This is a genomic window from Salinimicrobium sp. CAU 1759 (assembly GCF_054482715.1).
The window spans coordinates 1,287,274-1,344,944 of record NZ_JBTLRK010000001.1 but is presented as its reverse complement, the minus strand read 5'-3'; the positions used below and the strand labels follow the sequence as shown (position 1 = coordinate 1,344,944).

The following is a 57,671-nucleotide window of genomic DNA, read 5'->3' as shown; positions in this document are numbered from 1 at the left end:
CCAACATCAAGGATCGAAGCATCTGGTAAAAACCGCTGGACTTTTGCTATTCCCAGAGAATGCAGTACGTGGCGAAGAAAAAGCTCATCTATATCCTTCCGGGAAACTACATTGATCTTAAGGTTCCAATCTTCGTAAAGATCCTGCAGGTTAGAGAATTTATTTTTTTGATCTTGAGTAAGATCGGGAAAATATTTTTCGATGAGTTCCAAACTTCTTATTTTTCCGCAAAAGTAATTAATTTAAAATATTAATTGTGAGCAGGTATACTCGCAGAGAATATTTATCTTATACCTTTGTCATTTACTTACAAAATTTTTAATGAATACACCAACAGTACGTTTTTCCCGGACAGATTCAGCTAAATTCTTCCGAACCCTAAACAGCAGGGTAAACACTTATTTTAAAGAAAACAATCTTTCAAAGACAGGAAACTGGAAGCTTCACCTTAAGGCTATAGTGATGTTTTCTCTTTTCCTTACCCCATATTTTCTTATTCTTACACTTGATATTTCACAATGGTGGATGCTCCTTCTCACAATCGTGATGGGGACAGGAATGGCGGGAGTAGGTATGAATATAATGCATGATGGCAATCACGGCTCTTACTCCTCGAAAAAGTGGGTCAATAAATTAATGGGTAGCACCATTTATGTCCTTGCAGGTAATGTCTATAACTGGCAGGTGCAGCACAATGTATTACACCATACCTACACGAATATTCACGGTCACGATGAAGATCTTGATGCCGGAAGAATAATAAGATTCAGCAGACATGCAAAATGGCATCGTTTTCACAGATTCCAACATTACTACTCAATTTTTCTTTATGGCCTGCTTACCTTCAACTGGGCATTGACCACAGATTTCAAGCAAACAAAAAGGTATCTCTCCAGACAACTTTCTTACGGAAAAATGCCTAATCCCGTGAAGCAGTGGAGTATTCTAGCGGTAACAAAATTAATATACATTTCGATCTGGATCGTGATCCCTATGCTGATCCTTTCCATTGCGTGGTGGAAAATACTTATTGGTTTTTTCATCATGCACTATACTGCAGGTTTAATTTTGAGTGTGGTATTTCAGTTGGCTCATGTTGTAGAGAAAACAGATATGCCCTTACCCGATGATACAGGTTCAATTAAAAACACCTGGGCGATCCACCAGCTCTTCACCACAGTGAATTTTTCGACCAGGAATAAAATTGTTAACTGGTTCACAGGGGGACTAAATCATCAGGTAGAACATCATATTTTTCCTAATATAAGCCACATACATTATAACAATCTGTCCAAAATTGTAAGGGAAACAGCCAAAGAGTGCCAGCTACCCTATAATGAATATAAAACCACAAGGGCAGCAATCGCTGCACATTTTCGTCACCTTCGGGAAATGGGAATGAAGCCTGCCGTTTCAGCATAAAAAATCAATCTTTTTTACATGTATCAACTATCTGACCGTATAAATAACATGTCTACCTCCCAAACATTGGCTATGGCTGCCAAAACAAGGGAATTAAAGGCAGAAGGAAAAGACATTATTGGATTAAGCCTGGGAGAACCCGACTTCAATACTCCCGACTTTATTAAAGAAGCCGCAGTACAGGCTATTAATGACAATTATAACTCTTACACTCCCGTAGATGGGTATGTAGAGCTAAAGGATGCGATCATTGAGAAGTTCAAAAGAGACAATGACCTGATCTATGATCGTTCTCAAATTGTAGTATCGACAGGGGCGAAGCAATCTCTCGCTAATGTGGCGATGGTGATGTTGAATCCCGGGGATGAGGTGATCCTCCCCTGCCCTTATTGGGTAAGTTATGCTGAAATTGTCAAATTGGCCGAAGGTGTACCAGTTGAAGTACCTACTTCGGTGGAATCAGATTTTAAGATGACACCTCAGCAGCTGGAAGCAGCTATTACCCCAGAAACAAAAATGCTTTGGTACAGCTCTCCTTCCAATCCCAGTGGAATGGTTTATAGCAAAGAAGAATTGCGTGCCCTGGCAGATGTCCTGGTAAAGCATCCACAGGTAATTGTGGTGAGCGATGAGATCTATGAACATATAAACTTCGTGGGAGAACATGCATCCATGGCACAGTTCGAAGACATGTATAATCGGGTGGTAACTGTCAACGGAGTCTCAAAAGCCTTTGCAATGACCGGATGGCGAATTGGCTATATAGGTGCACCTGCAGAAATTGCGAGAGCATGTAATAAAATGCAGGGCCAGATCACCAGTGGTGCTAACTGTATTGCCCAGCGTGCTGTCATTACAGCTCTTGAAGCACCGGTTAGTAAAATACAGTATATGATCGACCGGTTTAAAAGCCGCAGAAAACTTATCATTGACCTGCTCACAGATATCGAAGGATTTGCAATTTCAGAACCCGAAGGTGCCTTCTATGTATTCCCGGATGTTTCACATTTCTTCGGAAAAACCATCAATGGCTATGAGATAAAAGACGCTACAGACTTTTCAATGTTTCTCCTGGAAAGAGCTCTGGTAGCTACAGTTACAGGAGATGCGTTTGGAAGTCCGAACTGTATCCGCCTCTCTTATGCAGCAAGCGAAGCTGAAATAGAAGAAGCTATGAAGCGCATCAAAAATGCACTTTCCGAATAAGCTTCAAAAATGACATTTTTCGATCCCCATTCCTTCGGAATGGGGATTTTTTTTTCTTTAAATAGAACAAATTTTAAATCTGCACTGTCTACTGCAAAAAACTACGAACTATCGACTATCGACAATGACTAAACCTAACGGTTTCTCCAGAAGAAAGGAGTCAGGAGAATTAGAACGGTAAAAAGTTCAAGTCTTCCAATCAACATTAAAAAAGAACACCACCATTTACCCTGTGGAGGCAGGGAGTCGAAGTTATTCACCGGCCCAAGATCACCAAAGGCCGGACCAATATTTCCAAGCGAAGAAGCAGCCCCTCCAATGGCAGTCTCAAAATCCAGTCCCATTGCAGCAAGCCCCACCGCCCCAATAATAAAGGACAACATGTAAAGAATAAAGAATCCGAGAATATTAAAAACGATCTTTTTACTAATGCTCTTTCCATTGTAATGCACAGGAAGAACGGCATTAGGGTGAAGGGTTCTTTTAAACTCGATCAACCCATTCCTTATCATGATGACATGCCGCATTACTTTCACACCACCTGCAGTAGATCCCGCAGAACCTCCCAGGAAGAAAATTCCGAAGAAGAAAACAGTCAAAAATGTGGTCCACATTGTGTAATCTGCAGTGACAAATCCCGTAGTGGTAACAATTGCGAGGATCTGGAATAAGGCATGTCTAAAAGCGCTTTCAAATTCTCCCAACACCATCGGGTGTTCTATTGAAGAAAGAGAGGGATCTGCTTTAAAAAAGATTATAAGGGTTGCAATTATCGTAAAACCAACGACAAAATAGGTGTACCACTTGAATTCCTCATCTCTCAGAACCTTGCTGAAATTACCTTTAAAGCCGAAATAACTAATTACGAAGTTTGTTCCCGCAAGGAACATGAAAAGGCAGACAATATACTGCACCAGCGGATTATCATTCCAGAATGCAAGGCTGGCATTTTTAGTCGAAAATCCTCCTGTTGACAATGTACTAAGGGAATGGTTCACAGCATCAAATAATCCCATTCCTGCAACGTATAGCAAAATCGTTTCAGCAAAAGTTAGTCCCACGTAAATGAACCAGAGTCTTTTAGCGGTATCGGTAATTCTTGGCTTCAGTTTATCTGCACTTGGCCCTGGCGCTTCCGCAGCAAAAAGCTGCATTCCTCCAATTCCCAACAGCGGAAGTATTGCAATTGCCAGAACAATAATTCCCATACCACCTATCCAATGAGTAAGGCTTCTCCATAACAGCAAACCTTTGGGTACAGATTCAATATCGTTGAGAATCGACGCGCCAGTAGTTGTGTAGCCAGACATCGTTTCAAAAAAGGCATTCGTAAAGGACGGTATACTTCCACTTATTACATAGGGCAAGGTCCCACTCAAGGCCATAAAGATCCAGCCAAAGGTCACAATTAGATAACCGTCTCTTTTTTTGACTTCCTTTTTATGCCCCCTGGTGAGTAGCATGGCCAGAGACCCCACTCCCATTGTGATAAGCGCCGCCGTCAATATCTCCAGCACTACGCCATCTTCATAGTAAAAACTAACTGCAGCTGCCGAAAGCATAAAGCCTCCATTGCAAACCAGCAACACTCCCATGATATGACTTATAATGGGCTTATTAACTCTGGGCATTACAAGAACAATTTTTCAACTTTTTGAATGGCATGGGGAAGGCAACAAATTACTATTCTATCACCGGGAAGTATCTTAAAGTTCCCTAAAGCGATCACTCCTATTCCATCTCGTATTGCTCCTCCAATAATTGCTGAACGAGGGAAATCCAGGTCGACTATCTTTTTATTGCTTACTTTGGATGTAGGCTTAACTATGAACTCAAGAAGTTCGGCATCCATATTACTTAGCCGGGTCATGGCTACCACCTCTCCCTTTCGAATATATCTAAAGATATTACTGGCCGCCAAGAGTTTTTTGTTAATTAGAGTATCTATTCCAATAGAATGGCTCAACTGAAAATAATCCATGTTCTCCACCAGTGCTATTGTTCTCTTTACATTTTTTGATTTTGCTACGAGACAGGTCATGATGTTGGTTTCCGAATTACCTGTAACTGCTATGAAAGCATCCATATCCTGAAGGCTTTCCTCTTCCAGTAACTCAACATTTCTTCCGTCACCATGAATAACAAGAGCCTTGGGTAATTCATCTGCAAGATCAAAAGCGGTATCCTTATCGCTTTCGATCAATTTGACATTCATTTTCTTTTTACACAGGTCGGTGGATGCTTTACGCCCTATTTTACTTCCTCCCAGGATCATGACATTTTTCATGTTCTGGCGTTTTTTTCCCGTAAGCTTATAAAGATCGTTCACTCCTCCCCTGGTAGTAACAAAATAAACCTGATCGCCATCCTTGAAGGTAGTATTACCTCTGGGAATGATGGTTTCTATAGTATCTTTCCTTCTTAAGGCAATGGGCATGAAATGGATTCCCGGAAATATCTTGGCAGTATCCTTCACCGATTTCCCTACAAAAGCTGCCGAGTCAGACAATGTCATCCCTACCATAGTAAGAGCTCCGTCCTCAAACTCATAGCTGTCGTTGAACGCAGACTGATTCAGTAACAATTCGATCTCCCGGGCAGCAAGGGCTTCAGGAGAGATCAATTCATCGATCCCAAACTGGGTAAAACCAATTTCGTTCTTATTATCGAGGAATTCGGTATTTGCAATTCTGGCGATTGTGCGTTTTGCGCCTAATTGCTTAGCAAGTACACATACGGTAATATTTGTAGTTTCACTGCTCGTTACCCCAATCACAAGATCCACATTTTTGACCTGTGCATCTTTAAGTACCGCAATAGAAGTAGCATCTCCTCTTAACGTGCGAATATCAAGGTGGGCATCAGCATAAATGAGATTTTCTCTGTTATTGTCAATCAGGGTGATGTCCTGAGATTCATATGATAATAATTTAGCTAAATGAAATCCTACTTCACCGGCACCGGCAATGATTATTTTCATAAGGAACGAGTAAGTTCAAGGGGAACAAAGTTAAGGTATTTAGCTCATCCAAAACAAAATACTGTGGAAGTATTTAGTTTGAAGCCTCAGCATTTGGTGGATAATCTTGTATCTTTGGCGAAAATTTTTTGAATGGGAAAAAAGATCACTCCATATAAAGATTCAGATCTGGGAAAGAAAAAACAGGTTGAGCAAATGTTTGATACCATCTCAACCAACTATGATGGCCTAAACAGGGTGATCTCCTTCGGCATTGACGTAAAGTGGCGTAAGAAGGTAGTAAAAATGGTTTCTGAAACAAATCCTCAGGCTGTTCTTGATATCGCAACCGGCACAGGGGATCTTGCCATAAGCCTTGCAAGGACCGGAGCCAAAAGAATCGTGGGACTTGACCTTTCCGAAGGCATGTTGGCTGTAGGCAGAAAAAAGATCAAGGAAGAAGAACTTACCGGAAAAATAGAGATGATCCAGGGAGACTCTGAAGCCCTGCCCTTTGAAGATAACAGTTTTGATGCCATCACGGTAGCTTTCGGGGTACGAAACTTTGAAAATCTTGAAAAAGGATTGGCTGAAATATTGAGAGTTTTAAAACCGGGAGGAATATTTGTCATTTTAGAGACCTCTGTTCCTACTAACTTCCCATTAAAACAAGGATATTATTTCTACACCAAAAACCTACTTCCCCTTATTGGCAAACTCTTTTCAAAGGATAAAGTGGCATATAGCTACCTGAGTGAAAGTGCAGCTGCTTTCCCATATGGGGAAAAGCTCAACAATATTTTAAAAGAAATTGGGTTTATAGATGTGAGCCACAAGCCTCAAACTATGGGAGTGGCTACAATTTATTCGGCATCAAAATAGATCTATGAAGAAGTTCCTGATACTGGTAATTGCCATACTTTTCGCATTGCCTGCGCATGCTCAATTGTTTGGCAGAGATAAAGTGATCAACAACCCTAATTTTGATATGCAGCGCTTTTCCTGGGGGTATTTTCTAGGTTTCAATACCTACGACTTTGATTTTGATTATAAGAATTATGTCGCTAGTCCCGCCACCGGAAAAGATTTTTCTGTAGATCGAACTATAGGTTTTAATGTTGGACTTATAGGTAATATGAGACTCAGCGATCACCTCGACCTAAGGTTGGAACCTGGGGTTTCTTTTAACAGGATCAATTTTCAGGTAACCAAAGCCGATAGCAAGACATTCAGGGAGATCAACTCAACTTTTGTGCATGTACCTTTACTTCTAAAGTTTTCCACTACCCGTATTGGCAACTACAAACCTTTTGTAGTGGGTGGCGCTTCTACATCCATTAATCTTTCAAGCAACGAAAATAATCCAGACGATAACGCAGATGGGCAGTTCCGAATGACCACAAATAACTACTATTACGAAATAGGTTTTGGAATTGACCTGTACCTCTACTACTTCAAGTTTACGCCTTCTATAAGAGGTGTATTTGCCATTAATGATGAACTGGTGAGAGATGACAACCCGAATAGTTTTTATACAGGTAACGTAGAATCAATGTCCTCTCGCGGACTGTTCATTAATTTTACCTTTCAGTAAAACTTCTTCGCCTGAACTCACTTAAAAAAATTGCAGCGGCTGTTGCTACGTTAAGGCTTTCAGTGTTTTGTGAAGCACCAAATTGAGGGATATTTACTTTTTCAGTAATCAGCTCTTCGACTTCTTTAGAAATTCCGTTTGCTTCGTTTCCAAGGACTATTAGTCCATCGGAGGAAAGATGTTTTGTGAAAACATTCTCACCTTCTAAAAAAGTGCCATAGACTTTTGTCTTTGTTTTGGCATGCGCAAGATATTCAGATATATTGCTATAGTGGATGTTTACTCTGGCGATAGAACCCATAGTGGCCTGAACAACCTTTGGATTATAGCAGTCCACCGTTCCAAAGGAACAAATGAGGTCCTTTACTCCAAACCAGTCACATAAACGGATTATGGTTCCTAAATTGCCGGGATCCTGTATCTCATCCAGTACTACCTGTAATCCTCCCACATAAGGGGCTTCCGGTTGTGGAATATGAAAAACAGCTAAAGCGGTTTGCGGGGTGTGCAGGTTACTTATCTTCTTAAGATCGGCTTCAGAAATAAGTAAAGTTTTCTCTTTTTCAGCTTGGAAAATATCTTCTGTAGTATAAAGAGCATAAAGCTGAAGAGGAGAATCTAGGAGTTCAAAAATGCCTTTTTTGCCTTCCATTAAGAAAAGCCCATTCTTCATCCTGAACTTTTTTTGAGACAGGCTTTTTATAAGTTTAATTTGGCTTTTGCTAAACATACCAAAGTTGTATTTTTGAGCACATTAAAAAGGCTACTTGAGACATTTGCGGGCAAAAATATCATTAATTCTTTTAATTGCTTTATTTCTTTCTTCCTGTAACGCTGTAAAAAGAGTTGAAGATGATCAAAGGCTCCTCACAGAAAACACCATTTTTGTCAATGGTGAAGAGATTTCTCAAAGAAATATTTACAATCAAATCTATCAGGAGCCAAATAAGACCTTTTTGGGCCTTCCATTGCAGCTTTATCTCTACAACGTAGCCAATCCCAATCCTGACACTACTTATTTGAAGTGGCTTCATAAGAAACCAAACAGGCCGGAAAGACTCGCAAATTTACTTTCAGAAAAACAGGTAGTAAGGCTCGGCAACATCTATGTCAACATCAATGAATGGATCATGAAGACTGGAGAGCCTCCTGCTATTGTTACTGAAGGCCAGGCCCAACGTTCTGCAGAAAGACTAAAAGCCTGGTACTGGAACAACGGCTGGTTCAATGCCGAAACCAGCTATGAGATCATTCCAACCAAAAAGAAACGGGCTAAAGTCAATTATTTTGTTACTCCCAATGAGCCTTATATTGTCGACTCCATCACCACCCGAATAGCGTCTATAGTGGCCGATTCAATTTACGAGGCTCATAAAGCAAATTCATCGATAGTGCCCGGGGTGCAGTATAAAACTCAGGATTATGGTGCCGAAAGAGAACGCTTGACTCAGCTCTACCGCAATAACGGTCTATATCATTTCGAGCAGGAGTACATTAGCTTCGAAGCAGACACTGTGAACACGAATAATAAAGTGAATACTGCTGTTATCATCCAAAATCATGAAGCCACCGTAGATGGTGTAGAAACACGTGTCCCTTACAAAGTTCATAAAGTTAGCAAAGTAAATATTTTTCCCGATTACAGGTTTGACAACAGGAATGAACCAATTACAGATACTGCATCTAATGAAGGCTACGATATTTACAGCTTTGATCAACTGGAGTTTCGACCACAGGCACTCACAAATGCAGTCTTTATTACTCCGGGAACAATCTATTCAGATGCCGACAGAACCCTCACCTATAATCGTCTCAACCAGCTCAGGATCTTTAGGTACCCAAACATCCAGTACATGGAAGATCCTTCAGATACAACCGGAACAGATCTCATTGCAAATGTGTTCCTCACACCGAGACAAAAATATTCCCTCGGATTTGAATTCGATCTCTCCCAAAGTAATATTCAAAAATTTGGAATTGGTTTTGGAGGCTCCCTCTTGATCAGAAACGTCTTTAGAGGGGCTGAAATCCTAGAAATTGGAGGCCGTGGAAGCATAGGCTCTTCCAAGGATGCTGCAAATGATTCCGATCGGTTCTTTGATATTACCGAAGTAGGAGTTGATGTTGATCTCACCCTACCGAGAATTTTGTTTCCGTTCGAGACAGAACGATTTATTCCAAAGTATATGTACCCCTTCACCACTCTCGGGGTGGGTGCCAGCACACAAACAAATATTGGTCTTGATAAGCAGAGTTTTACTGCCGTAATGAATTATCGATGGCTGCCCAGTGATAACCTCACGCACCTCCTTGACCTTGTAAATATTCAATATATCCGGAATCTTAATACTGATAACTATTTCAATGTTTACCGAAATTCTTATCTCGAGCTGAACCAGGTAGCAACTGCAGATAACGTTGAGGCTCCAGATCAATTTTACACCATTGGTGATCAAGGCGGGCGATTTCTTCAAATTCCCGAAGGTGCCGACGGATTTTTACGGGCTGCACGAACAGGAGGCGTAACCGGACTTACAGCACCTCAAACCGAAATCCTTAACGACCTTAGAGAAAGAAAGAACAGGCTAACTGAAGACAACCTTATTTACGCCACCAATTTCTCATACATTCTTAACAAGAAAGAGAATATTTACGATGAAGATTTTTCACGGTTACGGGTGAAGATTGAAGCTGCCGGAAATATTCTGGCAGCTGTTTCAGAGCTTGCCGGTGTAGAAAAAGATGAATCGGGACGATTTAGCCTTTTCGGGGTGAATTTTTCTCAATACCTAAAGACTGAAGTTGATTATATTAAGCACTGGGATCTCGGCCGGGATAACGTCATTGCAATTCGCACCTTCGGCGGGATAGCTGTCCCCTATGGCAACTCCAACAGCATTCCATTTATCCGGTCCTTTTTTGCAGGAGGGCCAAATGATAATCGGGCGTGGCAGCCCTACTCACTCGGACCCGGCAGCAGTGGCGGCCGGAATGAATTTAATGAGGCAAACATGAAGATCGCCCTCAGCACAGAGTATAGATTCAACCTTTTTGGTGACCTACATGCGGCCCTATTTGCCGACGCAGGAAACATTTGGAACGTTTTTGACGTGGTAGAAGAAGAAGCATCTACTTTTACCAGTCTTAGCGATCTTGAGGAGCTGGCTTTGGGAACAGGAATTGGCCTGCGTTATGATTTTGACTTTTTTGTGCTTAGATTCGACGTTGGATTCAAGACATACAACCCTGCTTTAGAAGCAGGAAACAGATGGTTTAGAGGCTATAATCTCTCTAAAGCAGTATTTAACGTAGGGATCAATTATCCTTTCTAACCCGACTATTTTTCTTATTTTTGTTAACCTAAAAATCAAATCATGAGTCATAATATAAAACCCGGAGTAGCCACTGGAAAAGAGGTCCAGGAAATATTTCGATATGCTAAATCCAGGAAATTTGCTTTACCGGCAGTTAATGTTATTGGATCCAGCACAATAAACGCAGTTCTGGAAACAGCCGTAGAACTCAATTCCCCTGTAATTATACAATTCTCGAATGGAGGCGCCCAGTTTAACGCCGGGAAAGGCCTTTCCAACAAAGACGAAAAAGCAGCCATAGCAGGAGCTGTGGCCGGCGCAAAACATATACATGAACTGGCAGAAGCTTATGGTGCAACTGTCATTCTTCATACAGACCACTGTGCAAAAAAACTTACCGGCTGGGTAGACGGTATGCTCGATGCAAGTGAAAAACACTTTGAGCAGTTTGGAAAACCACTTTTCAGCTCTCACATGCTGGATCTTTCTGAAGAGTCTTTGGAAGAAAATGTTCAAACCTGCAAGAAATACCTGGAGCGTATGAGCAAAATGGGCATGACATTAGAGATCGAGCTAGGTGTAACCGGTGGTGAAGAAGATGGAGTGGACAATACAGATATTGATTCCTCAAAATTATACACCCAACCAGATGAGGTGGCCTACGCTTATGAAGAGTTGAGTAAAGTGAGCGACCAGTTCACAATTGCAGCTGCCTTTGGAAATGTTCACGGGGTATATAAACCCGGAAACGTTAAACTAACTCCTGTAATTCTGAAAAATTCTCAGGATTTTATATCTGAAAAGTATGGAGTTGAAGAAAACACCATTGATTTCGTTTTCCACGGCGGAAGTGGTTCCACTGTTGAAGAAATAAGAGAGGCAATTGATTACGGAGTGATCAAAATGAATATAGATACAGATCTTCAATATGCTTACATGGAAGGAATTCGTGACTACATGAACGAAAAGTCTGAATACCTGAAATCACAAATCGGTAATCCGGAAGGTGCCGATTCTCCTAACAAAAAACACTATGACCCAAGAAAATGGGTACGTGAAGGAGAACTTACTTTTAAAGCCCGTTTAAAAAAGGCTTTTGAAGACCTCAATAATGTAAATACACTTTAAAAACCTATTTTAGAAAGGCTTCAGAAATATTATTTTTGCGGCCTTTCTTTTTTAATCCCTATACAATATGGCCTGGTTTAGAAGAACACAAAAGGGAATACAAACTGCAACCGAAGACAAAAAAGATGTCCCTAAAGGATTGTGGTATAAGTCCCCAACAGGAAAGATCGTTGATGCAGAGCAGCTGGAAAAGAATTTTTACGTAAGTCCGGAAGACGGATATCACGTGAGAATTGGAAGCAACGAATATTTCAAAATTCTCTTTGACGATAATAAGTATACAGAACTTGACAAGAACCTCTCATCCCGGGATCCCCTGGAATTTGAGGACACCAAAAAGTACACAGATAGACTGGAGGATGCTCAGAAAAAGACCGGTCTTAAAGATGCGGTTCGTACGGCAGTAGGGAAATCAAAAGGAAAAGAGCTGGTAGTAGCCTGTATGGATTTTGCCTTTATTGGAGGGTCCATGGGTTCGGTGGTAGGTGAAAAAATCTCACGTGCAGCCGATCATGCTTTGGAGCACAAGATCCCGCTTATGGTGATTTCCAAATCTGGAGGAGCAAGAATGATGGAAGCCGCTTTTTCTTTGATGCAGTTGGCGAAGACTTCCGCTAAACTGGCGCAACTGGCAGATGCCGGAATACCATACATTTCTCTTTGTACAGATCCTACCACAGGTGGAACCACCGCTTCTTTTGCAATGTTGGGAGACATTAATATTGCTGAACCGGGAGCTTTGATAGGTTTTGCAGGACCACGGGTAGTAAAGGACACTACGGGAAAAGATCTTCCCGAAGACTTTCAAACTTCTGAATTTCTCCTGGAACACGGATTTCTTGATTTCATCACCAAGAGATCTGAATTAAAGAACAAGGTCAATAAATATATCGACCTAATTCTTAATCAGCCAATAAGGGCGTAAAATGTCATTTTTGACTGGTATTCAGAAAAGTAAAAATTTAGCCTGCTAATATTTAATATTATATTATCTTTGCGGCCTGGCAGAAAAGCTGTCAATACATAAAAATCATTAAAATTAATATTGGAATGTATTTAACTAAGGAAGCAAAAGAAGATCTTTTTGCAAAACACGGAAAAGGGAAGAACGACACCGGTTCTGCCGAAGGGCAAATTGCTCTGTTCACTCACCGTATTGAACATTTGACCCAGCACTTGAAAAAAAATCGTAAAGATTATAATACAGAGCGGTCACTAGTGAAGCTGGTAGGTAAAAGAAGAAGCCTGCTGGATTATTTAATGAAGAAGGATATCTTAAGATATCGTGCGATTATTAAAGAACTAGGATTAAGAAAATAATTAAAAGGGGCTATTGCGGCCCCTTTTTTTATTCCAATTCTTCTAAAAAAGCAGCTTTTATAAAAAATTATTACTCCTTTTTCTTTTCCCTTGAAAATTCTGTGTAATTTTTAACCTGAAAAAAATCAGTAATAAAAGCTCATTTTTGACACCTCTAGTTTTTCTGACTTAGCAGGTGAGAAAACAAAAGGCAGTTTTTCATTGGTCTTCACAACCCACAACAACAACACAACTGTCCCGTTCAGAATAAACGGGAGACCATTGTTTAACAAACCTGCATGAGCAGGAGTAGAATTAAAAATTTATGATTCCAAAAACATTTAGAGAGGTTATCGACCTTGGAGACGGCAGGACCATTTCCATCGAGACCGGAAAACTGGCAAAACAGGCCCATGGTTCTGTTGTTGTTCAAATGGGAGATGCAATGTTGCTTTGTACAGTAGTTTCGAACTACAATAAAAGTACAGCCGACTTTTTTCCATTGACTGTAGATTACAGAGAGAAATTTGCAGCCGCAGGAAGGTATCCCGGCGGATTTTTCAAAAGAGAAGCCCGTCCAAGCGATGGCGAAGTTCTTGTGATGAGAATTGTTGACCGCGTACTGCGCCCACTTTTCCCTTCAGATTATCGTTATGAAACTCAGGTGATGATCCAGTTGATGTCTCATGACGAAGAAGTAATGCCCGATGCACTTGCAGGTTTGGCAGCTTCAGCAGCTATTCAACTTTCGGATATTCCTTTCGAAACTCCAATTTCCGAAGCCCGTGTAGGTAGGATCAATGGAGAATTCGTGATCAACCCTAGCCGCAGCCAGCTGGCAGAATCTGATATCGACATGATCATTGGAGCTTCTGCAGATTCTGTGATGATGGTGGAAGGTGAGATGAAGGAAATTAGCGAAGAAGAAATGGCCGATGCTATTAAATTCGCTCACGAAGCTATCAAAAAACAGATCGAAGCGCAGAATAGTCTTGCCGATGCTTTCGGAAGAAAAGAAACCAGAGAATATGCTGTTGCAGATTCTGATGAAGATCTATACAACAAGATCCGCGAAGCTGCTTATCAAAAGATCTATGACATTGCAAAGGGAGCTCATAGCAAACATGAGCGCAGCGATGCATTTTCCGCAGTAAAAGATGAAGTTCTTGAAATGTTCTCTGAAGAGGAGCTTGAAGAGAAGAAAGATCTTATCAAGAACTACTTCAATAAAGTTGAGAAAGAGGCTGTAAGAGAATTGACTCTTGCTGAAGGTTTACGCCTTGACGGAAGAAAGACAGATGAAATTCGCCCTATCTGGTGTGAGATCGATTATCTTCCATCTGTTCACGGCTCTGCTATTTTTACAAGAGGAGAAACTCAGGCACTTGCCACTGTGACCCTTGGTACTTCAAGAGAAGCAAATATGATAGATATGCCTACTCACCAGGGTGAGGAGACCTTCTATCTTCACTATAACTTCCCTCCTTTTAGTACAGGAGAGGCCTATCCTATCCGCGGAACTTCACGTAGGGAAATAGGGCATGGTAACCTGGCTCAAAGAGCTTTAAAAGGAATGATTCCTGAAGATTGCCCATACACTGTACGTGTAGTTTCAGAAGTACTTGAATCAAATGGATCATCATCTATGGCAACGGTTTGCGCCGGAACCATGGCAATGATGGACGCGGGTATTCAACTAAAGAAACCAGTTTCAGGAATTGCCATGGGACTTATTTCTGATGGAGATCGTTTCGCAGTACTTTCAGACATTCTGGGAGATGAAGATCACCTTGGAGATATGGACTTTAAAGTAACCGGAACTGCAGATGGTATTACAGCTTGTCAAATGGATATCAAAGTTAAAGGACTTGCATATGAGATTCTTGTAAAAGCCTTAAAACAAGCCAGAGCAGGAAGATTACACATCCTTGATAAATTAACTGAGACCATTGCAGAACCAAATGTAAATGTGAAAGCTCACGCTCCAAAAATGGAGAAAGTGGAGATCCCGGGAGAATTCATTGGAGCAGTGATTGGACCTGGTGGAAAAGTAATCCAGGAAATGCAGAAGGAAACCGGCACTACCATTGTGATCGAAGAAGTTGAAGACATGGGAGTGATCGAAATTCTAGGTGTAAACCAGGAGATGATCGACGAAGTTAAAAAACGTATCAAGGCAATCACTTTTAAACCTGAAGTTGGAAAGGTTTACGAAGTAAAAGTTGTTAAGATGTTGGATTTTGGTGCCGTAGTTGAATACAAGGAAGCCAAAGGAAATGAAGTCTTACTTCACGTATCTGAACTGGCATGGGAACGTACAGAAAATGTTTCTGACGTTGTGAACATGGGTGATGAGTTTGAGGTAAAATACCTCGGAATCGACCCTAAGACCAGAAAACCAAAAGTTTCAAGAAAGGCTATTTTGCCAAAACCTGAAGGTTTCCAGGCTAGACCTCCAAGAGACAGGGATAACAACCGTGATGGTGGCAGACGCGACAATCGAGGGCGTGATGACCGCTCCAGAGGAAATCGCGACAGAAATGACAGGAACTAAAACCTGAATTTTTAATAGTAAATCGCCCTGCCATCAAAGCAGGGCGATTTTTTTTTGCTCATCTTCAACGGCTTAAGTTTTTGGTAAAATAATTCCTGCCTCTTGCTTTGTTTTTATTTAGATTGATTCTACATTTGCCCCTAATTTATAATAAATCCAAATAAAAATACGATGAGATTTCTACCCCTTCTCAGCTTTATGTTCTTAAGTTTACTCACAACTGCACAAACTGCTTCACTCTCCGGCAAGGTCACCGGACCTCAAAGCGAAGAAGTGCCTTATGCAGCTCTAAGTTTTCAAAATTCAACAATAACCACGACAGCAGGCGCAGATGGCACCTACAGTTTTCCAGCATTGACTGCAGGAAGTTATTCTCTTGTGATTACCGCCCCCGGATATGTCCCAACTACACGAAAATTGAACCTGGCGGCAGGAGAAAATAAAATTTTGAACATTGTCCTGGAACAAGAACTTAAGGACCTTGAAGAAATAATAATCACCACCAACAGACGAACAGAAACTCTGGATGAAGTTCCTTCTTCTGTTTCAGTTCTCAATTCCCGTGAAATTGAAAGACTAAATCTTACCAGCAATTCTATTGCCGATGTCATGAACGAGGTCCCCGGACTGGCTTTGAGCACCAGCCAAACCAGCAGCACGGGTCAAACCCTTAGAGGAAGGAAAATGCTTATCCTTATCGACGGAATTCCACAGTCTACGCCTCTGCGTAACGGAAGCAGAGATGTGAATACCATCGATCCAAATGTTATTGAAAGAATTGAGATCATTAAAGGTGCAACTGCAATCTACGGTAACGGGGCAGATGGCGGGATCATCAACTATATAACGAAAACTCCAAAGGCTTTCAAGGAACTTGAAAGCACTACAGAACTTAGCAGCGGAATTTCCCTTGTTAACACCGAACACACCCTTAGTTCGAAATTATCTCAAACTTTTTCAGGACAGGTTAATAAGCTAGGATACGTAGCGAATGCAAGTTTCGGCCAAACCGGGATCTTTAGAGATGCTAATGGCGAAGTCGTATCACCTTCCTATGGTTTGGGAGAAACGAATCAGTACAATTTCTTTGGTAAACTCAACTACGAAATTGATTATAATAATTCTGTTGAGTTCATGTACAACTACTTCAGCAGCAATCAGGACACAGAGTACATCAACCAGGCGGGGGTGTATGGAGAGCGTCCTGCTATTGGCGTCATCGGTGAAGTATTGGGGGTTGACCAGGGAAACCGTTACAACCACAACGGGCAGCTCACATACAACTCATTTGACCTCATTGGTGACACAGATTTTAATGCCAATCTTTATTTTCAGGATTTCAAGACCGTTTACGGCTACTCCCCTTTCTTCTTCAACAGCGAAACAGGATATGAAGGGGGGCAGTCAATGATCGAATCAGACAAAAAAGGAATACGTGCTAACTTTAGAACTCCATATGCATTGGGAGCAGAATTTTCCGGAGACCTTCTTTACGGAATTGATATACTTAATGACGTAACATCTCAACATCTCGTGGATGGAAGACTCTGGGTTCCTGAAGTTGATATGAAGAATTTCGCCCCATACGCCCAATTGAAGACCTTGTATCATGACTTTGTTCTAAAAGCCGGAATTCGTTTTGAGAACATTAATATCGACATTCCTGACTATACCACAATCTTCATTATGCCCAATGGTGGAACTCCGCAGGGAAATGTCTCTGTTGAAGGGGGAGAGCTCAAATATGACGCCACAACATTTAATGCCGGGTTGAGGTATAACGGTTGGAAATACATTCAGCCATTCGTAAGCTTCTCCCAAAGTTTCTCTATCGCCGATCTTGGCCGCACCCTGAGAAGTGCAACAGAAAATACTGTGGGCCAGATCTCTTCGGAAGCTGTGATCGCCAACAATTATGAAATTGGTTTTAGTAGCACCTTCGGAAAAACTTCTCTGAGCGGAGCATATTTCATAAGCACATCTGAACTCGGAGCTACCTATCGTGAAGTAGACGGAATTTTTCAAATTGCCCGCCAACCTGAAAAGGTCTATGGTTACGAACTGGCACTTGATACAAGACTGTCTCAAAATCTCACTTTTGGCACCTCAGTCTCATACATTGAAGGAAAGCTGGATTCAGAAGATAATGGAGACTATGATCTTTGGATGAATGGGGATAGAATACCACCCCTTAAAATAGCCTCTTACCTCAATTATAACGTCTTCAGTAAAGTGAATTTGCGCCTGGCACACATTTACAGCGGAGACAGGGACAGATTCGATCCAAGACCAAATGGAACATATGTTTATGGTCAGGGGCCTGTTGACTCTATAAATCTAGTTAACCTTACTACTACCTATAACATGACTGCTAATACACTTTTAAGTCTGGGAGTGCAAAACCTTCTTAACGAAGATTACTATCTTCCAATTTCTCAGTGGGATGCAAGACCAAACAATTATATTAAAGGTAATGGAACACGGCTTAACCTGTCGCTCAAGGTAAACCTGTAACAAAACAACGGCAGCTATGGGTTTACCTATAGCTGCCTTTTTTTATGAAAAACAGAAAGATCCTTAAATATCACTCTTTTGCAGGCCTCATAGCAGGTCTTTTTCTGATTTTAATGGGAATATCGGGAGCCATCCTGGTATTTCAACATGATATCGAAAATTACCAGTGGCAAGAATATACTGAAGTTGAAGATTTTAACGGTTTGAATATCGACCGGGGAATTTCTACTATTCAGGAAAAATATCCTAATTGGGATACCCGGCTGATGCATTTTAAGAAAAATGAGGCCCTGATCTTCAACCTTAGGAAACCCACAGAAAGATTATTTGTATTTGTACATCCTTCCAGCGGAGAGATCATAAAGGAGGTAAATGAACTTACCACCTTCACAAGATGGCTTTTAAAGTTCCACTATTCCTTCCATGCAGGTGCTGCGGGAAGGATCCTTGTTTTTATTATTGGAGTAATTTTTCTCTTTTCACTCATAACCGGGATTTTCCTCTACAGGAAAAGCATCTTCAAAACCCTCACTTTTAGAACCCATGTGTTGCACAAATCCAGACGGACCTTCTATTCTTCCTTGCACCGTATAATTGGCACCTGGGCCTTGCTTTTCAACCTGGTACTGGTGGTGACAGGTGTTTTTCTTGCCTGGACAGTGGCTGCCGCAGGACTTAATCCCCCGGCTGCTCCTCAAACCCCAATAGTTACAGCCCCTGTTAAGGATCTATTGGAAGAAGTACAGCTTAAACATCCCGATTTTTCTCCGACCTATATAAGGCTACCTCTCAATTCTGAAGGGAATTTGATCATCTACGGCCTTTTTGACGATGACCCTTTTTATTATTCCGAGTTCTATAACAAAATAAGTGCGAATTATCTTTCCGGAGAAATTACCGGCATCACCAGGATCCAGGAAGCCGATCTTCAAACAAAACTTTCCAGCACCCTAATCCCCCTGCACTTCGGGCAATATGGTGGGATTTGGACAAAACTGCTCTACTGCATTACAGGGCTCACAGGCCCCTTTTTATCCATAACCGGCTTCTTGATCTGGAAGCGAGGAAAATCCGCTAAAAAGCGTCGCAGGAAAAAAATTTTTCATTATCTTTAATTCTTGTAACATTTCCAACCCTTCTTACGTATAACTATTACAAGAGTTATTCTAATTAAAATCCAAGGAGACGATAGATGAGACAACTTAAGATTACGAAGCAGGTAACGAACCGTGAAACTGCTTCGCTGGATAAGTATTTGCAAGAAATTGGTAAAGTTGACCTGATCACCGCAGATGAAGAGGTGGAATTGGCGCAACGAATTAAAGCGGGTGATGACCGCGCTCTGGAAAAACTAACAAAGGCGAACCTTCGTTTTGTGGTATCTGTGGCAAAACAATATCAAAATCAGGGCTTGACCCTTCCCGACCTTATTAATGAAGGAAATTTAGGATTAATTAAAGCAGCCAAACGATTTGATGAGACACGTGGTTTCAAATTCATATCCTATGCCGTTTGGTGGATTCGCCAGTCTATATTGCAGGCTTTGGCTGAGCAATCCCGTATTGTTCGACTACCGTTAAACAAGATCGGTTCGATAAACAAGATCAACAAGACTTTTGCTTTTCTTGAGCAGTCACATGAGCGGCCACCAAGTGCAGAGGAAATTGCAAAGGAACTGGACATGACCATTAATGACGTAAAGGAGTCTATGAAGAATTCCGGGCGTCACGTATCCATGGATGCTCCTCTTGTAGAAGGTGAGGATTCCAATCTCTATGACGTATTGCGCTCAGGAGAATCTCCAAACCCCGATAAAGAACTTTTACACGAATCCCTTCGCACCGAGATCGAGCGTGCTCTTGAGACGCTAACTCCAAGAGAAGCCGATGTGATTCGTCTTTATTTTGGCCTGGGAGACCAACATCCAATGACTCTTGAAGAAATTGGCGAGACTTTTGATCTAACGAGAGAAAGAGTAAGACAAATTAAAGAAAAAGCTATTAGAAGGTTGAAACACACCTCCAGAAGCAAGATCTTAAAAACATATCTGGGATAATTCCCGTTAACAATGCAACAGTTGATTACTGTTCGTTTTTTGATTGATTGATGAAGAACCCCGGCTGATTACCGGGGTTCACCTTTTATAGCAAGTGATCAATCATTTATTTCTCTAATGCTCCCAAGGAAAATTTATTACTCCTGATACTATCAGGATAATAATGAGAACAAAAATAAGAACAGCTATGAAGCAACCCATTTTCCCATAGTTTCTCTTATTGGTTTTTTCTTCTACTTCCATGCGTTTTCTTTTTTTGGTTGGTTCTTTCTTTTAAATATACAAAAATCTTCCTACAGGAATTGATCATCCCTCCAAAGACCTTTCGCATAATTCTTGTTACTTTTGCAGGACAAGAAAAAACTTCATGAAAAACAGACTTATAGCCCCTTCTGTTCTGGCAGCCGACTTCGGAAACCTCCAGCGCGACCTTGAAATGATCAACAAGAGTGAAGCCGACTGGTTTCACATTGACATTATGGACGGCGTTTTCGTTCCAAATATCTCCTATGGGATGCCTGTTCTTGAAGCCATCAACAGGCATGCGAAAAAGACTATTGATGTTCACCTTATGATCGTAGATCCCGACAGGTACATCAAAGAATTTGCTGCCCTGGGAGCTAACAATCTGTCTGTACATTACGAAGCCTGTACGCACCTTCACCGCACCCTCCAGGCTATTAAAGCTGAAGGTATGAAAGCCGGAGTGGCTATTAATCCGCATACCTCAGTTGATCTTCTGGAAGATGTGATCAAAGATATTGACCTGGTATGCCTTATGAGCGTAAATCCCGGATTTGGGGGTCAAAGCTTCATTGAGAATACCTTCCAAAAAGTGAAAAAACTGAAGGAAATTATCGAGCGCAACAGCGCCTCTACTCTCATTGAGGTCGACGGCGGGGTGACCGACAAGAATTCGGCTCAACTTGTTGAGGCCGGGGCAGATGTACTGGTTGCGGGAAGTTTTGTCTTCAAAGCAGATAATCCTACTCAAACCATAAAAGAACTTAAGGATCTTGTCAACAGGTAAACCCAAAGAAATATTTGATCTAGTAATAGTCGGCGGTGGCCCTATAGGCATTGCCTGTGCCCTGGAAGCAAAAAAGAAAGGCCTCAAATATCTCATCTTGGAGAAGGGTACGCTGGTGAACTCCCTTTATAATTATCCGTCGAACATGACCTTCTTTTCAACTTCTGAAAAGCTGGAACTGGATGAGATACCTTTTATTAGCACCAATCCAAAGCCACATAAACAGGAAGCCCTGGAGTACTATAGGAGAATAGTTACTTCAAATCACTTGAAAATTAACCTTTTTGAGAAGGTAGAAAAAATAACATCTGCAGATGACCTGCATGAGATCACTACTTCCAAATTCAGCTACCGCTCCAAAAATGTCATTATCGCGACAGGCTTTTACGACATTCCAAATTACCTGAACGTTCCCGGGGAAGACCTTCCAAAGGTGGCGCATTATTACGGCGATCCGCATTTTTATGCCACTCAAAAGACTATTGTAGTCGGCGCAAGCAATTCGGCTGTTGATGCCGCGCTGGAGATCTACCGCAAGGGTGGAGACGTGACCATGGTTGTTCGTGGACCGGCCATAGGCGAACGTGTAAAATATTGGGTAAAGCCTGATATCGATAACCGCATTGACGAAGGCAGCATAAAAGCTGTTTTCAATGCTGAAATCAAGGAAATTAAGGAGAGCGAGGTAATTATTACCTCCAAGGAAGGAGACCAGGTTCTAGAGAATGACTGGGTCCTTCTACTTACCGGTTATCGCCCAAATTTTGAATTTTTAAAGAGTATGGGCATCAAACTTTCAGATGACGGAAAAAAGATCCCACAGTACGATCCTGAGACTATGGAATCCAATGTCCCCGGCATCTACCTCGCCGGAGTAATCTGCGGTGGCGTCGAGACCCATAAGTGGTTTATAGAAAACTCCAGGGTGCATGCGAAAATGATTGTGGAGGACATAGTTAAGAGTTAGGAGTTGGAACAGTTTTGAGCTTTTAGCCGCTGGCTTTTGGCCATTAGCTGTTGCGAGGTGAGAGTTGAAGAAATTGCTATTTCGGCGTTTCCGTTTTGAAAATTTTGACTACTAACCACTGCTTCTAAATTCGTACTTCTAAGTTCTAACTTCCTTTAATCGATCATCGACAACTGTATCCGCTTCCTCGCTTCATCCACTTCCATCACCGTTACCTGTACGTGCTGATTTAATTTAACCACCGAACTCACATCGCTTACGAATTCGTTCTTCAGCTTTGAGATGTGCACGAGTCCGCTTTCTTTGATGCCGATATCCACAAAACAGCCGAAGTTGGTGATGTTGTTAACAATGCCGGGCAGCTTCATTCCGGGTTCGAGGTCTTTGATGGTTTTTACCTTGGGATCGAATTCAAAGACTTTAGCCGACTTTCTCGGATCTACTCCTGGCTTTTCCAGCTCGCGCAGAATGTCCTTAATAGTAGGTAAACCTGTGGTCCCAAAAATGTAATTTTCGGGAGTAATTTTTAAGATTAGATCTTTATTGCCAATGAGCTCCTTCAGGCTCACCTTAAGATCGGCGGCCATTTTTTCTACTATGGAATAACTTTCAGGATGGACAGCGGAATTGTCCAGCGGATTTTCAGAAGCCGGAACTCTAAGGAATCCGGCGGCCTGCTCGAAGGCTTTTGCTCCCAGGCGCGGTACCTTCAGCAGCTCTTTCCGGGAGGAAAATTCTCCATTTTCACTTCTGTAGTTCACAATATTTTCAGCTAAACCAGGTCCGATCCCTGAAACATAGCTCAATAGTGCTGCACTAGCGGTATTCAGATTGACTCCTATTCCGTTCACACAGCTCTCCACTACCCTATCCAGTTCCGCCTTCAGCTTAGACTGATCCACATCGTGCTGGTACTGTCCCACTCCTATTGACTTAGGATCGATTTTCACCAGTTCCGCCAACGGATCTGCCAATCGGCGGCCAATAGAGACCGCGCCTCGTACGGTGACATCAAAATTGGGAAATTCAGCTCTCGCAATCTTAGAAGCTGAATACACAGAAGCTCCGGCTTCGTTCACTACAAACACCTGTACATCCCTGTCAAAGCGGATATTCTTAATGAAGAATTCTGTTTCCCGAGACGCGGTTCCGTTTCCTATTGCAATAGCTTCAATATTATAAGCGTTCACCAACGATTTCACTTTTTTTGAAGCCATCGCGATCTCCTTTTGGGGCGGATGCGGAAAAATCGTCTCGTTATGCTGCAAATCTCCTTTCTCATCAAGGCAAACCAGTTTACAGCCAGATTTAAACCCGGGATCGAGCGCGAGTATCCTCTTACTGCCCAGCGGGGGTGCAAGCAATAATTGTTTCAGGTTATCGGCAAAAACTTTAATAGCAGCTTCATCGGCCTTTTCCTTTGCACGGGCAATAGCTTCATTGGAAAGCGCAGGAAAAAGCAACCTTTTAAGAGTATCCTCAATGGCCTCTTCCACAAATGGGGTGCATGAATTCCTTCCCTGTTTTACAAAATATCTCGACGTTAGCTCAAATGCCTTCTCCTTTTCAACCTCAACTTTAATTCGTACAAAATCTTCGTTTTGAGCCCGAAGCATAGCCAGGAGCCGATGAGAGGGAACATTTCGAAGTCGCTCTTCCCATTCAAAAAAGAGTTTGTACTTCTGTGCATCCTCCTCTTCGCCCCTTTTCTTATTTACAGTTGAAATAATTCTTGCCTGTAGCTTATAGAGAGTGCGAATTTTATTTCTCACCAGTTGATTCTCATTGATCCATTCTGCGGCGATATCTTTGGCTCCTGTGAGTGCTTCTTCAATACCGGCCACATCCTTGCCAACAAATCTTTTTGCAGCAGCTTTAATATCAGGAGAATTCTGTGCCATGAGCATTTTCGCCAACGGTTCCAGCCCCAATTCCCTCGCTGCGTCAGCTTTCGTTTTGCGCTTCTTTTTGAAAGGCAGATAAAGGTCCTCCAGCTGTACCAGGCTTTGTGCCGCCCGAATTTTTTCACCCAGTTCTGCCGTTAAAGCATCTTGTTCAGCGATAGCTTTAAGAACAGTCGACTTCCGCTTTTCCAGTTCCTCAAACTCAGCTTTGAACTTTGAAATTGTAGCAATCTCCACCTCATCAAGGTTTCCTGTTACTTCCTTTCGATACCGGGAGATAAAAGGAATGGTGGCATCTGCATCGAGCAGGGAAAGCGTGTTATCTACACTTTTCTGCGGAAAATGAGTGTTAGCAATGATATATTCTGAAGTTGTCATAGGTAAGCCGAAGTTGAACCCACAAAGATAACAGGCTTTCAGTTTTCACAATAAAAAAGACCCTCCGAAAAACAATTTCAGAGGGTCTTTGCAGGCAATTTGTAAATTGTGCTAAACCAGTACTACATCTTCAATCTTGTTTGCATTGCCGTAGCCTGCAAGCAGTCTTCCGTAGAACTTAAGGTCAAGATCATCATTTCTTAAAGATTGAGCCAGTTCTGAAACTGCCTTTTTAAGAGGGATCTTATGCACTGTAATTTCAGGATAAGCGGTAACTTCTTCTTCTTTTTCCACCCCTACCTCTATGCAATTAGACTTTTTGTCGTAGCACACAAAAGCAGCCTGGTAGTTGTGTTTAATAAGTTCTTCCAGAGCCTTCGGGAGCTCGTCACATTCCCGGCACTCTTTTATCTGATAAGGAAGTAGGTTCCTCACCTGATTCTGAATTTCATTTTTGCTTTGATATGAGACCATTTTCTTTCAATTTTTTTCTAAAAATATATCAGATCATGCTGTTCCAAATACATTTTAATTTAGGTTTAACTTAATTTCTTATCATTGTCTAAGCTGCTGTTAATTTTCTAAAGAAAATTCCCACTCCTACCACTTCTGCTTCTCTACATTTGTAAGTAATTTTAGGTTGAAAAACCTTTCTCACCTTCCCCGGGAAATTTTGTATTTTCAGGAAAAAAATAAGCTATGCCTGCTCTTGCCGAGAAAGATTGGAAAAATAAATTTGTTGAAGCCTTTGAAGGAGATGACAGTGGAAATCGCACCCCCCGTCAAACTCCAGGCAAACTCTACAGCAAAGCAGAACCTACTCCCGTAGCAGCTCCAAAGCTCCTTGCCTGGTCCCAGGACCTTGCTAAGGAACTGCAAATTGATTATCCCACTAATAAGGATGTTGAGACTTTGGCGGGTAATCACATTACTTCCTCAATGTTTCCTTATGCAGCCTGTTATGCGGGGCATCAGTTCGGCAACTGGGCGGGGCAGCTCGGCGATGGCCGGGCGATAACGCTGGGAGAATGGGGTGCCAAAAATGGCATTTTTGACATACAATTAAAAGGAGCCGGTCCCACGGCCTACTCGCGACATGCCGATGGCCGGGCTGTTCTACGTTCTTCTGTGCGGGAGTATTTAATGAGTGAAGCTATGCACCACCTGGGAATTCCCACTACTCGTGCCCTGGCTCTTGTAGCTACCGGAGATAAGGTTTTGAGGGATATGTTCTACAACGGAAGCCCCGAATACGAACCCGGTGCTATTGTAACCCGCGTTGCTCCTTCTTTCCTGCGGTTTGGAAACTTCGAATTACTCGCAGCACAACGTGAAACCGAGAAACTTGAGCAGCTGGTGAACTGGACCATTGACCGTTATTATCCGCATCTTGGCGGCGAGAATAAAGTCCTGGACTGGTTTCAGGAAGTAGTGTCAAAAACAGCATTTTTGATGAGTGAATGGCAGCGGGTGGGATTCGTGCATGGCGTTATGAATACAGACAATATGTCCATTCTCGGACTTACCATTGATTATGGACCTTTTTCGTTCCTGGACAACTACGATTACAATTTTACTCCCAACACTACAGATCTTCCCGGTAAACGTTATGCTTTTGGCAATCAGCCATCCATAGGCTACTGGAACCTTGGTCGTTTGGCAAATTCACTTTCACTCCTTTTCGAGGACACTGAAGGTCTTGAAGAAGCCCTGAATTCTTATGAAAAGTATTTTTGGAATTATTACTACGACATGATGGGAAGCAAACTGGGTCTGGATAAAGTGGAGAAAGAAGAAAAAGAGCTTATTTCCAAGTTTGAGAAAGTACTTTCCGAAATTCAGCCCGATATGACTCTTTTCTACAGGTTGCTTGCAGATATTGCTGCAGAGGCTTCTTCTGAAGATATTCTGAAGCATTTTGATCCATCCTTTTACCAGCCCTTAAAGTCAGATGAACAGGAGCTACTTACTAACCTCATCACTGACTACTCAAAAAGGCGGAAAAACAACTACATTTCTTACGAAGCCTCCCGGGATCTAATGAACAGGAACAATCCAAGAATTGTTCTGAGAAATTATCTTCTGCACCAGGCAATTGAGCAACTGGAAAAAGGTGAGGATGAGCTGTTTCTTAAACTACAGCAAGCGATGAAAGAACCATATGCTACTAGAGGCCATAATGAATTGGTGCAGAAAAGACCAGGGTGGGCCGAGACAAAAGCCGGCTGCTCCATGCTCTCCTGTAGTTCCTGAGCTAAAAGTTTTAACAATTGAAAAACGGCAGACACTACGACACCTTTACTTTTGTGCTCAAATTCAGACATTTAACAGGTACAGCTTTGGGAAGAAACATAAAATTTTCTAAATTAGTGGGAAATCTATGTTAAGTCGCTTAATAAGATCTAGAATTTAATCTTTAAAATGCTGCATCATGAGTACCCAGAAAAGAAATTCCGGAGAAAAGGAAAAGGTAACTGATTTTGAAGTTTGGTCTGATCATCTCCTGGTGGCGGCTTTGTTTATCTTCCTGGTTTTACTAGGGTTTATCATGTAGTCAAGTTCTTAAACCTTTTAAACTCTACTCAATTAGACCTAAGAACTGCGGACTCTTCACGGTATTTACTCGATTTCTATCTTCTCCCTTCCACTAAAAAAAACCGGAATAGAAGAACTTCCTTCCAACCCCCGGCATCCTTTTTATAAACCCTAACAAACTCCTTTAGGAGTTAAAACTTTTTGTGTAAATTGCGCCACTTTTAAAGGCCGCGTAGTTCAACTGGATAGAATATCAGATTTCGGCTCTGAGGGTTGGGGGTTCGAATCCTCCCGCGGTCACTTAAAGCAGAAGATCCACACGACAGTGTGGATTTTTCTATTTTACGGAAAAGCTGAGCTCGCTCAAAGCTTTGGCGGAAAACAGAAAAATTACACCGACTGAAAGGAGGTGTGGATCTTCTATTTTCAGGCGGGAATCCTTCTAAAAACTTCAAGCACCAAATTCCTATTCTTCTCCTTCTGTCCCTGGATCATGATCTGACTTCTATAGCTAAGCTTCCATAGCCTTTCAGAAAATTCTAAAAATTTATAACAGCCGAGCTTGCTCAAGGCTTTGGAGGAAAACAGAAAAATTACACCGACTGAAAGGAGGTGTGGATTACTTATTTTCAGGCGGGGACCCAATATTCAATTGGGTGATACGAATACCTAAATTCTTAGTAAATTCGTTCACTATCGATTCTCTTTAATTAACCTCTTTTACATGGACCTATGTTTAACTCCTAACATAATGTTTCGTAAATATTCAATACCTTGTTGCGCATTGGACTTAATTTTCTATAAATATGAATACTAACAGGATATCTGCACTTCAAAGGAATAATGTGAGGGTGTTAGGAAGAGGTGAACGACCTATTCTATTTTCGCATGGTTATGGTTGTGATCAAACCATGTGGAGACATGTATATCCTGCTTTTGTAGAAGACTATAAGGTTATTCTTTTCGACCATACGGGCGCAGGAAAATCTGATGAATCTCAATATAGTTATGATAAGTATAATGATCTACAGGGATATGCTGAAGATATCCTGGACATTTGCGCTGAACTAGAGTTACAAGATGTTATCCTGGTAGCTCATTCGGTGAGTTCCATGATAGCGGCACTGGCTACAATTAAAAATCCGGGGCTTTTTGCGGGGCTTATAATGATTGGACCATCTCCCCGATATATCGATGATAAAGATTATAGAGGTGGTTTTAAGGAGAGAGATATCGAGGAATTAATGGAAGCTTTGGAAAGTAATTATTTAGGCTGGGCAGTTAATATAGCCCCCCAAATAATGGGAAATGAGGACAATCCAGAGTTGGGAGAGGAATTAACCAATAGTTTTTGCAGATCAAACCCTGAAATTGCTAAACATTTTGCGCGGGTAACTTTTTTATCTGACAATCGCGAAGATCTAGCTTCTGTTAAGGTCCCTACCTTAATAATGCAATGCTCTGAAGATATTATTGCGCCTCGAGAGGTAGGGGAATTTGTACACCGCCAAATACCGGGAAGTACTTTGCGAATTTTAAAGGCGACGGGGCATTGCCCAAACTTGAGTGCCCCGGAAGAAACGATCGAGGTGATCAAAGCTTATTTAGACGAAATATTGTAAACCTTTAGAAGAACAAAAATTGGATTTTCCTGAAGAATCGGCTGAAGAATTATATGATAATGCGCCATTTGGGTACGTATCATTCCTTGCCGACGGTGAGATCGTCAAAGTAAATAAAACCTTTTTGGAATGGTTTGCAATTACTAAAGAACAAGTTCTCTTTAAAAGAAAAATCCAGGATTTCTTAAAGATAGGCGGGAAAATATACTTTGAAACTCACTTCTTTCCTCTTTTGAAAATGCAGGGATATATCAAAGAGGTGCAGTTCGACCTTATTAAAGACAACGGGAATACCATCCCGGCTCTTATAAATGTGAATAAACTGGAGAAACCCAACTCTAAAGTTGTTGTTTACAGGGCATCTATTGTCGACATTACTGATCGGAAAAAATATGAACAGGTCCTAATAGATCAGAAAAAGAAAGCAGAAGAGAATGCTCAGGCAAAAGCAGAGTTCCTTTCCACTATTAGTCATGAGATCAGAACTCCTTTAAATGCCATAGTGGGGGTTGGAAATTTAATTCAAAATACCCACCTTGATCAAAAGCAACAGGAATATGCGAGACTTCTTCAATTGTCTTCAAATAACCTTCTGGAGTTGGTAAATAATCTTCTTGATCTTAGTAAGCTTGAATCCCATAGAACAACTATTCAAAAAAAAGAGTTTAACTTCAAGGAACTTTTAGAAGTACTGGTTACTACCTACAGAATAAAAGCAAAAGAAAAGAACATTCGTCTTGAGACAGATTTCGCTGATAATTTACCTTACCTGTTAATTGGCGATCCTATAAAGTTAAAGCAGGTGCTAACTAATCTTATTGGTAATGCAATTAAATTCACTCGTGAGGGGACAGTCCTTTTCAAAGTTAAAATAGAACAACAGGAGCAGACCTTTGTAAGTCTGGATTTCCGTGTGGAAGACACTGGTATAGGAATACCTCCAGATAAATTAGAGAGGATTTTTGATGAATTTTCTCAGGCGAGCTATGAAGTGAATATGGAATTTGGAGGAACCGGGTTAGGTTTGACTATTAGTCAAAAGCTTCTTCAGCTTCAGGGCAGTGAATTGAAGGTACAGAGTGAAGAAGGTAGGGGTTCTGCATTTAGCTTTAAACTAAGCTTTCATATTCCTCAAGAAACTGTCGACTCACCAGCACTATCCAAAGTGAAGAAGGAGCTGAGGGCATTATCGGGAAAGGTTCTTGTTGTAGATGATAATGAGACAAATCTTTTTATAATTTCCAGGTATTTGGAGGATTGGAAAATCTCATTTAGTACCGCAAATTCCGGAGCGAAGGCGATACAAAAGGCGAAAAAAAATAACTATGATGTAATCCTTATGGATCTACATATGCCTCAAATGAACGGCTTTGAGGCTACGAAGGAAATTTTAGCAAAAAAAGGCTTTAGAAAACCAGCCGTAGTTGCACTTTCGGCTTCAGGTCGGGGAGATATGGATGTGAAATTGAGAAGGGCCGGAATGAGTGCTTATGTATCAAAACCTTTTAACCCTGAGGAGCTACAGAAAGTGCTTTGGAGATTTCTTCCAAAAGAAAACAAGATGGAAACTCCAACGCCAACAGAATCTGTAAACACAGCCTTAAAAACATTCTCGGAGGATGAATTTGACGGCTCCTATGATTTGTCGCGCATTAAAAACATCTCGAAAAATAACACCAAAATCTTTTACAAGCTGGTCAATAGCTTTATTAAAAGCATCAAATTATATCAAGAGGAATTCTCAGTTGCTTCTAAGGAAAGGGACCTTAAAAAATTGAATGATCTTATTCATAAAAATAAAACTACTGTTCACTATCTAAAAGCAGAAACCTTATCTCATCAAATCGACTTGTTCTTAAAACTTCTTGAGGAATCAAATATTCAGCAGCAAAATTTAGATAAACAGAGAGCACTAATCTTAAGTGAATTCAGAGAAATTAACCAAGGGCTAATGAATCTACAGGTGTGATTCTTGAAAACCAAGCACAAAAGTTCCTAAAGTTTAAAAGTAGATTTCCTTCCAAACCAATCCAATATTTATATTCCTCAACCGGAATAATAAACTGCGCAAGCGGACTCATTTGAAGGAGGGAATACAAAGAAAACAGAAATCAGCACTTCTACCCATTCACAGCTTCATTAAGAAAAAGTGGCCTGAGATGTTTTCGAAATAAATTGTCTGTCACATTTCGCTCAATATTTTCCCTATACCTCTCTAAAAGGGTAAAAAACTGCTCTCCTTTTTCGGCAGCTATTTTATAGGCACAATGAAGCAGCTGGCGAAAGTGAGGATTATATGCTGAAGTTGCTTCATGTCTTAGGGCATTAGCAAAAGCTTTTCCGGTGGAAAAGTCGCCGACCGCCGGTAATTTATTTTTATCTATAGAAAGTACTGAAGCGTAATCTTTGGTCAGTTCTTCATAGCGCTCCAAAGATTCGGTATAAATTTCTTTGGCAAATTTAAAGCCGTCACCTTCATTTTCTGCAATTCCTATAAGTTCTTCCAGCCAGGTAGTGCCGGCGGTTTTGAGATGTAACCCGGCGTCGTGTTTCCTGATCAATTTTTGAATGACAGGATAAATTGAAAATTTATCACTACCGCTGTGCACACTCAATTTTAGATCCTTTGGAAAATCAAATTCCTTAACAGCAAATTTCAGGACCAAAAGATCCTCTTCGAATTCATTTTCAAATTTTTCAAGATCTCCCTGATAATCCACCCCTTTATTAAATTCCCCTGAAAACTTAGGAGCAATAGTATTGACCGGCACCTTATAAAATGCCAAAGCTGCCAGAATGAAAAAAAGTTCTAACGGGGATTGAGGATCATTAACCTCATCAATGGATACTTCCACGTGAAATTCTTCAATTTTTTGAGAGCGGATATGAGTATAGATCTCCCCTGCCTTTTGGGAAGCCAGTAAGAAATTATCCAGCATTCCCCTTAGATGCGATTTGGAGATCTGCATCTTGCGCTGAATCCCGGGAATTTCAATGTCGCGCATATAACCTTCGAAAAATTGAAGAAATTCCTCCTCTTCCCTTTCTGAGGCTTTTTGTCCAATAAATTCAGCAACATCAAGAGTGAAAAAATCACTAAAAGGAATGAACTTATCTACCGTTTGCAAATTAATATGGTCGGCGTCTACAAAGTAAGCTCCCTTAAAGTTCCAAGTCTTCACAGCTTCATCTGCTTCTTTTCGTAGACTCTCAGGCTGAGTTTTAACGGTGTTATGCTCGCGGTTTGATTTATTCCAAACGGGCGTCACCGTTATATTATCATCCCAAACCTTGAGAATGGCCTGCAGCTGAGCTTTCCCTTCTTTCCCAAACCTGTCCCCTACTCCAAAAGAATATTTTCCTAATGCTGCCATATCCTATAATATTATACCCCGCTAAAGGCTCCAAAACCGCCGTCTACATGGATCACCGTTCCGGTGACAAAAGAGGAGCCGTCTCCTGCCAGCCAATTAGCTGCGCCCTGTAATTCTTCAGGTTTTCCGAAGCGATTCATTGGTGTCTGTCTTACAATGGTCTCTCCGCGGGAAGTAAGGCTTCCGTCTTCCTTCAGTAAAAGATCGCGGTTCTGCTCCCCAATAAAAAAGCCGGGGGCAATAGCGTTGACCCGAATTCCATCTCCGTATTTTTGTACCATTTCTACAGCCAGCCATTTTGTAAAATTATCCACTGCTGCCTTGGCTGCCGAATACCCCATGACTCTTGTTAAAGCTCTGGATGCCGCCAGGGAAGAAATATTTATTATGCTCCCTCTCTTTTGGGCAACCATTCCTTTAGCAAAAATCAGGGTTGGCATTACCGTGCCTTTGAAATTAAGCTGATTCACCTTATCAAAGTCCTCCATACTAAGGTCGAAAATACTTTGATCTGGAGTGATTGTCGCACCTTTCTTGTTCCCGCCCGCAGCATTAACCAGAATATGTACCTTGCCAAATTCTTTTTCAATTTTTTCTCTGGCTGCCTCCAGTTTTTGCTCATCAAGTACATCTGCCACCAAAGCAATAGCTTTTCCACCGGCTTTCTCTATTTCTTGTACTCTTGCCTGCACAGTTTTCTCACTGCGGCCCAAAATACCTACTTTCACCCCTTCAGCTGCCAATCCCATAGCAATAGCACCTCCCAAGACTCCATTGCCTCCGGTTACTACTGCTACTTTATCTTTTAACTTGTTCATTTTTTGACACATTAGTTTTCAAGAGAATTCATTATTCCCATCTCCAGCCCTCTCAGCTCTGCCAGGCCACGCAACCTACCGATCGCCGAATAGCCGGGATAAGTGGTCTTTCCAAGATCGTCAAGCATTTGGTGACCATGATCGGGCCGCATGGGAATGGGCTCTCTATTTTGCCCTTTTTGACACTCATAAAAAGTGTGCACCAATTTAAACATCTCTGCACTTCCTTCGAGGTGATTGGCTTCATAGAACCTGGAATTGCCCTCTCTTTGCACAGATCTTAGATGTACAAAATGGATGCGGTCGTAATATCTTTTGATGATTTCCGGAAGATCATTCTTTTCTGAAGCTCCAAAACTTCCGCTACAAAAGGTGAGACCATTAGCTTTTGAAGGAACACTATTATAGATATGATCCAGATCTTCGGCTGTACTCACCACCCTCGGTAGGCCAAGCACCGGCCATGGCGGATCATCGGGATGGATAGCCATTTTCACTCCTGCTTCTTCAGCCACAGGAATAACTTCTTTCAGAAATTCCACAAGGTTTTGGCGGAGCTGTTCTGCGGAAATGCCTTTATAATCTGCCAGTCCCTTCTGAAGTTTATCCAAAGTAAAACCTTTTTGATCCCCGGGCAGCGCCATGAGCAAACTTTCCTGAAGTCGCTTAATTTCACCTTCAGACATATTAGAATATTTCTTCCGGGCACTTTCAACCATCGCCGCTTTATAATCTTCTTCGGCATCCTTCCTTTTCAGGATGAACAGGTCGAAAATTATAAGGTCCTCCAGGTCGTGAAGCAGGGCCGTACTGCCGTCCCCCAGCTCGTGTCGAACATTCGTTCGCAGCCAGTCAAGAACAGGCATGAAATTGTAACAGACCCGGGTGATTCCGCTTTTGCCGAGATTCCACAGACTTTTTTTATAGTTTTCAATGTATCCTGCTTTATCTGCTCTACCTTGTTTGATGTGCTCATGCACCGGAAGGCTTTCCACCACATTCCAGTGTAGGGGAAATGGATATTCTTTATTGCTCCTTTCTAAAAGAGCTTTTCTTTTTTCGATGTCTTCCAGGCTCCATACTTCGCCTACCGGAATGTAATGCAAAGCTGTGACCACGCCATTGGCACCGGCCTGTTTGATCGTTTGTAGGTTTACAGGATCATGAGGACCATACCATCTCCAGCTCTGTTCGAATATTGGATTTTTCAAAGAATCAGGTTTCTTTAGTTTCAGTAACCTCTAAAATAACATAATAATCTGCTATAATGAAGGATTTAAGGTCTAACTAAGCTAAGGCGTGGCTAGATTATGATAAGCCAAAAATACCGGTGATATTTTCACTGCACATTATGGATCTTGAACTATGGTATAGCAGGCCTGACCATCACATTACTCAGTCAACTTCAAGTTATGATCGAAATTTTAGTTCAATTCCGGTTTTTCTTTTGAGACCGAAGTGGGTATCCCGGCCTCTTCTCCAATAATTACCTCGTCAAAAATTACATTTTTGGTATTTGTTATTGAGGTCGCATTTCTCGTCTTGTTCACCTTAATATTAGTAAGTTTCACATTCTCCACCTTGCTCTCCTCAAAGCCCTGGATCACCACTGCCGTTCCCGTGGCTTCCTCACAGGTCACATTGCTGATAAATACATCTGAGATCTTTGAATTAAAACCCTCTCCTTCCCCGTGATAATTGGCTGTTATATAGAAGCAGTCCTCAACTTTTTGAAGTGCAATATCATTGATGTAAATATTCCGGATATAACCTCCCCTATCAGGATTGGTCTTAAAATAAATTCCTCTTTTGAGGTAACCCCATGCTTTATTGTTTTCTACATAAATATTCTGAACCCCGGCAGACATTTCACTACCTATCACTACTCCGTGCAATCCCTTCAATAGATTATTTCTTATGACAATATTTTCTGAAGGCGTAGCAGAATTTGCACGCCCCTCGTGATCCCTTCCCGCTTTGATGGCGATGTTGTCATCTCCATTATCAAATTCCACTTCTTCGATAAGAATATCACTGGCGTATTCTGCGTCAATTCCATCATTATTGAAGTTATGAGCGTCAAATTTTAATCCCCGGAGCGTTGCACTTTTGGATTTAAGCAGGTGGACGCACCAAAAAGGAGAATCTTCAATAGTAATGTCTTCAAGAAGTATGTTTTTTGAATTCACAAACTGGATCAACTGTGGGCGCAGGTAATGTCCTTGCCCGAAGATCCTTTCCTCCACAGGAATTCCGGTATGGTTCATTTCCCTGCTCAACTGCTTATCCTTATCCTCAAGTTGCTTCCATCCTGCCCAGGCACCTCCCCCTTCTCCATCTATAGTCCCCTTTCCCGTAATGGCAATATTTTCAACTTCCTTCCCATAGATAAGCGGACTGTAGTTGTACAACATGGTTCCCTCCCAACTCGTAAGGACCAGAGGATAATCTTCAGGATCATCTCCAAACCTGATCTTTGCTCCCTCTTCTAGATGAAGGTTCACATTGCTCACCAAGTGAATGGGACCATTTACTGTATACACTCCTTTTGGAACTATGAGCTTTCCTCCTTTTCTTTTCTTCAGGTGGTTCATTGCTTTGTCAAAAGCTCTCTTATTATTGTTAACTGAATCTCCTTTAGCTCCGAATCTTGTTACCGAAACCGAATAATCAGGTATTACCGGAAGCTGGATCCTATCCACGATCTCCTGAATAGCTGCCTTTCTTTCCGGTTCAGATAACTGGGCATTGACATTCAGGCCTAGTAATACAGTGAATAGAATAATTAGTTTTTTCATAACTGTTATTTAAAATTGGGCTAAAAGCATCTTCAATATAGAATTGCTCCAGTTTTTGCTATTTTTGGGAGGTATGTTTCTTCTGCCATGCCGGATATTTCTCCTTTAATAGATCTTCAGCATAACTGTCTATATAGCTGTAATTGGTGCGACGTTCGTGCTCGATTTCATCAAGATTATATTTTACCACGCCGTCACGACCAATAAACATTGGGCGATTTGTTCCTATTTCGGTAAAGCGACCCCAAAGGGGTCCCCCGTTAGGATCTTCTACTAGAACGCGATCACGACCTTCGGGAAGATGTTCTCCTTTGATCCATTCCACTCTCTTACCCATGACCTTGGCATCATCAAACCATCGCATGGCACTTTGAATCGACCTCTTAACTTCTTCGGAAGGATTTTGGATCTCCATTAGAAACCGCACGATCTCGGCACTTTCCTTCCCGCTTAAAGAAGCCAGTTCGTAAGCTCTTGCCTTTGCCGGTTGAAGTGTTTTCCTGTCGTGCTGGGCTCCCCAGGCTGTCAACTTTCCGTCTACTTTTACCTGGCTTGCAAGAATTATTTCCAATCCCTTATCTACAGCCCTGCGGGCTTTGTTCTTCCTGTTAAGATCTACAAAAGTGTAAGGCTCTTCATTTTTTGCAACATCCCTTAGCAGTCTCATCACGCCTACCATAGCTCCGTCATTGTAGGTGATGTGTTCGTAATATCCTTTTTTGAGGGGATAGAACTGAGGCCAGCCTCCATTGGGGTACTGCGCCTCAAGTAAAAAATCAATACCTTTCAAAAAGGCCTTTTTATACGCCTCTTTTTTGGTGGCCTCATAAACTTTTGCCAAATATCTTAGCTGAGTATGAGTTGCGCCGTTGTCTATGGTGGTGCCCATTTCTTTGGCCTGTAGAGACCTGAGGCTGTCTTTTTCTTTTTCGCTTAATTCATTGGACATGTCGATGTTCTTATACCAGCCTCCATTGTCATGCTGATAAAGCAGAACATTATCTGCTATCCTCTGCGCCTCCCTGCTTTCATACCACTCCTCATCCTGTTGTAGGGCTTTTCGCCACGGAATTCTTTCTGAATATTCTACCGCACCCACCGGAACCTCTTTTAGGATTTTCTGAAATAAAACAGCTCTTTTTACATGTTTTTTTAAATCCAGATCCTGTCTTGCGATCTCCTGAAGTGCCAGTCTTGCAACCAGGTCTGCACCCTTTCTTGACAGGTGGGTATCATCGGTTACTCCCCTGGGTTCATAGGGATCTTCCCCCGGCTCGAGGTGAAGATGCAGTTGTTTCGAATCCTGAGGGCCGTAGGAGATCTCCAGCTGTTCTGTCAATAACTGCATATCTATGAAAGGTACCTCCAGATCTTTGGCCACCATTCTTACCACCAGGGGGTAATGCCCGTGCGTATCGACAAGCACTCCATCTTCATTAAAGTTGCGGCGCACAATGGAACTAAAAAGAAGCGGGCTGGCTCCTCTATCCCTCGTCTCTTTTACAAATTTTTCAAGGTTGCTTCTATACTGGGTATAGGGATTGGTGTACCTGGCAGGATCGTTCACCTTTTGATCATTATGTCCAAACTGGATGAAAACATAATCGCCGGGCTCCAGTTGTTCCTTAACTTTTTCCCAGCGCCCTTCAGCAATAAAACTTCTGGTACTGCGTCCGTTCACTGCGTGATTATTAATCTCTACTTCTGAAGACATCAACTGCGGAAGCATTTGCCCCCAGCCGTGCTCGGGATTTTTATCGGGATCCTTTTTGTTTGACATTGTTGAATCACCAATGAGATACAGCGTCGGCCTTTCTTGGGCCACAAGAGATACCGAACAACAGATCATTAAAAACAGGAGCAGATTTTTCATTTCTTAATCAGTTATTTTAATAGTTCATCCTTTCCATCAACGGTTTTATTCTTTCATGGCTTTCGTGGCCCAATACCAGTCACTTGTGGTACTAAAAATGTTCTTTAGACTGTATTTCGCAGCCTCTTCTGAAGTCAGCTGATGCGTCCATTTAGCTCTGGTGGAAGGAGAAGCTCCGGGGCCTGAGCTGTTATATTCAGCGTAGAAGGTTGTTCTTTTCTTATTCGGAAACATCTGGTCTCCCGGCCAGTGGTCCCAGCCTTCAGCAAGAATGTGTTTCCCGAGATAAGAATTTATAAAGACTGTTTTAGCATAGGGTCTCCATGGTCTTCCAAGATAAACCTCATTCACACCTTCGGCAGCTATTAACTTGCAGTCAATAAAGACATAACCAAATTCCCGGTCCTGCGGAGTCGCAGCGGCAGTTATAAAAGAATCTTTCAGACTCTTAATGGTGCAATCCTTGAAAACGGCTGTGGCTTCTCCAAAAATGAAATCTGTTGTCCCTTCAATATAGCAGTTCAGGTAAAGCTGCCGGCTTCCTTCAGTGGCCGTGTACAGCGTATCCTGGCAACCCAGAATGTCTGAATCTTTCACTACAAAACGGTCGCCTTCCACATGCAAAGCCACGGCCTGCCCCTCTCCGCAGGACGTATTTTGGATGGTGAGATTTTCAATACTAATATCATTTCCCTGCACCAGAACTGTATAGGAAGTAAAAGTTGACATCTCTTTTCCCGTCTGCGGATCTATCTTTCCTGAAAAGTCATTGTTGGTGATAATCGTATTTTTTCGGTCTTCTCCAATGAGCGTCAACTGGCGCTTCCAGGAAGGGATCTCCAGCTTTTCATTATAGGTGCCGGATTTGATCCTGATCACTACTTCCCCCGGACCAAGATCGCGGGTAGAATTTATTGCTTTCTGAATGCTGCTAAAATCTGAAGTGCCATCTTTAGCAACCGTAATTTCCCTGTAAACGTCTCTTGCTGAAGAGGAATTTTCAAAGATCCTGTCGAGGAAATTTATGGTCAGTCTCACTGTTTCATCAAACCAGGGGTGAACAAGCCAAAAGGCGTGAGGCGTTTTGTCTATAGTGTGTACTTCATTATAGATCTTGTTTTCATCAAGGATTTTCACCATCTCATCCCGTCCGGCATGAAACCGCGGATATGAGCTATTAATAAACAAGGTCGGAGGGGTATTGCCATCTACATATTCCAGTGGTGAGGCTTCTTTCCAGGTATCGAACTTATCAGCTTTAGAACCTCCTAACCAGGTAGCAGCCATCCAGCCTTCTTCAGCATCGGGATGAATGAATGAAACAATTCCGTCAATATTAACGATAGCCTGCACTTCATCTGAAAACGTAGATGAGTTGTATTTTTCAGAATTGGGAGTTACACCAACGAGGGTTGCCAATTGAGCTCCTGCCGAAGCCCCTAAAACAGCAATTTTTTCAGTGTCTATCCGATATTGATCTGCACTTTGTTTCATCCATTTTACCGCGTCCTTGAGATCAATAACTCCGGCAGGATAAACGGCTTGGGTTCCAAGGCGGTAAGCTGCGGTTACGGCGACGTAGCCTTCAGCAGCAAGTTTTTGGGCCAGTGGCCGCAGATTTTCCTTACTCCCGGTAAGCCATCCACCGCCGTGGATCAACAGAACAGCAGGGAATTTTTCATTTTTTTCAGCCTTTGGCAAATAAACATCTGCCTGTAAACTTCTCTTATTAATCTGTTTATAAACAAGATTTTCCCGTGCTACATAATTTTGAGACTCTATAGATTCAACAGGTGAAATGAAAGGATATTTCTTCTTTAATTTTTCATAGGTAGAGGCAATAGTATAAGGTCTAATCTCCTTCTCCTGTGCAAGATTTTCAGCACAAAGACAAAGAAACAAGAAGGTTGAAAAAAGGCATTTTTGGATGCTCATGTTCTTGTACTTTACAGAGGTATCTCCCTCAATAAGTCCCTAGTATGATTTGCCGTTGATTGTTGTATTAACGAATATGATAGGTTCGCAATTTTCTATCTCCATGGGAACTTCAGTTTTCTTAATGACAACGTTCTTTAGTTTTACGTTGCTCACCGGAGCCTGCTCTCTTCCCTTAATTAAAAGTCCGTATTCTCCTCCGTTTTCAACCTGCACATTTTCGAGAAGTATATTTCTTATTACCGGAATATGCTCTCCTTCCTGGTTGGCATAAATTCCGTAGAAGGTATTTATCTTGAGCACTGCCTCTTTAACCTGGCCCACTTTGAGGTCTTTGACAAAAATATTCTCGATGACTCCTCCTCTTCTTGTGTTAGTCTTGATGCGAATAGCGCGGTCAAGGTTAGGGCTGTTCATTTCGCAGTTGCGTATGAACACATTTCTAACTCCACCCGAGATCTCACTCCCCATAACCACTCCGCCGTGACCATCTTTCATAACACAATTTTCCACTACTATGTTCTCACTACTTATTCCTACACGTCTACCGTCATTATCTCTTCCGGACTTTATAGCAATACAATCATCACCGGTATCAAACGCACATCCTGTGATGTGAACATTTTTACTGTATTCTGGATTACAGCCATCATTGTTAGGGCCGTGGCTAGTGACAGTCACATCTTTCACTGTCACATTATTTGATTTGACCGGATGCATTACCCAAAAAGGTGCATTCACAAAAGTCACCCCCTCAATAAGCACGTTCTCACATTCGAAAGGCTCAAAAAAACTTGGACGAAACTGATGTCCCTCCCCGAAGACCCGTTCATCTACCGGGACACCTTTTTCAACCATTTCACTTAATCGCGGGAGATTGTGCTCGTCCTGTTGACTCACACCACCTTCCTTATATCCATATTCCTCCTGCCCTTTCCACGGCCACCAGTTGTCATTTCCAGCCTGCCCATTAAAGGTTCCTTTCCCTGTTACTGCAATATTCTTCTGCTTATAGGCGTAAATCAAGGGAGAATAATTCATTAGCTCCATCCCTTCAAAGGAAGTATGCACAACCGGAAGATAATCCTGTTTGTTAATAGAAAACTTTACCTCGGCACCCTCTTCGAGATGTAAATTGACGTTACTTTTTAAATGTATTGGACCGGTTAGGTAGACTCCCGCGGGAACCAGTACTTTTCCTCCACCTGCCTCGGCACATGCTTCAATAGCTTTGGCAAAAGCAGCTGAACTACTGACGTTCCCATTTGCTGACGCGCCGTAATCCAAAATATTGAACACCTTATCCTGAAATTTCGGAATATTAATATTTTTAATGATCTCATCAGCTCGTTTCCAGGGGTCATTGAAATCCAGCGCTACATTCTTATCTGAAGCTATTTCTCCCGCAATAGAAGTTTCATCCTTCTCCTGATTTTTACAGGATATCACCAGAACGATGAGCAATAGAATATACAGGGGTCTTAAAAAATTATTCATTATAAAATTATTTTGGAAAGTTATCAAGTCCTTTTAATTCCTAAAAGCCAAGAACGGCAAACTAGGAGCCTCATATTTGTAATCGATTGCACTAAAATAGTGTTTTTTCTTTGTAAAAAACAAAAATATGGAAACACATTATTTCTTTAAAATTAGTCTGTAAATAGAGGGATTTACAAAAATTCATCTAAAACTAAGCAGGCATAGGTGGTATTTTATAAATAAACCGGGGTAATAAATATTAAATTTTGATACATTTGCAGTGCAACAAGTTGCATGCCTTCACAAAAACCTGATGACCAAAAAAGGAAATACCACCATTTACGATATCTCAAAGAAATTGAATATCAGTGCGGCTACTGTGTCAAGAGCCTTAAATAACAATCCCAAGATAAGCTCAAAAACCAGGGAATTGGTCTTTGCTGCGGCAAAGGAAATGAATTACAAGCAGAATCGTCTTGCACAAGCCTTGAAGAGCGGAAAAAGCAAAAATGTAGGAATTATAGTTCCTTATATCAACCGCAACTTCTTCTCTTCCATCATTAGGGGAATTGAGGAAGAACTTGGTCCCCACGGTTATCACGTGATCATTTGCCAGACACATGAGCAAATGAGCACAGAAGTTGAACAGATTACTACCCTTTTAGACACTCAGGTGGACGGGATCTTTATGTCTATCTCAAAAACAACAAACAAAACAGAGCATTTTAGAAAGGTCTTAAAAGAAGGGAAATCCCTGGTCTTTTTTGACAGGAAACTTGATATTCCCGGAGTAAGTTCTGTAGTTATCGATGACTTTAAAGCAGGGTATCTTGCCACTGAGCATCTCATTTCTCAGGGATGTAAACGAATAGCACACTTTTCGGGAGATCTCAATCTTGAGATCTACAAAAATCGTCACGACGGATATGTCAGTGCTTTGGAGCACTACGGACTCGCGGTAAATCCTGAATATATTTTCACCACCCTGAGTAGTATCGAATCTGGAGCAGCAGCAGCAAAAGAAATGTGGCAGCTTAAGGCCAAACCCGATGCTGTTTTCTCTGCCAGTGATTATACAGCTTTGGGAGCCATCCAGGAACTCAAGAGAAAAGGGGTGAAAATTCCAGAGGACTTCTGTATTTCTGGTTTTAGTAATGAGCCTTTTACAAAGTACATGGAAATGCCTATTACCTCTGTAGACCAAACTCCACTACGAATGGGAAAAATTGCAGCCCAGGTATTTCTGGAGCAGGTTGATAGCACCCAAAAACTTACCATTGAGAAAAAAGTAGTTCTTGATCCTGAACTTATCATTAGAAGTTCATCAGACAAAGGCTTAACAAAACTGGCTGCAAAATAACATTTTTGAGAAGTATAGAAAAAGAAGGGTGTCTAGAGCGACACCCCTCTTTTCCACGGAATAAAATCATCCTGATTTAAATCGTCAGCTTTGGTGGTGGCTTCTCCACCGGCCACTTTGACAATAAACTCCAGGATCTCCTCTCCCATTTCTTCTATTGTTTTTTCAGCTTTTATAACTCCTCCTGCGTCAACATCGATGATATCGGGCATTCTGCGTGCAAGAGTGGTGTTGGAGGAAACCTTTATAACGGGCGCTACAGGATTACCTGTAGGAGTTCCAAGGCCTGTGGTAAAGACCACCACGTTCGCCCCTGCCCCTACCATAGCAGTTGTGCTCTCCACATCATTACCCGGGGTGCATAGGAGGTTGAGACCGGGTTTAGTGACATAATCCCCGTAATCCAGGACATCTTGAATAGGTGAAGTTCCTCCTTTTTTAGCTGCCCCGGCCGATTTCATGGCATCTGTAATAAGACCATCCTTAATGTTCCCCGGCGAGGGGTTCATATCAAAGCCCGATCCTGCATCAATTGCAGACTTTTCAAAAGCTCTGGTCAACTCCAGGAACCTTTCAGCGAGATCATCATTAACACAGCGGTTGATTAATTCCTGCTCAATTCCGCATAATTCAGGGAATTCAGAAAGTATTGGGGAACCGCCAAGAGCCGATAGCAAATCTGAAGCGTAACCCAGTGCAGGATTAGCCGAAATTCCGGAGAAACCATCAGAGCCGCCACATTCCAAACCTAATTTCAGTTTTGAAAGCGGAGCCGGTTTCCTCGGGATCTCATTCGCCTCTTTAATAGCAGCGTAAGACTCCTTTATGATTTTATTCATCATTTCCTCCACAGTACCTTCCTGCTGCTGTTCGAAAAGCAGCACCGGTTTACCATTGTTAAAGTTTATTCTTTCAAGTGCCTTTTTGAAGATATCTATCTGAAGGTTCTGACATCCCAAACTCAGAACAGTTGCTCCTGCCACGTTAGGATTGTTGACATAACCGGCCAGCAACCTTGCCAGAGAAGCAGAATCTTGTCTTATACCACCACAACCTCCCTGGTGGGTGATGAATTTGACTTCGATGTTATCAAAAATTTCGTTCTCTTCCTCTTCTACCTGGACAGCTTCAGAAGCATCCTCTCCCTGGATCAATCTGCGGAGCAAAAGGCGTTCGCGTGAAGGTTTTCTAAAGGAAAGTTCCTTCTCAAAAACCTCTTTTAGAAGCTCAATATTTCTGTTCTCACAAAATACAAGCGGGAAAAACAACCATACATTCTTTGTTCCCACCTGCCCGTCTGGACGATGGTAACCGTTGAATGTCCTGTTCTTCCATTTTGAAATATCGGGCGCATTCCAGCCGGTAGTTTCAGTCTTCTTATGAGCCTGTGCTGCTTCATGCTTCACATTGTCCACAGTAAGCACTTCACCTCTCTTTAACGGCACAGTAGCTTTTCCAACCAAAACCCCATACATGTAGATCTTATCTCCCTCATTGAGGTCCACCAGACTTATTTTATGCTTGGCAGCAACATCTGTAAGAACGTTGATCTCTGTGTTTTCTATTTGCAGCGTCTCATCCTTCCAAAGGTCTGCAAGGGCAACCGCCACATTATCTTCCGGGTGAACTTTAATAATTTTCGTTTCCATGCTTCCTAACTTTTCACTTTTATCTTCTCACGAAAGGATCGAAATCCTGCTTCGACACCTTTATCCTCCAATTCTTCCAGAGCTAAAACGATCTGTTCTTTTAATTCCGGAACAGCCGTAAGGTCCTGCCCCCAATAATCTTCTTTCTTGAGCACCTCTTCTGTCAACTCCTCCAGATCATCCTTTTTCCAGACGCTGCTGAAGAAATTTATTATCTGTTGATCATCCTGAACTGGCAATTTCTCTCCTCTCCATTCTCCTTTGTAGAACCGGATCAAACAGGCAAAGGCAAAGGTAAGTCGCACCGGTAAAGCCGATTTTCTTTCCTGATATTCACGCAGACTCGGCAGCACCCTTACTTTGAACTTTGAAACAGAATTTAACGCAATACTTGCAAGCTGATGCTTAATAAAAGGATTCCTGAAGCGATCCAGTACTTCTGAAGCAAAAGAATTCAGTTCTTCTTTGGCCAGATCAAGCGTGGGATTTATCTCCTCAAAAATGGCATTTTTGACAAACTTTCCTGTGAAGTCGTCGTCTACTGTTTCCTTTACAGTTTCTTTTCCGCTGAGAAGCGCAAAGGGTACCATTGTAGTGTGAGCTCCATTGAGAATTCTCACTTTCCGGGTGCGGTACGGCTGAATGTCCTCAACAATCAAAACATTTTCGTCGATCTTATCAAAAGGAATTTTAGCTTTTAAAGCTTCTCCTCCTTCGATGACCCACAGAAGAAAAACCTCAGCTGTTACTATAAGTTTATCTTGAAATTCCAGCTGACTTTGATATTCATCGATTTCCGCTCTTGGATAGCCGGGAACGATCCGGTCTACCAGCGTGTTATGAAAAGAATTACTTTCTTCTATCCACTTTTTAAAGTTCTCTCCCAAATTCCAAAGCTCTACGTACTGTAGAATGATCTTCTTTAAATTGTCTGCGTTGTAATTGATAAGCTCACAGGGAATAATGGTCAGGCCTTTATCGGCGGCTCCATTGAAATACTGAAACCTCTTGTAAAGCAGTGCAGTTACCTTAGCAGGGAAACTATTATGAGGTTCCTTTTCGAGTTCATCGGTTTCATCAAAAGCAATACCTGCTTCAGTAGTGTTGGAAATAAGAAATTGAAGCTCTTCTTCAGTTGCCAGATCGAGGTAAGCTGAATAGTCCCTGTAAGGATTGAGTGACTTCTGAATACAGTTTATTGTTCTTTTCTCCTGAATCTCTTTTCCGCCTTTAACACCTCTCATAAACAGGTTGTAGAGTCCATCCTGCTCATTCAGCAAGTCCACGAGTCCGGCATCTATAGGTTGTACGACAGCAACTCCGGCATTAAATCCGGCCTCTTTGTTCAATTTATCTATGAGATAATCCACGAATGCCCTAAGGAAGTTCCCTTCCCCAAACTGAAGTATCTTAAGTGGCAATTGCTGAGATAATCCGCTATTTTTTCTATTTAATCTTTCCATTCTGTATTTTTTGATCTTAACTCAATTCAACTTTATTCAAACAATCCCGGCAACCAAAGGGAGATCTCAGGTATGAAGGTCACTAACAGCAAAACAATGAACATGGCTACGTACAGCGGCATCAGCGGCTTAATAACCTTCTGAATACTGGTTTTTGCCACGCTTACTCCTATAAACAACACAGATCCTACCGGAGGACTACAAAGTCCCACACAGAGGTTCATCACCATCATAAGTCCGAAGTGTACTGGATCAACACCTAATTCTGTTACTACCGGTAAGAAAATAGGAGTGAAAATGAGTACTGCCGGCGTCATATCCATAAAGGTTCCAACAAAGAGCAGTAATAAATTAATAATTAGAAGTATGACGAATATGTTATCACTCAGGCTTAATAAAGCATCACTGACTGCCTGCGGAATATTTTCATAAGACATTACCCATGACATACTCATGGAAGTAGCAATGAGCAGCATTACTATAGCCGTTGTCCCAACCGAACTCAGGAAAACACCATGTAGATCACTCAGTTTGAGTTCCCTGTTGATAAAGGATAGAATGAGACAGTAAAGAACTGCGATCCCTGATGCCTCGGTCGCTGTGAAAATTCCCGAGACAATTCCACCAATAACTACAACTAACAGGAGTAAGCTGGGAAAAGCATGTAAAAAGGTGATCGCAATATTTTTAAGATTAGCAGGCTCTCCGGCAGGATACTTCTTCTTTTTGATCCATACTGCCGCTACGAGCATTAAGGCAAGACCCATGAGGATCCCGGGCAGGTATCCCGCTAAAAACAGAGAAGCAATAGAAACGCCCCCACTGGCCAGGGAATAAACGATAAGCACGTTAGATGGTGGAATTACCAAACCTGTGGTTGAAGAAGTGATATTCACTGCCGCACCAAATTCTTTTGAATAACCTTCCTTTTCCATTGCCGGACCAAGAATACCACCCATTGCAGAAGTTGCTGCCACTGCAGATCCTGCAATAGCACCAAACAACATCGCAGCAACTACGTTCACATAGATCAATCCACCCGGCAGTGCCCCCATGAGGGCTTTTGCAAAGGCTATGAGTCGGTTGGCAATCCCTCCCTGATTCATTATTTGTCCTGCAAGAATAAACAGGGGAATTGCTAACAATGAGAAACTATCGAGGCCTGTGGCCATACGCTGAGATACCGTAGTAAAAGCAGCAAGTGTGTCTATAGATGCCAGGATAGTAAGTACACAGGATATCCCTATTGACCAGGCAACAGGAACTCCTATTGCCAGCAGAATCACAAAGGAAAGCACCAATATTAAAACCTCTGACATCATACTAAATACGTTTTTGAATGAATTATTTCGTGTACTTTATAATATATCACCAGTAGACCGCTAGCCGGTACTACAATGTAGACCCAAGACAGGGGTACTCCTAAAGCTGCTGAAGACTGACCCAGCAAGTCATTCACATATACCAGATTGCCTCCTCCAATGACCAATACGGTTAAACTGAACAGAATGATAAGAACATTAATAAAGATGCGCAGCTTTATCCTGTTTTCAGGTTTTAATTTAGGAGGTAAAATATCTATTGACAGGTGTGTTTGTTGCCCTGAAGCATATGCCGCACCCAATATCCCTATCCAGATAAAAAGAAATCTCGCCAGCTCTTCGGTAAATGAACTTGGGGAATTCAGTAAGTATCTCGAAAAGATCTGCCATAACACAGATAGCACCATTAGCGTTAGAAGCACCACAAGAAAGTTTCCTAAAATTTTGTCTATTTTCCTTCTCATACCTCTTATTTGATTTCCTGAATGTCTTCAATTAATTGTTTCATTTCAAGATCTTGAGAAAATTCATCATACATAGGCTCTACCTTTTCGCGAAAAAGTTCTTTATCGGGATAAATAACTTTTACCCCCGCTTTTTGGATCTCCTCCATAGCTTCAAGCTCTGCTTCCCTCCATATCGTTTTTTGATATTCAGAGGATTCCATAGCAGCCTCTTTTAGCCATTTTTGTTGTTGGGGAGAAAGGTCATTCCAGATAAGGGTACTTATCAATAACTCATCAGGAAGTGCCGTATGTTCATCTACAACAAAGTACTTACACACCTCGTAGTGTCGGGAAAGGTAAAAGCTGGGCAGATTATTTTCCGCGCCATCTACAATTCCCTGCTGGAGGGCTGTGTATAGTTCTCCCCAGGCAATGGGTGTAGGGGATCCGCCCAGGTGTTTTACCATATTAATGGCAGTATTACTTTCCATAACCCGCAGCTTTAAGCCTTTAAGATCTTCAGGTTCCTCTACCGGCACCTTAGTGTAAAAGCTCCTGCTTCCTGCATCGTAAAAAGTCAGTCCTTTTAACCTTTTATCAATACTCTTATTCAGAAAGTCTTCCCCTATTTTCCCTTCCAGAACCTCAAACCGATGATCCCGGTCCCTAAACAGAAAAGGAAGGCCAAAGAGTTGCAGACTGGGAACAAAATTTTCCAGAACTCCTGTGGAAACCTTTGTCATTCCAAGACTACCTATCTGTAATAGCTCAAGAGTTTCTCTTTCTGAACCCAATTGTTGGTTCGGGTAAATGTCTATGGTCATTGTTCCTCCCGATTTCTCGTACAGGCGCTCGGACATATAAACCATAGCCTTATGAACCGGATGAGAGGTATCAAGACCATGACCCAACTTAATTTCTTTTACTTCATTTTGCTCTTCACAACCTGTTACTGCAAACAGCAGAAAAAGCACAAAAGCAAAACCTATTTTATTCTTCAAGATTTTCATCAGTTAATATTGATAATCTAATAATACTCACCAGCCGACGTCTTCCTGCCGATGAGATATTATCGCTTTATTCTTCCATCAGTTTTTCCTTTTGCCACTTCCAGAACCTCCTCTACACTAACAAGATTCACATCACCTACGTGAGTATGCTTGAGAGCGCAGGCCGCATTGGCAAAATTCAGTGCCTCCCGGTCTTCAAAATTCTGTAATCCATATAAAAGGCCAGCAGCAAAGGCGTCACCTGTACCTATACGATCCACCACGTTTGTGATCTCCAGTTCGCTTGTTGTAATAAAATCATTTCCTGTCCAGGCCCTTCCGTAGATCTTTTGCCAGGAAGCATTTACACTTGTCCTCACTTTATCAAAGACCTTTGAAACTGAAGGATACTCAGCTATCAGAGCTTTTGCGGCAGCAATGAAATCTTCCTCATTAGAAGAAAATTCAGCATCTAAGATTTCATTGATCTCGCTCACTCCACCAATAAAAATATTTGAAAGAGAAATTAGCTCTTTCAGGACTTCTTTACTGTTTCTCCCGTACTTCCAAAGGTTGCTGCGATAGGCAGGATCGGCGGTGACGATCACTCCTTTTTGCCTGGCGATCTCGAGACCCGCCTTTAAGGTTTGATAAGCTCCTTCTGAAATAGCCGGTGAGATTCCACTCCAGTGTAAGAATGCAGCATTGCTGAGAATTGCTTCCCAGTCTACCTGCTCTGGACCTATATTAGCAAAGGAACTGTTAAGCCTATTATAGGCCACCTGGCTTGACCGCATTGAAGAACCTACTTCCAGAAAGTACAAACCTAAGGGAAAGTCCACTTTGTTAACCGCTGAAATCCCTATTCCATACTTCCTCAAAGTCGAAATTGCAGCTTCACCAACAATGTCATTGGAGACATTAGTAACATGCTGTACTTCTACTCCCATGTGAGCCAGAGAGGCTGCCACATTCATCTCGGTGCCGCCAAAGAAAAAATCCAGATGATTTGCCTGCAGGAGCTTGCGGTTATCTGATGGCGATAACCGCATCAAGACCTCTCCGAAGGTTACTGTCTTTCTATTTTCTGAAGCTTTTTCCTGCATCTACAACAAATAAAAACTACGGAAAAATGTCTCTGTAGTTTTAAATTCAAATTCTATTTTCTCAGCCTTTTAATGAGGTCAAGAGTTTCTCTGACGGTTTTTTCCAGACCATCATAATCCTTGTTGGCAATGACCTCTTTTGAAATAAGTTTTGAACCCATTCCCACACAAGTCACTCCTGCATCAAACCAGCCTTTAAGATTTTCCTCTGTTGGAGAAACACCTCCTGTTGGCATAATGCTTGTCCAGGGTTGAGGACCTTTAATTCCCTTTACAAAGCCGGGACCATAGGTTCCACCTGGGAAGAGCTTTACGATCTCGCAACCTAATTCTTCGGCGCGGGCAATCTCTGTAAGTGAGCCACAACCGGGAGACCAAAGCACTTTCCGGCGATTACAAACCACTGCTATATCTTCTCTAAGAACCGGAGTCACAATGAAATTGGCGCCAATCTGCATGTAGAGAGATGCAGCCGCAGCGTCAGTAACTGAACCTACTCCCAGGATCATTCCCGGTAGTTCCTTTATTGCGTACTTATTAAGTTCCCCGAAAACTTCGAAAGCAAAATCTCCACGGCTGGTGAATTCCAATAAGCGGCCACCACCATCGTAGCAGGCTTTAAGTAACTTTTTCCCCAATTCAACATCAGAGTGGAAGAACAAGGGAACCATCCCTTGTTCCTGCATTACTGATGCTACTTCTATTCTTGAATATTGAGCCATATCTCTTGATTTTTATCTGGCTACCCGTCCAGAGGCATCTCCGCCCATTAATTTATTTACTTCGTCAACCGTTACAAGGTTCGCATCACCTTTAATAGTGTGCTTTAGAGCAGATGCAGCAACAGCAAAGTTCAATGCATTCTGGTCATCATCGGGATATTTCATGAGTCCATAGATCAATCCTGCCATAAAAGAGTCTCCTCCTCCTACTCTGTCCACGATGTGGGTGATGTTGTATTCAGGAGATTTAAACATGGTTTCTCCATCATAAAGTACTCCGGCCCACGTGTTGTGTGAAGCCGATAATGATCCTCTTAAGGTAGTGATCACCTTTTTTGCATTCGGGAACTTCTCCATCATTTGCTGACAAACCGAAAGGAAGGCTTCAGCTTTTACATGCTCTCCCTGGGTAGTAATATCAAGTCCTTCAGGCTTGATCCCGAAGTGCTTTTCTGCATCTTCTTCATTTCCGAGGATAATATCGCAGTAAGAAGTAAGCTCGGTCATAATTGCTTCCGGCTCTACTCCGTATTTCCAAAGTTTTGCGCGGTAATTAAGGTCTGTGGAGATTGTAATTCCTTTCGCACTTGCGGCTTTTACAGCTTCAAGACAGGCATCGGCTGCTCCCTGGGAAATAGCCGGAGTAATACCGGTCCAGTGGAACCATTCTACACCATCAAAAACCTCATCCCAGTCTACCATTCCTTTCTGGATCTCTGACATAGCCGAATGAGCGCGGTCATATACCACCTTACTTCCGCGGCTTACAGCCCCGGTTTCAAGGAAATAAATCCCAAGACGATCTCCTCCAAAAATGATCTTATCTGTACCTACATTTCTCTTGCGCATTTCCATAAGGGCACATTCTCCAATGTCGTTCTTAGGCAAACGGGTAACAAAATCTACAGGCACCCCATAATTTGCAAGGGATACCGCCACGTTAGATTCACCTCCACCATACACCACATCAAAACTGGATGCCTGGGAAAACCTGAGGTGTTCCTGCGGTGCGAGACGTAACATTATTTCTCCAAAAGTGACTACTTTTTTCATATCTCTGATAAATTTATAATTGTTGGTTGTGCTGAAGCCTTTGCAGAAAAGGAACAGCTATTTAAAAATCAAAATATTCTTTAGCGTTGTGGTAACTAATGTTAGCAACAGTCTTTCCTACCAGCTCCATATTATTTGGCAGTTCCCCACTCTCCATTTCTGCTCCAAAAAGGTTACAAAGGACTCTACGGAAGTATTCGTGACGTGGAAAGGATAGAAAACTCCGGGAATCTGTAAGCATGCCAATAAAAACGCTTACCAGCCCCATATTAGACAATGCGTTAAGCTGTTCTATGATCCCGTGCTTTTGATCAAGGAACCACCAGCCCGATCCAAACTGAACTTTTCCTTTTACAGTCCCGTCATTAAAGTTCCCTATCATGCTGGCAAATACTGCGTTATCGGCAGGATTCAGGTTGTAAAGAATGGTCTTGGTAAGTTTGTCCTTTCCGTCAAGATGATTGAGGTACTGAGATATTTTTTCAGCCTGGGCATAATCTCCGATGGAGTCCCAGCCGGTATCTGGCCCTAATTCATCCAGCATTCTCTTGTTGTTATTTCTCAAAGCACCCAGGTGGAACTGCTGTACCCATCCAACTTCATGATAAGTTTCTCCGAGAAACAACAAAATTGAGGTCATGAATTTTTTGGCTTCGAGTTCAGAAATCTCCTCTCCTTTTCTCTTTTTTGAGAAGATAGTATTTACTTCTTCCGTAGTGAATTCTTCAAAACAAATGGAATTAAGTCCATGATCACATAACCTGCAGCCATTCTCGTGGAAGAATTCGATCCTTTTCTTTAAAGCTGATTTAAGATCATCATAAGAAGTTATAGATACTTCAGCAGCCTTTCCAAGTTCATCGAGATAGGAATTGTACTTTCCGGATTCTATTAAAATTGCCTTATCCGGCCTAAAGGCTGTACTGACTTTTATCCCAAAGTCGCTCTTAGCTAGTTGTTGATGATATTCCAGGGTATCAACAGGATCTTCTGTGGTACAGAGTGTCTCCACTCCCATTTTTTTCAGCAGGCCGCGGCAGGAATATTCAGGTTGTCTTAGTTTCTCATTTACGGCTTCATAAATTCTTTCGGCTGATTCTTCATTAAGCAACTCATCAATTCCGAAGTATCTCTTTAGCTCGAGGTGAGTCCAGTGATAAAGCGGATTGCGCAGCGTATGAGGAACTGTTTTGGCCCAGGCCATAAATTTCTCCTTATCTGATGCGTCTCCGGTAATGTATTTTTCATCGACACCCATGGTTCGCATTGCGCGCCACTTGTAGTGGTCACCGGCTATCCAAACCTGGGTGATGTTATCAAACTGCCTGTCTTCTGCAATTTCTTTAGGAGAGAGGTGATTGTGGTAATCAATTATTGGCTGTTCCTTAGCGTAGTTGTTGTACAGATCTTTCGCCTGCTGACTAAAAAGCAGGAAATCTTCTGTTATGAATTTATTAGATTCCATTTTGGTTTGTTTATTCATAATTATAGGCGTTAGCGAGCCATCCAGCCGCCGTCTACCAATAGTATTGAGCCGTTCATGTAATCACTGGCAGCTGATGCCAGGAAAACAACAGGTCCTTTAAAATCTTCCGGCTCACCCCATCTTCCTGCAGGGATCCTGCTTAAGATCGAAGTACTTCTGTCCTCATCTTCTCTAAGGGCTGCTGTATTGTCTGTAGCAATATAACCGGGAGCGATAGCATTTATCTGCACCCCTTTTGAAGCCCATTCATTGGCAAATGCTTTTGTAAGCTGACCTATAGCACCTTTGGAGGCTGCATAACCCGGTACGGTTATTCCACCCTGAAAAGTGAGAAGGGAGGCCGTAAAAATGATTTTCCCACTTCCTCTTTTGATCATTTCCTTCCCGATCTCCCGGGTTAAAATGAACTGAGAATTCTGATTCACCTCGATCACCATATCCCAGTATTCATCGGGATGTTCGGCGGCAGGTTTTCTCATGATGGTTCCGGCGTTGTTCACCAGGATATCTATGGTTGAGTTTTCTGATTTTACTTTTTTAATAAAAGCGTAAAGATTTTTTCTGTCTGAAAAATCACATTGATAGGCGGAAAATTTTCTTCCCGCAGCTTTTACTGCTTTTTCTATATCTGAGCCTTCTGCCTTCAGACTGGCAGAAACTCCTATAATATCTGCGCCTGCTTCTGCAAGACCCTGAGCCATTGCAAAACCGATCCCACGGTTACATCCTGTAACTAAAGCTGTTTTTCCTGAAAGATTGAATAATTCCATAACTACTTCAGGTTATCTGGATCTACTTTATCCATATCACCATAATCCAGGTTCTCACCTGCCATTCCCCAGATAAAGGTATAGTTTGAAGTTCCCGCACCGGCGTGGATAGACCATTCCGGAGATAGAATTGCCTGATGGTTCTTCATAAAAATGTGCCTTGTCTCATCCGGCTGACCCATAAAATGACTGATAGTTTGTCCCTCTTCCAAATCGAAATAGAAGTAAGCTTCCATTCGGCGGGCATGAGTGTGCGGAGGCATGGTATTCCAAACATTTCCTTCTACCAACTCGGTCATTCCCATTTGCAGCTGACAAGTCTCAACAATACTGTTTACGATGAGCTTGTTCAAAATGCGTTTATTAGCATATTTTTCATCACCCAGATGAACTACTTCGGCATCTTCTTTTCCAACTTTCTTGGTGGGATATTCTTTATGCGCAGGAGCAGAGTTCAAATAAAATATCGGTTGCTCTCCGCCTGACTTCTTAAAAATGACATTTTTAGTTCCTTTTCCAACGTAAAGCGCTTCTTTGTGCGCTAACTGAAATTCCTTTCCGTCAACTTCGACTACTCCTGTTCCTCCAACGTTGATCACTCCAAGCTCCCGGCGGTCTAAGAAATTTTCAGCCTTAAGATCATCAATGGTTTCAAGTTTCAGATCCCTGTTTACAGGAAAAGCCCCACCAACAATGAACCGGTCATACATAGAGTAGGTTAGATTGATCTCGTCATTACTGAAGAGGTTTGGTATAAGGAAGTGTTCTCTTAGCTCCTGGGTTGTATATCTTTTGACATCATTAGGATGATGTGCGTAACGTAATTCTGAATTTGTCATTTCGATTAGTTTTTTGCTGTTCTACTTTGTTTTAATCTCAGGTGCCTAAGGTCTAACCTCCTGCCGCACCTCCTGTGGGATCTGCATTTGTGCAATCGATTACACAAATATAGAATTTTTTCAGCGAAAAGGTTTTCTCAAGCGTTAAAATCCCGCTGAAACAGGTAAAAATATTTAGCTTCAAAAATGTCATTTTTGAAGCTCCTTTATTTCAGTTTGTTCTTTAAGGTCAACTAATCCTTCATATACCAGTTGAGCCACAGCCTTTGCGCCTTCCGGTTGAAAATGTGTGTTGTCACTACTCCCTTCAGGATAGGCTTCATATATGCCGGCACCAAAGTTCATAAAATAATTTTTGGTCACATATTCTTTACCCTTTTCGGTAAAGTGGTCCATAGACCTTTGGGTAAGATCAAGGAGATAGGCGTTAAGTTCTTCTGCTACTTCTACAGCGGCTGTGTAATACTCGCCATGTACATTTTGCAACTTCCCTTCTTCCCACGGATAGTTGCGGTTCACCGGAGTAAGAATTACCGGAATTCCGCCTTTTTGACGAGTCTGATGAACAAAAAGCCGCAAATACTCCTTATAGCCTTCTACATTGACAAAACGCTCCGGCTTATTTTCGGCTGCATCATTATGCCCGAATTGCATAAGCACAAGATCACCTTCTTCAAGGTCTTTATATACCGATGACCATCTCCCTTCTTCAAAAAATGTTCTGGTACTGCGACCACCCCGAGCCCTGTCATCAACCACTACAGTATCTGTCTTCACAAGGTGCTTTAGATCCTTCAGGTGCTGCGGAGTCATTTGTTCCTGAAATACCTGCCCCCAGCCCATAATAGGGTAGCGGGTTTTCATATAATCCTTATCGGGATCATAGTCGCCACTATAATCGGCCATAGTAGAATCCCCAATGAGATAAATTTTCACCGGTTCCTCCTGCTGAAAGAACAGGAAAGGGATCATCAGGACTAGTAAAAAATGGGGTTTTAGAGTCATAGGGATTATTTTATTGTTACCGCTTTTTGAGAAACCTCTTTGTCCTGTTGGATCTGTTTGGCCACAGCTGAAAAGTCGCTCTTCTGAAACTGCACATTCTCGGTTAGTTTTCCAAGGACACGCACCGGAGTCTTCCCGTTTTCAGCAAAAGAAAAATCCTCCACTTTTACATTTTTGGTGTTGTAAAGCGTAAGGGCAGCATCATTTTCAGAAATTACTTTTACGTTGATCAATTCAATCCCATCAGTGTCTATAGCCGTAATTCCGCTCTTTGCTTCCAGCACCGAATTAGAAAGTCTCACGTTTTTCACATTCATTTCGGGCAAGCCCATAAAGAAGGCTGCCTTATGGGAATCTACCACGCGAATGTTGTCCATAAAGATATTCCTGAAAGACGGCGTCTCCTCAGTAACAGGCATGGGAGTTTCGTCACGAACTTCTTCCATGCTCTCCTCACCCTCGTCAAGAACAGGAGCCTTTCCCCCGTAGAAAAGATTGAAACGAATGGCATCAGTAGGAATGTTGATCATATCAATATCTGAAATGTATATATTCTCCACAATTCCGCCCCTTCCGCGGGTACTCTTAAACCTAAGGCCGACATCGGTACCCATAAAAGTACAGTTTGAAATATGGACATTCTTTACGCCGCCGCTCATCTCGCTACCGACCACAACTCCGCCGTGCCCGTGATAAACGATGTTATTCTTTACAACGACATTTTCCGTTGGCATACCTCTGTCCCTCCCGTCCTTATTCTTACCCGATTTGAAACAGATGGCATCATCGCCCACATCAAATGTATTGTTGTAAACAAGTACATTTTTACAGGATTCCAGATCTAGTCCGTCACCATTCTGTGAGTACCATGGATTACGAACATTAATGTTTCTAATGATGATATCTTGGCTCATAAGCGGATGAATGTTCCATGCAGGGGAATTCTGAAAAGTAGGACCATCAAGCAGAATCCTTTTACTGTTCACCAGACTCACCATTACCGGCCTAAGATAATCCTTCACCTTTTGGTGCTCCTCTATCCCCTCCAGATCGGGTACATTTTGATCTGTGGAAAGATCATATCCCAATTTTGAATTTTCTGAAGGAAACCACATTTTCTTATCGTCTGATAACACTCCGCCGGAATTCACTAATGTCTTCCATTGATTGGCCGTCATTTTGCCTTTTTTGACAGGTCTCCAGGCGTCACCGTTCCCGTCAATAGTTCCGGTGCCGGTAATGGCGATGTTCTCTACATTGTTAGCATAAATTGGAGAAATATTTCTGAATGTATTAAGCCCTTCAAAGCTGGTACTTATCAATTCGTAATCATCAAAGTCACGACTAAACAGCAACAAAGCACCATCTTCAAGATGAAGATTAATGTTGCTTTTGAATTCAATAGGACCTGTAAGCCAAATTCCCCGTGGAATGACCACTCTTCCGCCTCCTTTAGAATTAACTTCTGAAATTGCCTTTTTAAAGGCCTCAGTATTTTTAAATATACCGCCTGCCTGTGCACCAAATTCGGTTATTGACCTGGAATAATCCGGAAAGGAAGTTTCCTTCACCCGGGGCATCTCAAATTCCAGCCCCTCGTACATTTCCTCCAGGCTCACCTGCGCCTTCATTGTGCCTGTTCCAAAAATCAGGAATAGCACTGCAGCTAAGGCTTTAAAAATTGTTTTTCTCATAAGTATTCTTACTTCGTTCTTAGTTTTTTGAAAACCTGAACCAGTCAAAGTCGGCATAACCGGAATCGTTGATCTTGTTCTCTTTTGTGGCAAAAATTCCCACTTTAGCTCCCACCCACTTTCCTTCTCTGGCTGTAAAATCTTCTTTTACTTCGGTGAAGGTTTTTCCGTCTTCACTATAGCTGAAGGTGCATTCGGCATTCTTGTCCACTTCTACTCTGAAGTAAACATCCTTTCCAGATAGTTTTTTCAGCTGTTTCTTTTGCTCGGAGTTTCCTTCATCGGCACTTTCGGCTATGGCAAAGACCACATAGATTCCGTCTTCACGACTTTCTAAAGCCACGTAGGCATAGGATCTTCCCATCACCACGAGTCCGACTTTTTCATTCTCGAGATCCTCGTTCGGATTAAAAGTCAGTTTTGTAGTAGTGGTAAATTCTTCTGCCGGAAACTTCTGTAACATCAGGTTTGGGGCATCCCAGAGGTTTTTAGCACCTTCCGGAAGTAACTGAGTGTACAGGCGCAGCTCCCCTTTTGCCGGATTTGCGAACGCCCAGGTGGTTTCAGGATTTGCCTGCCACTGCCATTGGGGACCAATGTCATTTCCGCTGAATTCATCAGAATCTTTTGGAGTAACTACAGGATAGGTTTTCCCAACATTCGGTTTGCGGAAAGACATTACCGGCTGCCCGGTGCCGTCTCCATCCTTATCTTTTCCCATTGTAGGCCAACCGTCCTTCCAGGTCATAGGCTGCATATGAACTATACGCCCGTAAGCCTCCTTATCCTGAAAATGTATGAACCAGTCCTCCCCGTTCTCAAGTTCGATCCAGGCACCCTGGTGCGGGCCATTAATATCGGTATTCCCCTGTGCCAAAGAAACATGCTCCTCGTATGGACCGTAGGGATCTTGTGATCTTAAAATTAACTGCCATCCTGTGGACACGCCGCCTGCGGGGGCAAAAATGTAATAATAGCCATCCCTTTTGTAGAACTTGGTTCCTTCTA

Annotated in this window: 46 protein-coding genes and 1 tRNA gene (2 of these 47 only partly in view); 20 read left to right on the top strand and 27 right to left on the bottom strand. The window is 42.0% G+C overall.

Features of this window, described 5'->3' with window-relative positions; translation table 11 throughout:
* On the bottom strand, positions 1 to 212 hold the 5' portion of the coding sequence (rsmG, locus tag ACXYMT_RS05995) for a 16S rRNA (guanine(527)-N(7))-methyltransferase RsmG (protein ID WP_459058177.1). It extends 418 nt beyond the left edge of the window; 212 of the gene's 630 nt are visible here — the first part of the coding sequence; the start codon lies at positions 210 to 212; its stop codon lies off the left edge, out of view.
* A gap of 109 nt (positions 213 to 321) precedes the next feature.
* Here rsmG and ACXYMT_RS05990 point away from each other — a divergent pair, with 109 nt between their 5' ends.
* Positions 322 to 1,422, top strand: a complete 1,101-nt coding sequence (locus tag ACXYMT_RS05990) for a fatty acid desaturase family protein (RefSeq protein WP_459058176.1) — start codon at positions 322 to 324, stop codon at positions 1,420 to 1,422.
* An 18-nt stretch (positions 1,423 to 1,440) separates the two neighbouring features.
* Positions 1,441 to 2,628, top strand: coding sequence for a pyridoxal phosphate-dependent aminotransferase (locus tag ACXYMT_RS05985; RefSeq protein WP_459058175.1), 1,188 nt, complete (start codon positions 1,441 to 1,443; stop codon positions 2,626 to 2,628).
* A 134-nt stretch (positions 2,629 to 2,762) separates the two neighbouring features.
* Here the strand turns inward: ACXYMT_RS05985 and ACXYMT_RS05980 are convergent, their stop codons facing one another.
* Positions 2,763 to 4,259: a TrkH family potassium uptake protein gene (locus ACXYMT_RS05980; RefSeq protein ID WP_459058174.1), complete on the bottom strand. Its 1,497-nt coding sequence runs from the start codon at positions 4,257 to 4,259 to the stop codon at positions 2,763 to 2,765.
* On the bottom strand, positions 4,259 to 5,608 hold the full coding sequence (trkA, locus tag ACXYMT_RS05975; protein ID WP_459058173.1) for a Trk system potassium transporter TrkA: 1,350 nt from the start codon (positions 5,606 to 5,608) through the stop codon (positions 4,259 to 4,261). Before trkA ends, ACXYMT_RS05980 begins: the two co-directional genes overlap by 1 nt.
* A gap of 132 nt (positions 5,609 to 5,740) precedes the next feature.
* Here trkA and ubiE point away from each other — a divergent pair, with 132 nt between their 5' ends.
* Positions 5,741 to 6,469 carry a bifunctional demethylmenaquinone methyltransferase/2-methoxy-6-polyprenyl-1,4-benzoquinol methylase UbiE gene (gene ubiE / locus ACXYMT_RS05970; RefSeq protein ID WP_459058172.1) on the top strand — a complete coding sequence of 243 codons (729 nt, stop codon included), beginning with the start codon at positions 5,741 to 5,743 and terminating at the stop codon, positions 6,467 to 6,469.
* 4 nt (positions 6,470 to 6,473) lie between these two features.
* A complete protein-coding gene (porT, locus tag ACXYMT_RS05965; RefSeq protein ID WP_459058171.1) occupies positions 6,474 to 7,181 on the top strand; it encodes a type IX secretion/gliding motility protein PorT/SprT in 708 nt (235 codons plus the stop codon).
* Here the strand turns inward: porT and ACXYMT_RS05960 are convergent.
* Complete coding sequence (locus ACXYMT_RS05960) at positions 7,168 to 7,911, bottom strand: TrmH family RNA methyltransferase (protein WP_459058170.1); 744 nt, start codon at positions 7,909 to 7,911, stop codon at positions 7,168 to 7,170. The two genes, porT and ACXYMT_RS05960, sit on opposite strands and share 14 nt — an antisense overlap.
* A gap of 37 nt (positions 7,912 to 7,948) precedes the next feature.
* On the opposite strand from ACXYMT_RS05960, the gene tamL reads away from it, so the two are divergent.
* The 10 genes from tamL to ACXYMT_RS05910 all read left to right on the top strand — a co-directional run bounded on the left by tamL (position 7,949) and on the right by ACXYMT_RS05910 (position 22,043).
* Positions 7,949 to 10,513, top strand: a complete 2,565-nt coding sequence (tamL, locus tag ACXYMT_RS05955) for a translocation and assembly module lipoprotein TamL (RefSeq protein WP_459058169.1) — start codon at positions 7,949 to 7,951, stop codon at positions 10,511 to 10,513.
* A gap of 42 nt (positions 10,514 to 10,555) precedes the next feature.
* On the top strand, positions 10,556 to 11,623 hold the full coding sequence (gene fbaA, locus ACXYMT_RS05950; RefSeq protein ID WP_459058168.1) for a class II fructose-bisphosphate aldolase: 1,068 nt from the start codon (positions 10,556 to 10,558) through the stop codon (positions 11,621 to 11,623).
* A 67-nt stretch (positions 11,624 to 11,690) separates the two neighbouring features.
* On the top strand, positions 11,691 to 12,548 hold the full coding sequence (gene accD / locus ACXYMT_RS05945; protein WP_459058167.1) for an acetyl-CoA carboxylase, carboxyltransferase subunit beta: 858 nt from the start codon (positions 11,691 to 11,693) through the stop codon (positions 12,546 to 12,548).
* A gap of 125 nt (positions 12,549 to 12,673) precedes the next feature.
* Entirely contained in the window at positions 12,674 to 12,943 is a 270-nt protein-coding gene (gene rpsO / locus ACXYMT_RS05940) for a 30S ribosomal protein S15 (RefSeq protein ID WP_459058166.1), read from the top strand.
* 304 nt (positions 12,944 to 13,247) lie between these two features.
* Positions 13,248 to 15,476: a polyribonucleotide nucleotidyltransferase gene (locus ACXYMT_RS05935; protein ID WP_459058165.1), complete on the top strand. Its 2,229-nt coding sequence runs from the start codon at positions 13,248 to 13,250 to the stop codon at positions 15,474 to 15,476.
* Between the two features lie 171 nt (positions 15,477 to 15,647).
* On the top strand, positions 15,648 to 17,990 hold the full coding sequence (locus ACXYMT_RS05930; RefSeq protein ID WP_459058164.1) for a TonB-dependent receptor: 2,343 nt from the start codon (positions 15,648 to 15,650) through the stop codon (positions 17,988 to 17,990).
* A gap of 44 nt (positions 17,991 to 18,034) precedes the next feature.
* Positions 18,035 to 19,105 carry a PepSY-associated TM helix domain-containing protein gene (locus ACXYMT_RS05925; RefSeq protein WP_459058163.1) on the top strand — a complete coding sequence of 357 codons (1,071 nt, stop codon included), beginning with the start codon at positions 18,035 to 18,037 and terminating at the stop codon, positions 19,103 to 19,105.
* A 77-nt stretch (positions 19,106 to 19,182) separates the two neighbouring features.
* Positions 19,183 to 20,046, top strand: a complete 864-nt coding sequence (locus ACXYMT_RS05920) for a sigma-70 family RNA polymerase sigma factor (protein WP_011708302.1) — start codon at positions 19,183 to 19,185, stop codon at positions 20,044 to 20,046.
* 367 nt (positions 20,047 to 20,413) lie between these two features.
* Positions 20,414 to 21,076, top strand: a complete 663-nt coding sequence (rpe, locus tag ACXYMT_RS05915; RefSeq protein ID WP_459058162.1) for a ribulose-phosphate 3-epimerase — start codon at positions 20,414 to 20,416, stop codon at positions 21,074 to 21,076.
* A complete protein-coding gene (locus tag ACXYMT_RS05910; protein WP_459058161.1) occupies positions 21,063 to 22,043 on the top strand; it encodes a YpdA family putative bacillithiol disulfide reductase in 981 nt (326 codons plus the stop codon). Before rpe ends, ACXYMT_RS05910 begins: the two co-directional genes overlap by 14 nt.
* A 155-nt stretch (positions 22,044 to 22,198) precedes the next feature.
* On the opposite strand, the gene ACXYMT_RS05905 is transcribed toward ACXYMT_RS05910, so the two are convergent.
* Positions 22,199 to 24,325 (bottom strand): Tex family protein, encoded by a 2,127-nt coding sequence (locus tag ACXYMT_RS05905; protein ID WP_459058160.1) that lies wholly within the window; start codon positions 24,323 to 24,325, stop codon positions 22,199 to 22,201.
* Between the two features lie 111 nt (positions 24,326 to 24,436).
* Positions 24,437 to 24,799: a hypothetical protein gene (locus ACXYMT_RS05900; protein ID WP_459058159.1), complete on the bottom strand. Its 363-nt coding sequence runs from the start codon at positions 24,797 to 24,799 to the stop codon at positions 24,437 to 24,439.
* A 225-nt stretch (positions 24,800 to 25,024) separates the two neighbouring features.
* On the opposite strand from ACXYMT_RS05900, the gene ACXYMT_RS05895 reads away from it, so the two are divergent.
* From ACXYMT_RS05895 to ACXYMT_RS05875, 5 genes are all read left to right on the top strand, one after another.
* Positions 25,025 to 26,578 (top strand): protein adenylyltransferase SelO, encoded by a 1,554-nt coding sequence (locus tag ACXYMT_RS05895; RefSeq protein WP_459058158.1) that lies wholly within the window; start codon positions 25,025 to 25,027, stop codon positions 26,576 to 26,578.
* A gap of 178 nt (positions 26,579 to 26,756) precedes the next feature.
* Positions 26,757 to 26,879, top strand: coding sequence for a hypothetical protein (locus ACXYMT_RS05890; RefSeq protein WP_459058157.1), 123 nt, complete (start codon positions 26,757 to 26,759; stop codon positions 26,877 to 26,879).
* A gap of 207 nt (positions 26,880 to 27,086) precedes the next feature.
* A tRNA-Arg gene (locus tag ACXYMT_RS05885) sits at positions 27,087 to 27,160 on the top strand.
* Positions 27,161 to 27,666: 506 nt separating this feature from the next.
* Entirely contained in the window at positions 27,667 to 28,482 is an 816-nt protein-coding gene (locus ACXYMT_RS05880; RefSeq protein ID WP_459058156.1) for an alpha/beta fold hydrolase, read from the top strand.
* Positions 28,483 to 28,501: 19 nt separating this feature from the next.
* Positions 28,502 to 30,451: an ATP-binding protein gene (locus ACXYMT_RS05875; protein WP_459058155.1), complete on the top strand. Its 1,950-nt coding sequence runs from the start codon at positions 28,502 to 28,504 to the stop codon at positions 30,449 to 30,451.
* Positions 30,452 to 30,602: 151 nt separating this feature from the next.
* Here ACXYMT_RS05875 and ACXYMT_RS05870 read toward each other — a convergent pair whose 3' ends face one another.
* The 7 genes from ACXYMT_RS05870 to ACXYMT_RS05840 form a co-directional block, all read right to left on the bottom strand.
* Complete coding sequence (locus tag ACXYMT_RS05870) at positions 30,603 to 31,856, bottom strand: tagaturonate epimerase family protein (RefSeq protein WP_459058154.1); 1,254 nt, start codon at positions 31,854 to 31,856, stop codon at positions 30,603 to 30,605.
* Between the two features lie 11 nt (positions 31,857 to 31,867).
* Positions 31,868 to 32,674 carry an SDR family oxidoreductase gene (locus ACXYMT_RS05865; RefSeq protein WP_459058153.1) on the bottom strand — a complete coding sequence of 269 codons (807 nt, stop codon included), beginning with the start codon at positions 32,672 to 32,674 and terminating at the stop codon, positions 31,868 to 31,870.
* 11 nt (positions 32,675 to 32,685) lie between these two features.
* Complete coding sequence (gene uxuA, locus ACXYMT_RS05860) at positions 32,686 to 33,885, bottom strand: mannonate dehydratase (protein WP_459058152.1); 1,200 nt, start codon at positions 33,883 to 33,885, stop codon at positions 32,686 to 32,688.
* Positions 33,886 to 34,098: 213 nt separating this feature from the next.
* Positions 34,099 to 35,472, bottom strand: a complete 1,374-nt coding sequence (locus ACXYMT_RS05855) for a glycoside hydrolase family 28 protein (RefSeq protein ID WP_459058151.1) — start codon at positions 35,470 to 35,472, stop codon at positions 34,099 to 34,101.
* Positions 35,473 to 35,530: 58 nt separating this feature from the next.
* Complete coding sequence (pelA, locus tag ACXYMT_RS05850; protein WP_459059151.1) at positions 35,531 to 37,321, bottom strand: pectate lyase; 1,791 nt, start codon at positions 37,319 to 37,321, stop codon at positions 35,531 to 35,533.
* Between the two features lie 69 nt (positions 37,322 to 37,390).
* Entirely contained in the window at positions 37,391 to 39,280 is a 1,890-nt protein-coding gene (locus ACXYMT_RS05845) for a pectinesterase family protein (RefSeq protein ID WP_459058150.1), read from the bottom strand.
* 39 nt (positions 39,281 to 39,319) lie between these two features.
* Positions 39,320 to 40,777, bottom strand: a complete 1,458-nt coding sequence (locus tag ACXYMT_RS05840) for a glycoside hydrolase family 28 protein (protein ID WP_459058149.1) — start codon at positions 40,775 to 40,777, stop codon at positions 39,320 to 39,322.
* 295 nt (positions 40,778 to 41,072) lie between these two features.
* Between ACXYMT_RS05840 and ACXYMT_RS05835 the strand changes: the two genes are divergently transcribed.
* Positions 41,073 to 42,119, top strand: a complete 1,047-nt coding sequence (locus tag ACXYMT_RS05835; RefSeq protein ID WP_459058148.1) for a LacI family DNA-binding transcriptional regulator — start codon at positions 41,073 to 41,075, stop codon at positions 42,117 to 42,119.
* 32 nt (positions 42,120 to 42,151) lie between these two features.
* On the opposite strand, the gene ACXYMT_RS05830 is transcribed toward ACXYMT_RS05835, so the two are convergent.
* The 14 genes from ACXYMT_RS05830 to ACXYMT_RS05765 all read right to left on the bottom strand — a co-directional run.
* Positions 42,152 to 43,768, bottom strand: coding sequence for a UxaA family hydrolase (locus ACXYMT_RS05830; RefSeq protein WP_459058147.1), 1,617 nt, complete (start codon positions 43,766 to 43,768; stop codon positions 42,152 to 42,154).
* Between the two features lie 5 nt (positions 43,769 to 43,773).
* Entirely contained in the window at positions 43,774 to 45,231 is a 1,458-nt protein-coding gene (locus tag ACXYMT_RS05825; protein WP_459058146.1) for a tagaturonate reductase, read from the bottom strand.
* Positions 45,232 to 45,263: 32 nt separating this feature from the next.
* Positions 45,264 to 46,553 carry a TRAP transporter large permease gene (locus tag ACXYMT_RS05820; RefSeq protein ID WP_459058145.1) on the bottom strand — a complete coding sequence of 430 codons (1,290 nt, stop codon included), beginning with the start codon at positions 46,551 to 46,553 and terminating at the stop codon, positions 45,264 to 45,266.
* Positions 46,550 to 47,017 carry a TRAP transporter small permease gene (locus tag ACXYMT_RS05815; protein ID WP_459058144.1) on the bottom strand — a complete coding sequence of 156 codons (468 nt, stop codon included), beginning with the start codon at positions 47,015 to 47,017 and terminating at the stop codon, positions 46,550 to 46,552. Before ACXYMT_RS05815 ends, ACXYMT_RS05820 begins: the two co-directional genes overlap by 4 nt.
* Before the next feature lie 5 nt (positions 47,018 to 47,022).
* The gene (locus ACXYMT_RS05810) at positions 47,023 to 48,009 is read right to left on the bottom strand and encodes a TRAP transporter substrate-binding protein (protein ID WP_459058143.1); all 987 of its coding nucleotides are present in this window, start codon (positions 48,007 to 48,009) and stop codon (positions 47,023 to 47,025) included.
* Positions 48,010 to 48,068: 59 nt separating this feature from the next.
* The gene (locus ACXYMT_RS05805) at positions 48,069 to 49,094 is read right to left on the bottom strand and encodes a sugar kinase (RefSeq protein ID WP_459058142.1); all 1,026 of its coding nucleotides are present in this window, start codon (positions 49,092 to 49,094) and stop codon (positions 48,069 to 48,071) included.
* A 53-nt stretch (positions 49,095 to 49,147) separates the two neighbouring features.
* The gene (locus tag ACXYMT_RS05800; protein ID WP_459058141.1) at positions 49,148 to 49,816 is read right to left on the bottom strand and encodes a bifunctional 4-hydroxy-2-oxoglutarate aldolase/2-dehydro-3-deoxy-phosphogluconate aldolase; all 669 of its coding nucleotides are present in this window, start codon (positions 49,814 to 49,816) and stop codon (positions 49,148 to 49,150) included.
* Between the two features lie 12 nt (positions 49,817 to 49,828).
* Positions 49,829 to 50,869 (bottom strand): PfkB family carbohydrate kinase, encoded by a 1,041-nt coding sequence (locus ACXYMT_RS05795; protein WP_459058140.1) that lies wholly within the window; start codon positions 50,867 to 50,869, stop codon positions 49,829 to 49,831.
* Between the two features lie 61 nt (positions 50,870 to 50,930).
* Positions 50,931 to 52,334, bottom strand: coding sequence for a glucuronate isomerase (gene uxaC, locus ACXYMT_RS05790; RefSeq protein WP_459058139.1), 1,404 nt, complete (start codon positions 52,332 to 52,334; stop codon positions 50,931 to 50,933).
* 29 nt (positions 52,335 to 52,363) lie between these two features.
* Positions 52,364 to 53,125 (bottom strand): SDR family NAD(P)-dependent oxidoreductase, encoded by a 762-nt coding sequence (locus ACXYMT_RS05785; RefSeq protein ID WP_459058138.1) that lies wholly within the window; start codon positions 53,123 to 53,125, stop codon positions 52,364 to 52,366.
* A 2-nt stretch (positions 53,126 to 53,127) separates the two neighbouring features.
* Positions 53,128 to 53,964 (bottom strand): 5-dehydro-4-deoxy-D-glucuronate isomerase, encoded by an 837-nt coding sequence (gene kduI / locus ACXYMT_RS05780; protein ID WP_459058137.1) that lies wholly within the window; start codon positions 53,962 to 53,964, stop codon positions 53,128 to 53,130.
* 189 nt (positions 53,965 to 54,153) lie between these two features.
* Positions 54,154 to 54,969 (bottom strand): rhamnogalacturonan acetylesterase, encoded by an 816-nt coding sequence (locus ACXYMT_RS05775; protein ID WP_459058136.1) that lies wholly within the window; start codon positions 54,967 to 54,969, stop codon positions 54,154 to 54,156.
* A 5-nt stretch (positions 54,970 to 54,974) separates the two neighbouring features.
* The gene (locus ACXYMT_RS05770) at positions 54,975 to 56,663 is read right to left on the bottom strand and encodes a glycoside hydrolase family 28 protein (protein WP_459058135.1); all 1,689 of its coding nucleotides are present in this window, start codon (positions 56,661 to 56,663) and stop codon (positions 54,975 to 54,977) included.
* 19 nt (positions 56,664 to 56,682) lie between these two features.
* On the bottom strand, positions 56,683 to 57,671 hold the 3' portion of the coding sequence (locus ACXYMT_RS05765; RefSeq protein WP_459058134.1) for a glycoside hydrolase family 43 protein. It continues 649 nt past the right edge of the window; the window shows 989 of its 1,638 coding nt (coding positions 650-1,638); the start codon falls outside the window, past its right edge; the stop codon is at positions 56,683 to 56,685.

Excerpts from the sequence above, each read along its gene's own strand:
- ACXYMT_RS05810 (WP_459058143.1), bottom strand. The coding sequence starts at position 48,009 with ATGAAAATCTTGAAGAATAAAATAGGTTTTGCTTTTGTGCTTTTTCTG.
- ACXYMT_RS05775 (WP_459058136.1), bottom strand. The coding sequence starts at position 54,969 with ATGACTCTAAAACCCCATTTTTTACTAGTCCTGATGATCCCTTTCCTG.
- ACXYMT_RS05815 (WP_459058144.1), bottom strand. The coding sequence starts at position 47,017 with ATGAGAAGGAAAATAGACAAAATTTTAGGAAACTTTCTTGTGGTGCTT.
- ACXYMT_RS05925 (WP_459058163.1), top strand. The coding sequence starts at position 18,035 with ATGAAAAACAGAAAGATCCTTAAATATCACTCTTTTGCAGGCCTCATA.
- ACXYMT_RS05890 (WP_459058157.1), top strand. The coding sequence starts at position 26,757 with ATGAGTACCCAGAAAAGAAATTCCGGAGAAAAGGAAAAGGTAACTGAT.
- ubiE (WP_459058172.1), top strand. The coding sequence starts at position 5,741 with ATGGGAAAAAAGATCACTCCATATAAAGATTCAGATCTGGGAAAGAAA.
- ACXYMT_RS05920 (WP_011708302.1), top strand. The coding sequence starts at position 19,183 with ATGAGACAACTTAAGATTACGAAGCAGGTAACGAACCGTGAAACTGCT.
- ACXYMT_RS05865 (WP_459058153.1), bottom strand. The coding sequence starts at position 32,674 with ATGAACAAGTTAAAAGATAAAGTAGCAGTAGTAACCGGAGGCAATGGA.
- ACXYMT_RS05935 (WP_459058165.1), top strand. The coding sequence starts at position 13,248 with ATGATTCCAAAAACATTTAGAGAGGTTATCGACCTTGGAGACGGCAGG.
- ACXYMT_RS05880 (WP_459058156.1), top strand. The coding sequence starts at position 27,667 with ATGAATACTAACAGGATATCTGCACTTCAAAGGAATAATGTGAGGGTG.
- ACXYMT_RS05905 (WP_459058160.1), bottom strand. The coding sequence starts at position 24,325 with ATGACAACTTCAGAATATATCATTGCTAACACTCATTTTCCGCAGAAA.
- fbaA (WP_459058168.1), top strand. The coding sequence starts at position 10,556 with ATGAGTCATAATATAAAACCCGGAGTAGCCACTGGAAAAGAGGTCCAG.
- accD (WP_459058167.1), top strand. The coding sequence starts at position 11,691 with ATGGCCTGGTTTAGAAGAACACAAAAGGGAATACAAACTGCAACCGAA.
- ACXYMT_RS05825 (WP_459058146.1), bottom strand. The coding sequence starts at position 45,231 with ATGGAAAGATTAAATAGAAAAAATAGCGGATTATCTCAGCAATTGCCA.
- ACXYMT_RS05895 (WP_459058158.1), top strand. The coding sequence starts at position 25,025 with ATGCCTGCTCTTGCCGAGAAAGATTGGAAAAATAAATTTGTTGAAGCC.
- ACXYMT_RS05805 (WP_459058142.1), bottom strand. The coding sequence starts at position 49,094 with ATGCAGGAAAAAGCTTCAGAAAATAGAAAGACAGTAACCTTCGGAGAG.
- ACXYMT_RS05840 (WP_459058149.1), bottom strand. The coding sequence starts at position 40,777 with ATGAATAATTTTTTAAGACCCCTGTATATTCTATTGCTCATCGTTCTG.
- ACXYMT_RS05900 (WP_459058159.1), bottom strand. The coding sequence starts at position 24,799 with ATGGTCTCATATCAAAGCAAAAATGAAATTCAGAATCAGGTGAGGAAC.
- ACXYMT_RS05870 (WP_459058154.1), bottom strand. The coding sequence starts at position 31,856 with ATGGCAGCATTAGGAAAATATTCTTTTGGAGTAGGGGACAGGTTTGGG.
- ACXYMT_RS05785 (WP_459058138.1), bottom strand. The coding sequence starts at position 53,125 with ATGGAATTATTCAATCTTTCAGGAAAAACAGCTTTAGTTACAGGATGT.
- ACXYMT_RS05795 (WP_459058140.1), bottom strand. The coding sequence starts at position 50,869 with ATGAAAAAAGTAGTCACTTTTGGAGAAATAATGTTACGTCTCGCACCG.
- ACXYMT_RS05835 (WP_459058148.1), top strand. The coding sequence starts at position 41,073 with ATGACCAAAAAAGGAAATACCACCATTTACGATATCTCAAAGAAATTG.
- kduI (WP_459058137.1), bottom strand. The coding sequence starts at position 53,964 with ATGACAAATTCAGAATTACGTTACGCACATCATCCTAATGATGTCAAA.
- rpe (WP_459058162.1), top strand. The coding sequence starts at position 20,414 with ATGAAAAACAGACTTATAGCCCCTTCTGTTCTGGCAGCCGACTTCGGA.
- ACXYMT_RS05770 (WP_459058135.1), bottom strand. The coding sequence starts at position 56,663 with ATGAGAAAAACAATTTTTAAAGCCTTAGCTGCAGTGCTATTCCTGATT.
- ACXYMT_RS05820 (WP_459058145.1), bottom strand. The coding sequence starts at position 46,553 with ATGATGTCAGAGGTTTTAATATTGGTGCTTTCCTTTGTGATTCTGCTG.
- trkA (WP_459058173.1), bottom strand. The coding sequence starts at position 5,608 with ATGAAAATAATCATTGCCGGTGCCGGTGAAGTAGGATTTCATTTAGCT.
- ACXYMT_RS05960 (WP_459058170.1), bottom strand. The coding sequence starts at position 7,911 with ATGTTTAGCAAAAGCCAAATTAAACTTATAAAAAGCCTGTCTCAAAAA.
- ACXYMT_RS05830 (WP_459058147.1), bottom strand. The coding sequence starts at position 43,768 with ATGGAAACGAAAATTATTAAAGTTCACCCGGAAGATAATGTGGCGGTT.
- ACXYMT_RS05990 (WP_459058176.1), top strand. The coding sequence starts at position 322 with ATGAATACACCAACAGTACGTTTTTCCCGGACAGATTCAGCTAAATTC.
- ACXYMT_RS05800 (WP_459058141.1), bottom strand. The coding sequence starts at position 49,816 with ATGGCTCAATATTCAAGAATAGAAGTAGCATCAGTAATGCAGGAACAA.
- rpsO (WP_459058166.1), top strand. The coding sequence starts at position 12,674 with ATGTATTTAACTAAGGAAGCAAAAGAAGATCTTTTTGCAAAACACGGA.
- pelA (WP_459059151.1), bottom strand. The coding sequence starts at position 37,321 with ATGATCTGTTGTTCGGTATCTCTTGTGGCCCAAGAAAGGCCGACGCTG.
- ACXYMT_RS05845 (WP_459058150.1), bottom strand. The coding sequence starts at position 39,280 with ATGAGCATCCAAAAATGCCTTTTTTCAACCTTCTTGTTTCTTTGTCTT.
- ACXYMT_RS05855 (WP_459058151.1), bottom strand. The coding sequence starts at position 35,472 with ATGAAAAAACTAATTATTCTATTCACTGTATTACTAGGCCTGAATGTC.
- ACXYMT_RS05930 (WP_459058164.1), top strand. The coding sequence starts at position 15,648 with ATGAGATTTCTACCCCTTCTCAGCTTTATGTTCTTAAGTTTACTCACA.
- ACXYMT_RS05985 (WP_459058175.1), top strand. The coding sequence starts at position 1,441 with ATGTATCAACTATCTGACCGTATAAATAACATGTCTACCTCCCAAACA.
- uxaC (WP_459058139.1), bottom strand. The coding sequence starts at position 52,334 with ATGGAATCTAATAAATTCATAACAGAAGATTTCCTGCTTTTTAGTCAG.
- ACXYMT_RS05980 (WP_459058174.1), bottom strand. The coding sequence starts at position 4,259 with ATGCCCAGAGTTAATAAGCCCATTATAAGTCATATCATGGGAGTGTTG.
- porT (WP_459058171.1), top strand. The coding sequence starts at position 6,474 with ATGAAGAAGTTCCTGATACTGGTAATTGCCATACTTTTCGCATTGCCT.